This window comes from Pantoea eucalypti (genome assembly GCF_009646115.1).
In the GTDB taxonomy this organism is placed as follows: Bacteria; Pseudomonadota; Gammaproteobacteria; order Enterobacterales; family Enterobacteriaceae; genus Pantoea; species Pantoea eucalypti.
In genome coordinates this window covers 115,343-170,813 of sequence record NZ_CP045720.1, presented here as the reverse complement: position 1 = coordinate 170,813, position 55,471 = coordinate 115,343, and the positions used below count along the sequence as shown (strand labels likewise).

The 55,471-nt window shown below is 53.5% G+C and carries 62 protein-coding genes and 1 pseudogene (2 of these 63 cut by a window edge); 40 read left to right on the top strand and 23 right to left on the bottom strand.

Annotation, left to right across the window (positions count from 1 at the left end):
* A protein-coding gene (gene fpr / locus EE896_RS00810; protein WP_003851251.1) for a ferredoxin--NADP(+) reductase crosses the window boundary here: on the top strand, window positions 1–210 show its final stretch. It extends 537 nt beyond the left edge of the window; 210 of the gene's 747 nt are visible here — the last part of the coding sequence; its start codon lies beyond the left edge, outside the window; the stop codon is at window positions 208–210.
* On the opposite strand, the gene EE896_RS00805 is transcribed toward fpr, so the two are convergent.
* Entirely contained in the window at window positions 201–635 is a 435-nt protein-coding gene (locus EE896_RS00805; RefSeq protein WP_003851252.1) for a DUF805 domain-containing protein, read from the bottom strand. The two genes, fpr and EE896_RS00805, sit on opposite strands and share 10 nt — an antisense overlap.
* Before the next feature lie 98 nt (window positions 636–733).
* On the opposite strand from EE896_RS00805, the gene EE896_RS00800 reads away from it, so the two are divergent.
* A complete protein-coding gene (locus EE896_RS00800) occupies window positions 734–1,324 on the top strand; it encodes a DUF1454 family protein (RefSeq protein WP_003851254.1) in 591 nt (196 codons plus the stop codon).
* A 120-nt stretch (window positions 1,325–1,444) separates the two neighbouring features.
* Window positions 1,445–2,212 carry a triose-phosphate isomerase gene (gene tpiA, locus EE896_RS00795; RefSeq protein ID WP_140916495.1) on the top strand — a complete coding sequence of 256 codons (768 nt, stop codon included), beginning with the start codon at window positions 1,445–1,447 and terminating at the stop codon, window positions 2,210–2,212.
* Window positions 2,213–2,240: 28 nt separating this feature from the next.
* Here the strand turns inward: tpiA and EE896_RS00790 are convergent, their stop codons facing one another.
* From EE896_RS00790 to cpxP, 6 genes are all read right to left on the bottom strand, one after another.
* Window positions 2,241–3,014, bottom strand: coding sequence for a CDP-diacylglycerol diphosphatase (locus tag EE896_RS00790; protein ID WP_140916496.1), 774 nt, complete (start codon window positions 3,012–3,014; stop codon window positions 2,241–2,243).
* 161 nt (window positions 3,015–3,175) lie between these two features.
* Window positions 3,176–4,165, bottom strand: a complete 990-nt coding sequence (locus tag EE896_RS00785; RefSeq protein WP_003851261.1) for a sulfate ABC transporter substrate-binding protein — start codon at window positions 4,163–4,165, stop codon at window positions 3,176–3,178.
* A 144-nt stretch (window positions 4,166–4,309) separates the two neighbouring features.
* On the bottom strand, window positions 4,310–5,272 hold the full coding sequence (gene pfkA / locus EE896_RS00780) for a 6-phosphofructokinase (protein ID WP_003851263.1): 963 nt from the start codon (window positions 5,270–5,272) through the stop codon (window positions 4,310–4,312).
* A 207-nt stretch (window positions 5,273–5,479) separates the two neighbouring features.
* Window positions 5,480–6,382 (bottom strand): CDF family cation-efflux transporter FieF, encoded by a 903-nt coding sequence (fieF, locus tag EE896_RS00775; RefSeq protein ID WP_003851265.1) that lies wholly within the window; start codon window positions 6,380–6,382, stop codon window positions 5,480–5,482.
* Between the two features lie 243 nt (window positions 6,383–6,625).
* Window positions 6,626–6,781 (bottom strand): con-10 family general stress protein, encoded by a 156-nt coding sequence (locus EE896_RS00770; RefSeq protein ID WP_003851267.1) that lies wholly within the window; start codon window positions 6,779–6,781, stop codon window positions 6,626–6,628.
* A gap of 454 nt (window positions 6,782–7,235) precedes the next feature.
* Window positions 7,236–7,745, bottom strand: coding sequence for a cell-envelope stress modulator CpxP (gene cpxP / locus EE896_RS00765; RefSeq protein ID WP_003851271.1), 510 nt, complete (start codon window positions 7,743–7,745; stop codon window positions 7,236–7,238).
* Window positions 7,746–7,893: 148 nt separating this feature from the next.
* Between cpxP and cpxR the strand changes: the two genes are divergently transcribed.
* The 3 genes from cpxR to trmL are packed head-to-tail and all read left to right on the top strand — an operon-like array spanning window position 7,894 to window position 10,474.
* Window positions 7,894–8,589 carry an envelope stress response regulator transcription factor CpxR gene (gene cpxR / locus EE896_RS00760; RefSeq protein WP_003851274.1) on the top strand — a complete coding sequence of 232 codons (696 nt, stop codon included), beginning with the start codon at window positions 7,894–7,896 and terminating at the stop codon, window positions 8,587–8,589.
* Window positions 8,586–9,965 (top strand): envelope stress sensor histidine kinase CpxA, encoded by a 1,380-nt coding sequence (gene cpxA / locus EE896_RS00755; RefSeq protein ID WP_003851276.1) that lies wholly within the window; start codon window positions 8,586–8,588, stop codon window positions 9,963–9,965. Before cpxR ends, cpxA begins: the two co-directional genes overlap by 4 nt.
* A 35-nt stretch (window positions 9,966–10,000) precedes the next feature.
* Entirely contained in the window at window positions 10,001–10,474 is a 474-nt protein-coding gene (trmL, locus tag EE896_RS00750) for a tRNA (uridine(34)/cytosine(34)/5-carboxymethylaminomethyluridine(34)-2'-O)-methyltransferase TrmL (RefSeq protein WP_003851277.1), read from the top strand.
* Here trmL and cysE read toward each other — a convergent pair.
* The 5 genes from cysE to EE896_RS00725 form a co-directional block, all read right to left on the bottom strand.
* Entirely contained in the window at window positions 10,471–11,292 is an 822-nt protein-coding gene (gene cysE, locus EE896_RS00745; RefSeq protein ID WP_003851279.1) for a serine O-acetyltransferase, read from the bottom strand. The two genes, trmL and cysE, sit on opposite strands and share 4 nt — an antisense overlap.
* Window positions 11,293–11,360: 68 nt before the next feature.
* The gene (gpsA, locus tag EE896_RS00740) at window positions 11,361–12,377 is read right to left on the bottom strand and encodes an NAD(P)H-dependent glycerol-3-phosphate dehydrogenase (RefSeq protein ID WP_003851280.1); all 1,017 of its coding nucleotides are present in this window, start codon (window positions 12,375–12,377) and stop codon (window positions 11,361–11,363) included.
* Entirely contained in the window at window positions 12,377–12,847 is a 471-nt protein-coding gene (gene secB, locus EE896_RS00735; protein ID WP_003851281.1) for a protein-export chaperone SecB, read from the bottom strand. The genes gpsA and secB overlap by 1 nt, the downstream gene beginning before the upstream one ends.
* Before the next feature lie 38 nt (window positions 12,848–12,885).
* Window positions 12,886–13,140: a glutaredoxin 3 gene (gene grxC, locus EE896_RS00730; protein ID WP_008926942.1), complete on the bottom strand. Its 255-nt coding sequence runs from the start codon at window positions 13,138–13,140 to the stop codon at window positions 12,886–12,888.
* 19 nt (window positions 13,141–13,159) lie between these two features.
* Window positions 13,160–13,591 (bottom strand): rhodanese-like domain-containing protein, encoded by a 432-nt coding sequence (locus tag EE896_RS00725; RefSeq protein ID WP_003851285.1) that lies wholly within the window; start codon window positions 13,589–13,591, stop codon window positions 13,160–13,162.
* 252 nt (window positions 13,592–13,843) lie between these two features.
* On the opposite strand from EE896_RS00725, the gene envC reads away from it, so the two are divergent.
* From envC to EE896_RS00705, 4 genes are all read left to right on the top strand, one after another.
* Window positions 13,844–15,145, top strand: coding sequence for a murein hydrolase activator EnvC (gene envC, locus EE896_RS00720; RefSeq protein WP_003851287.1), 1,302 nt, complete (start codon window positions 13,844–13,846; stop codon window positions 15,143–15,145).
* A gap of 3 nt (window positions 15,146–15,148) precedes the next feature.
* Window positions 15,149–16,051, top strand: coding sequence for a divergent polysaccharide deacetylase family protein (locus tag EE896_RS00715; RefSeq protein WP_008926944.1), 903 nt, complete (start codon window positions 15,149–15,151; stop codon window positions 16,049–16,051).
* Between the two features lie 103 nt (window positions 16,052–16,154).
* Window positions 16,155–17,384, top strand: coding sequence for a glycosyltransferase (locus EE896_RS00710; RefSeq protein WP_140916497.1), 1,230 nt, complete (start codon window positions 16,155–16,157; stop codon window positions 17,382–17,384).
* Window positions 17,377–18,288, top strand: a complete 912-nt coding sequence (locus EE896_RS00705) for a hypothetical protein (protein WP_105100105.1) — start codon at window positions 17,377–17,379, stop codon at window positions 18,286–18,288. Before EE896_RS00710 ends, EE896_RS00705 begins: the two co-directional genes overlap by 8 nt.
* A 28-nt stretch (window positions 18,289–18,316) precedes the next feature.
* On the opposite strand, the gene tdh is transcribed toward EE896_RS00705, so the two are convergent.
* The gene (gene tdh, locus EE896_RS00700) at window positions 18,317–19,345 is read right to left on the bottom strand and encodes an L-threonine 3-dehydrogenase (RefSeq protein WP_008926947.1); all 1,029 of its coding nucleotides are present in this window, start codon (window positions 19,343–19,345) and stop codon (window positions 18,317–18,319) included.
* A 10-nt stretch (window positions 19,346–19,355) separates the two neighbouring features.
* On the bottom strand, window positions 19,356–20,552 hold the full coding sequence (locus EE896_RS00695; RefSeq protein WP_008926948.1) for a glycine C-acetyltransferase: 1,197 nt from the start codon (window positions 20,550–20,552) through the stop codon (window positions 19,356–19,358).
* 230 nt (window positions 20,553–20,782) lie between these two features.
* On the opposite strand from EE896_RS00695, the gene rfaD reads away from it, so the two are divergent.
* From rfaD to coaD, 11 genes are all read left to right on the top strand, one after another.
* On the top strand, window positions 20,783–21,715 hold the full coding sequence (gene rfaD, locus EE896_RS00690; RefSeq protein ID WP_010258257.1) for an ADP-glyceromanno-heptose 6-epimerase: 933 nt from the start codon (window positions 20,783–20,785) through the stop codon (window positions 21,713–21,715).
* Window positions 21,716–21,732: 17 nt separating this feature from the next.
* Window positions 21,733–22,788 carry an ADP-heptose--LPS heptosyltransferase RfaF gene (gene rfaF, locus EE896_RS00685; RefSeq protein WP_003851300.1) on the top strand — a complete coding sequence of 352 codons (1,056 nt, stop codon included), beginning with the start codon at window positions 21,733–21,735 and terminating at the stop codon, window positions 22,786–22,788.
* Window positions 22,776–23,753, top strand: a complete 978-nt coding sequence (gene rfaC / locus EE896_RS00680; protein ID WP_003851302.1) for a lipopolysaccharide heptosyltransferase RfaC — start codon at window positions 22,776–22,778, stop codon at window positions 23,751–23,753. The genes rfaF and rfaC overlap by 13 nt, the downstream gene beginning before the upstream one ends.
* The gene (locus tag EE896_RS00675) at window positions 23,750–24,826 is read left to right on the top strand and encodes a glycosyltransferase family 9 protein (protein ID WP_140916498.1); all 1,077 of its coding nucleotides are present in this window, start codon (window positions 23,750–23,752) and stop codon (window positions 24,824–24,826) included. Before rfaC ends, EE896_RS00675 begins: the two co-directional genes overlap by 4 nt.
* 9 nt (window positions 24,827–24,835) lie before the next feature.
* On the top strand, window positions 24,836–25,840 hold the full coding sequence (locus tag EE896_RS00670) for a glycosyltransferase family 8 protein (protein WP_140916499.1): 1,005 nt from the start codon (window positions 24,836–24,838) through the stop codon (window positions 25,838–25,840).
* Window positions 25,841–26,104: 264 nt separating this feature from the next.
* Window positions 26,105–27,151 (top strand): glycosyltransferase, encoded by a 1,047-nt coding sequence (locus EE896_RS00665; protein WP_003851308.1) that lies wholly within the window; start codon window positions 26,105–26,107, stop codon window positions 27,149–27,151.
* A 73-nt stretch (window positions 27,152–27,224) separates the two neighbouring features.
* Window positions 27,225–28,301, top strand: a complete 1,077-nt coding sequence (gene rfaQ, locus EE896_RS00660; protein ID WP_140916500.1) for a putative lipopolysaccharide heptosyltransferase III — start codon at window positions 27,225–27,227, stop codon at window positions 28,299–28,301.
* The gene (locus EE896_RS00655; RefSeq protein WP_140916501.1) at window positions 28,294–29,427 is read left to right on the top strand and encodes a glycosyltransferase family 4 protein; all 1,134 of its coding nucleotides are present in this window, start codon (window positions 28,294–28,296) and stop codon (window positions 29,425–29,427) included. Before rfaQ ends, EE896_RS00655 begins: the two co-directional genes overlap by 8 nt.
* 92 nt (window positions 29,428–29,519) lie before the next feature.
* Window positions 29,520–30,794 (top strand): lipid IV(A) 3-deoxy-D-manno-octulosonic acid transferase, encoded by a 1,275-nt coding sequence (waaA, locus tag EE896_RS00650; RefSeq protein ID WP_003851314.1) that lies wholly within the window; start codon window positions 29,520–29,522, stop codon window positions 30,792–30,794.
* Window positions 30,794–31,570 (top strand): glycosyltransferase family 2 protein, encoded by a 777-nt coding sequence (locus EE896_RS00645; protein ID WP_140916502.1) that lies wholly within the window; start codon window positions 30,794–30,796, stop codon window positions 31,568–31,570. The genes waaA and EE896_RS00645 overlap by 1 nt, the downstream gene beginning before the upstream one ends.
* The gene (gene coaD, locus EE896_RS00640) at window positions 31,567–32,046 is read left to right on the top strand and encodes a pantetheine-phosphate adenylyltransferase (protein WP_140916503.1); all 480 of its coding nucleotides are present in this window, start codon (window positions 31,567–31,569) and stop codon (window positions 32,044–32,046) included. The genes EE896_RS00645 and coaD overlap by 4 nt, the downstream gene beginning before the upstream one ends.
* Here the strand turns inward: coaD and mutM are convergent.
* From mutM to radC, 4 genes are all read right to left on the bottom strand, one after another.
* Window positions 32,043–32,852 (bottom strand): bifunctional DNA-formamidopyrimidine glycosylase/DNA-(apurinic or apyrimidinic site) lyase, encoded by an 810-nt coding sequence (gene mutM / locus EE896_RS00635; RefSeq protein WP_003851319.1) that lies wholly within the window; start codon window positions 32,850–32,852, stop codon window positions 32,043–32,045. The genes coaD and mutM overlap by 4 nt on opposite strands.
* A gap of 69 nt (window positions 32,853–32,921) precedes the next feature.
* Window positions 32,922–33,089 carry a 50S ribosomal protein L33 gene (rpmG, locus tag EE896_RS00630; protein WP_003024094.1) on the bottom strand — a complete coding sequence of 56 codons (168 nt, stop codon included), beginning with the start codon at window positions 33,087–33,089 and terminating at the stop codon, window positions 32,922–32,924.
* 19 nt (window positions 33,090–33,108) lie between these two features.
* On the bottom strand, window positions 33,109–33,345 hold the full coding sequence (rpmB, locus tag EE896_RS00625; protein WP_006121249.1) for a 50S ribosomal protein L28: 237 nt from the start codon (window positions 33,343–33,345) through the stop codon (window positions 33,109–33,111).
* Between the two features lie 241 nt (window positions 33,346–33,586).
* Window positions 33,587–34,243 carry a RadC family protein gene (gene radC, locus EE896_RS00620; RefSeq protein WP_003851323.1) on the bottom strand — a complete coding sequence of 219 codons (657 nt, stop codon included), beginning with the start codon at window positions 34,241–34,243 and terminating at the stop codon, window positions 33,587–33,589.
* 180 nt (window positions 34,244–34,423) lie between these two features.
* Here radC and coaBC point away from each other — a divergent pair, with 180 nt between their 5' ends.
* The 3 genes from coaBC (at window position 34,424) to slmA (ending at window position 36,796) form a co-directional block, all read left to right on the top strand.
* A complete protein-coding gene (coaBC, locus tag EE896_RS00615; RefSeq protein ID WP_003851326.1) occupies window positions 34,424–35,644 on the top strand; it encodes a bifunctional phosphopantothenoylcysteine decarboxylase/phosphopantothenate--cysteine ligase CoaBC in 1,221 nt (406 codons plus the stop codon).
* Window positions 35,622–36,080, top strand: coding sequence for a dUTP diphosphatase (gene dut / locus EE896_RS00610; RefSeq protein WP_003851329.1), 459 nt, complete (start codon window positions 35,622–35,624; stop codon window positions 36,078–36,080). Before coaBC ends, dut begins: the two co-directional genes overlap by 23 nt.
* A 119-nt stretch (window positions 36,081–36,199) precedes the next feature.
* Entirely contained in the window at window positions 36,200–36,796 is a 597-nt protein-coding gene (gene slmA / locus EE896_RS00605; protein ID WP_003851331.1) for a nucleoid occlusion factor SlmA, read from the top strand.
* Window positions 36,797–36,831: 35 nt separating this feature from the next.
* On the opposite strand, the gene pyrE is transcribed toward slmA, so the two are convergent.
* Together pyrE and rph are read right to left on the bottom strand one after the other, a co-directional pair.
* Complete coding sequence (gene pyrE / locus EE896_RS00600; RefSeq protein ID WP_140034288.1) at window positions 36,832–37,473, bottom strand: orotate phosphoribosyltransferase; 642 nt, start codon at window positions 37,471–37,473, stop codon at window positions 36,832–36,834.
* Between the two features lie 49 nt (window positions 37,474–37,522).
* Window positions 37,523–38,239, bottom strand: coding sequence for a ribonuclease PH (gene rph, locus EE896_RS00595; RefSeq protein WP_003851334.1), 717 nt, complete (start codon window positions 38,237–38,239; stop codon window positions 37,523–37,525).
* A gap of 150 nt (window positions 38,240–38,389) precedes the next feature.
* Between rph and EE896_RS00590 the strand changes: the two genes are divergently transcribed.
* Window positions 38,390–39,574 carry a NupC/NupG family nucleoside CNT transporter gene (locus EE896_RS00590; RefSeq protein WP_003851335.1) on the top strand — a complete coding sequence of 395 codons (1,185 nt, stop codon included), beginning with the start codon at window positions 38,390–38,392 and terminating at the stop codon, window positions 39,572–39,574.
* A gap of 38 nt (window positions 39,575–39,612) precedes the next feature.
* Here EE896_RS00590 and EE896_RS00585 read toward each other — a convergent pair whose 3' ends face one another.
* Window positions 39,613–40,038: a DUF3574 domain-containing protein gene (locus tag EE896_RS00585; protein ID WP_140916504.1), complete on the bottom strand. Its 426-nt coding sequence runs from the start codon at window positions 40,036–40,038 to the stop codon at window positions 39,613–39,615.
* 156 nt (window positions 40,039–40,194) lie between these two features.
* Between EE896_RS00585 and EE896_RS00580 the strand changes: the two genes are divergently transcribed.
* Entirely contained in the window at window positions 40,195–41,058 is an 864-nt protein-coding gene (locus EE896_RS00580) for a YicC/YloC family endoribonuclease (protein WP_140916505.1), read from the top strand.
* 199 nt (window positions 41,059–41,257) lie between these two features.
* A complete protein-coding gene (locus EE896_RS00575; RefSeq protein ID WP_238343228.1) occupies window positions 41,258–41,677 on the top strand; it encodes an Arm DNA-binding domain-containing protein in 420 nt (139 codons plus the stop codon).
* Here EE896_RS00575 and EE896_RS00570 read toward each other — a convergent pair.
* A protein-coding gene (locus EE896_RS00570; protein ID WP_140916506.1) for an IS3 family transposase occupies window positions 41,670–42,790 on the bottom strand; the annotation gives its coding sequence in 2 pieces (ribosomal slippage) (window positions 41,670–42,532 and window positions 42,532–42,790; 1,122 coding nt in all). The two genes, EE896_RS00575 and EE896_RS00570, sit on opposite strands and share 8 nt — an antisense overlap.
* Before the next feature lie 66 nt (window positions 42,791–42,856).
* Here EE896_RS00570 and EE896_RS00565 point away from each other — a divergent pair.
* The 8 genes and pseudogenes from EE896_RS00565 to EE896_RS00530 all read left to right on the top strand — a co-directional run.
* A pseudogene (locus EE896_RS00565) lies at window positions 42,857–43,024 on the top strand (DUF3289 family protein); the annotation flags it as partial.
* Window positions 43,024–43,512 carry a DUF943 family protein gene (locus tag EE896_RS00560; protein WP_140916507.1) on the top strand — a complete coding sequence of 163 codons (489 nt, stop codon included), beginning with the start codon at window positions 43,024–43,026 and terminating at the stop codon, window positions 43,510–43,512. The pseudogene EE896_RS00565 and the gene EE896_RS00560, both read left to right, overlap by 1 nt.
* Before the next feature lie 560 nt (window positions 43,513–44,072).
* The gene (gene lpxP / locus EE896_RS00555) at window positions 44,073–44,996 is read left to right on the top strand and encodes a kdo(2)-lipid IV(A) palmitoleoyltransferase (protein WP_003851339.1); all 924 of its coding nucleotides are present in this window, start codon (window positions 44,073–44,075) and stop codon (window positions 44,994–44,996) included.
* Window positions 44,997–45,230: 234 nt separating this feature from the next.
* Entirely contained in the window at window positions 45,231–46,373 is a 1,143-nt protein-coding gene (locus tag EE896_RS00550; RefSeq protein ID WP_140916508.1) for an alanine racemase, read from the top strand.
* 136 nt (window positions 46,374–46,509) lie between these two features.
* Window positions 46,510–46,905, top strand: a complete 396-nt coding sequence (locus EE896_RS00545) for a hypothetical protein (protein ID WP_008926961.1) — start codon at window positions 46,510–46,512, stop codon at window positions 46,903–46,905.
* 433 nt (window positions 46,906–47,338) lie between these two features.
* Window positions 47,339–47,605: a hypothetical protein gene (locus EE896_RS00540; protein WP_039660605.1), complete on the top strand. Its 267-nt coding sequence runs from the start codon at window positions 47,339–47,341 to the stop codon at window positions 47,603–47,605.
* A gap of 82 nt (window positions 47,606–47,687) precedes the next feature.
* The gene (locus EE896_RS00535) at window positions 47,688–48,332 is read left to right on the top strand and encodes an oligosaccharide flippase family protein (RefSeq protein WP_003851343.1); all 645 of its coding nucleotides are present in this window, start codon (window positions 47,688–47,690) and stop codon (window positions 48,330–48,332) included.
* 432 nt (window positions 48,333–48,764) lie between these two features.
* On the top strand, window positions 48,765–49,382 hold the full coding sequence (locus EE896_RS00530) for a trimeric intracellular cation channel family protein (RefSeq protein ID WP_008926964.1): 618 nt from the start codon (window positions 48,765–48,767) through the stop codon (window positions 49,380–49,382).
* On the opposite strand, the gene ligB is transcribed toward EE896_RS00530, so the two are convergent.
* A complete protein-coding gene (gene ligB, locus EE896_RS00525; RefSeq protein WP_140916509.1) occupies window positions 49,320–51,071 on the bottom strand; it encodes an NAD-dependent DNA ligase LigB in 1,752 nt (583 codons plus the stop codon). The genes EE896_RS00530 and ligB overlap by 63 nt on opposite strands.
* A gap of 240 nt (window positions 51,072–51,311) precedes the next feature.
* On the opposite strand from ligB, the gene gmk reads away from it, so the two are divergent.
* The 5 genes in view from gmk to recG are tightly spaced (at most 54 nt apart) and all read left to right on the top strand, a layout consistent with a single transcriptional unit that may run on beyond the window.
* A complete protein-coding gene (gmk, locus tag EE896_RS00520) occupies window positions 51,312–51,935 on the top strand; it encodes a guanylate kinase (protein ID WP_033743562.1) in 624 nt (207 codons plus the stop codon).
* Window positions 51,936–51,989: 54 nt separating this feature from the next.
* Window positions 51,990–52,265, top strand: coding sequence for a DNA-directed RNA polymerase subunit omega (rpoZ, locus tag EE896_RS00515; RefSeq protein ID WP_003851346.1), 276 nt, complete (start codon window positions 51,990–51,992; stop codon window positions 52,263–52,265).
* Window positions 52,266–52,285: 20 nt separating this feature from the next.
* Entirely contained in the window at window positions 52,286–54,394 is a 2,109-nt protein-coding gene (gene spoT, locus EE896_RS00510; protein WP_003851347.1) for a bifunctional GTP diphosphokinase/guanosine-3',5'-bis pyrophosphate 3'-pyrophosphohydrolase, read from the top strand.
* Between the two features lie 2 nt (window positions 54,395–54,396).
* Window positions 54,397–55,095 carry a tRNA (guanosine(18)-2'-O)-methyltransferase TrmH gene (trmH, locus tag EE896_RS00505; protein ID WP_140916510.1) on the top strand — a complete coding sequence of 233 codons (699 nt, stop codon included), beginning with the start codon at window positions 54,397–54,399 and terminating at the stop codon, window positions 55,093–55,095.
* A protein-coding gene (recG, locus tag EE896_RS00500) for an ATP-dependent DNA helicase RecG (protein WP_003851349.1) crosses the window boundary here: on the top strand, window positions 55,092–55,471 show its start. It continues 1,699 nt past the right edge of the window; 380 of the gene's 2,079 nt are visible here — the first part of the coding sequence; the start codon lies at window positions 55,092–55,094; its stop codon lies beyond the right edge, outside the window. Before trmH ends, recG begins: the two co-directional genes overlap by 4 nt.

The window sequence follows — 55,471 nt, the reverse complement described above, 5'->3', positions numbered from 1 at the left end:
TCGCTGACGGGCCGGGTTCCGGCGCTGATCGAAAATGGCGAGCTGGAGCGTGCCACCGGATTAACGCTGGATGCCGACAGCAGCCATGTGATGCTGTGCGGCAACCCGCAGATGGTGCGCGACACCCAGCAATTACTGAAAGAGACGCGCGAAATGCGTAAACACCTGAAGCGCAAGCCGGGCCATATCACCAGCGAACATTACTGGTGAGCCAGTTGCCGGTATCGCACCGGCTGCGTCGCGGTACCAAACCGGTTAGCGCCGGGGGTGCCGCGAAAAACGCCGAGTTCGAGCAGCAGGCCAGCGAATAACACAAAGGGAATGGCGCGACCCAGCAGCCAGGGCAGAATGCCGCCCAGCATGCTCCAGTTTCCCGCCACCAGCAGCCAGGCCACTATCACCAGAAATCCCCAGTAGCCGGGACGATTACGATCGTGCAGACGTTTTACAATGACCGCGCTGGCGGGCCACAGCAGGCAGACCACGCCGAAAGCCGCCATCTGGGTATCAACCCAGTCGTTTGCTGCCAGGGTAAATAACAGTGTCGTTGTCAGCAACCAGACTGCCTGCCAGATCCAGAAATCACGTCGTCCCAGCCTGCCACGCCAGGAAAAACACCATTGTTGTAACGTCATGCATTATCATCCAGAGAGAAAAGAACCGCCGCGCTTTTGACCTCGCGGATAAAAACCGTTTTAATTTGCGCCTGAGTTTACGGGTTAGGATCGACAAAATGAAGAATTTGCCTGGCGCACTGCTGTTATCGTTTGCGCTGACGGTTCCGGTCTTTGCCGCCGATCCGCCACCGCAGGAACGGCCCGATGCATTACCCACCGCGCCCTACCTGCTGGCGGGTGCTCCCACCTTTGATATGACTATCGGCCAGTTTCGCGAAAAGTATAATCTGGCTAATGCGACGCTGATGCTGCCGGAATATCGCGCCATTGATAATCGGGGCGACAAAAGTAACCTGACGCGTGCTGCCAGCAAAATTAACGAGACGCTCTATGCGTCTACCGCGCTGGAGCCCGGTACCGGCAAAATCAAGACGCTGCAGATCACCTGGCTGCCACTGCCTGGCCCGGATCAGAACGCCTCTGAGCAAAAAGCCATGGCCTACATGACCGCTATGCTGCGCTTCTTTGTACCGGGATTAGGTGCAGACGAGGGACGCAAAAAGCTGGAGAGCTTACTGAAGGAGGGCAAGGATTTGCCTTACTTTGCGCAGGTCGATGGCGCGCTTCGCTTTGTGGTCGCTGATAACGGCGACAAGGGGCTAACCTTCGCTGTCGAGCCGGTAAAACTTGCGCTCGCTCCCCCCTGAAGATGTCGCTGAAAATGACGAAAAGCAAAGCCATCGCTACATTTGATCTCTATACTGTTTCGCAGACAACGCTGCCAGCTGGCAGCGATTTTTCATGTATCGCGTTATGCGGAGGATAGAATGCGACATCCACTGGTTATGGGTAACTGGAAGTTGAATGGCAGCAAGCAACTCACTGCTGAACTGATCGCGGGTCTGCGCAAGGAACTCTCTGGCGTTGACGGTTGTGGCGTGGCCATTGCACCGCCAGCGCTCTATCTCGAGCAGGCAAAACATGCCATCTCCGGTAGCCACATCGCACTGGGTGCGCAGAACGTGGACGTTAACCTGTCTGGCGCGTTTACCGGTGAAGTTTCCGCAGAGATGCTGAAAGATATCGGCGCGAAATATATCATCATCGGTCACTCAGAACGCCGCACTTATCACAAAGAGAGCGACGAGTTCATCGCGAAGAAATATGCGGTGCTGAAGTCAGTGGGCCTGGTTCCTGTGCTGTGCATTGGTGAAACCGAAGCGGAAAACGAAGCGGGTAAAACTGAAGAAGTCTGCGCTCGTCAGCTGGATGCCATTCTGGAAACGCAGGGCGCCGAAGCGTTTAAAGATGCGGTTATCGCGTATGAGCCCGTCTGGGCCATCGGTACCGGCAAATCTGCGACCCCTGCTCAGGCACAGGCCGTGCACAAATTCATTCGTGATCATATTGCGAAGAAAGATGCGGCTATCGCAGAACAGGTCATCATTCAGTATGGCGGCTCAGTGAACGACAAGAATGCTGCTGAGCTGTTCACCCAGCCTGATATCGATGGCGCGCTGGTTGGCGGTGCGTCACTGAAAGCAGATGCTTTCGCGGTAATCATTAAAGCAGCGGCGGCGGCAAAAAGCGCCTAAGCATTAGCATTCCGGTCAAGGGCGGCGCTTAAGCCGCCTTTTTTATGGGCGCAATCAGCTCACAGGCGTGGTCCTGCACTTCCTCCGCCGAACCCCTGTTCAGCAGCAGCCAGTTCCGCTCTATCGCCATCAGCACCAGTCGCCCATCGCTTAATTCCGCCAGTGCCAGACCATATTTCCCCATCTCTGTGCGCGCCTCTGGCCGCTCATCGGCCAGCCGGATAAAGGCACTCTGCTGAGTCAGTTCATCTGGCGTCAGAGCTCGCAGCCAGTAGCGGTGCTTACGCAGCGTAATGTCCTGCCACTGACCGCTAAGCTGCGGCGTCAGCCGATCCAGCTGCTGACGCACATCGGGTCGCAGACAGGAGAGATGAATATGGAGTTGATTCTGCGTACGGCCATACTGTGAATTGATCGCCAGTGAAAGAACCCGATCATCAATGGGAGAGCCGCGTCGCTCTGCAAGCAGAGAGCGTTCATGCCAGGCAAGGGCAAAGTAGTTGGGCGTAGCGGGTTGCAGTAACCGTGGGCTTTCGATGCCGGTGATTTTGTCGAGCGGGATCAGCAGATACTGCAATGGACCATGCATATCTTTCAGCATGGCATAGCGATGCTGCTGATCGACACGCTGACAGGGCGCCGGGTCTCCGCTGCTCTGCTGATGAGGCACACATTTCTCGCTGACAATCTGCCACAGCGCATCACTGTTCTTTTTGAAATGCATTGCGGCAACCAGTATCCCCGCAATGACCAGCACCAGCAGAACCGCAACCAGACTGGTTGCACGACGATGTGTCGGCATAACAACGCTTCCTGAATGGTTTAGCAGCCTGCATCCTCGCCTGGCGGGAAAAAAATGTCACGGGGAATTCGGGCAGATCAGTCAGCAGCCGGGCAGAGAAAAGAGAAAGGTGGGATTGTTGCGGGTGAGCGGTCAGCGCAGGGAGCGCTGACCGCAACGTATTACGGTTTCATGACCTGGTCATAGCTGCCGCCATCGGCGAAGTGCGCTTTCTGAGCCTCTGCCCAGCCACCAAATTTGTCCTTGATGGTAAACAGCTTCACCGGCGCAAACTGGCTGGCAAATTTCTTCGCGATTTCAGCATCACGCGGACGATAGTAGTTCTGCGCAGCGATAGTCTGACCTTCTGGCGAGTAGAGGTATTTCAGATAGGCGTCTGCGACTTTGCGCGTTCCCTTTTCATCTACCACTTTATCGACCACGGACACGGTGGGTTCAGCCAGAATCGATTCGCTCGGGGTGACAATCTCGAACTTGTCTTTACCCAATTTGTTAACCGCCAGATAAGCTTCGTTTTCCCAGGCAATCAGCACATCACCAATCCCGCGTTCAACGAAGGTGTTAGTTGCGCCGCGTGCACCGGAATCCTGCACCTCAACGTTTTTAAACAGCGCTCTGACGTACGCCAGCGCTTTGGCCTGATCGCCGTTGTTATGATCCAGCGCCCAGCCCCAGGCCGCCAGATAGTTCCAGCGTGCGCCGCCAGAGGTTTTCGGGTTAGGGGTAATCACAGACACACCGGGTTTAGTCAGGTCGCTCCAGTCGTGAATGCCCTTGGGATTATCTTTGCGGACCAGGAAGACAATGGTGGAGGTGTAAGGCGCGGAGTTGTCTGGCAGACGCTGAATCCAGTTCTTATCAATACGACCGCGTTCTGCAATAGCATCGACATCCGATTGCAACGCCAGCGTAACCACATCCGCACGGATGCCGTTAATCACTGAAGTTGCCTGCTTGCCGGAGCCACCGTGCGACTGACGGACCACGACATTATCGCCGGTTTCCTGTTTGTAGTGCGCACTAAACGCTTTGTTGTACTGTTCGTACAGCTCACGGGTTGGATCGTAGGAAACGTTTAACAGCTGAATGTCTTTCGCCAGAACGCTGGTTGAGGCCAGCAACAGGGTAACGCCGATACTCCACTTGTTCATTACGCACTCTCCCAATGTCGTTATGGGCTAAGCGTGACATAAACCATTACAGAGCTAAAAGAATTAAAAATAAGCTGTTATAACCGGGGGGAATATAGCGGGTATATGCCGGGGCATGCTGTGCAGCACACCCCCGCAGAAGAATCAGTAGAGTTTTTTCGCCGTGTCGAGCCAGTCGCGCTTGAACGGACGTTTCATGTTTTCAATCGCGTCGACGATGTCGTGATGCACCATCTTCTCATTCTGAATACCCACGCAACGGCCACCGTAACCCTGCATCAGCAGTTCAATGGAGTAAGCGCCCATGCGTGACGCCAGGATACGGTCATACGCACAAGGTGCACCGCCACGCTGAATATGGCCCAGAACGGTCGAACGGGTTTCACGTTTGGTTTCTGTTTCAATGAAACGCGCCAGGTCGTCGATATCGCAGATGTGCTCAGTAATCGCCACGATAGCGTGCTTTTTACCTTTGGCGATGCCTGCTTTGATTTCCGCTACCAGCTCTTCGCGGGTGTACGGGAATTCTGGCAGGACGATGAACTCGCAGCCACCGGCAATCGCCGCCGCCAGGGTCAGATCGCCACAGTAGCGGCCCATCACTTCAACAATCGAGATACGCTGATGCGAGGAAGAGGTGTCGCGAAGACGGTCAATCGCTTCAACCACGGTTTCCAGTGCAGTGAAATAACCGATGGTGTAATCCGTTCCGGCCACATCGTTATCGATGGTGCCTGGCAAACCAATGCAGGGGAAGCCCATTTCAGTCAGGCGCTTAGCACCCATGTAAGATCCGTCACCACCAATCACCACCAGTGCATCAATGCCGCGCTTTTTCATGTTCTCAATGGCAACCTGGCGCACATCTTCATTACGGAACTCGGGGAAACGCGCTGAGCCCAGGAAAGTGCCGCCGCGGTTAATCATGTCGGAGACGCTGTAGCGATCAAGATTGATCATGCGATCTTCGTACAATCCCAGATAGCCATCATAGATCCCAAAAACTTCCAGTCCTTCACTCAGCGCGGAACGTACCACTCCACGAATAGCTGCGTTCATGCCTGGGGCGTCACCGCCGCTGGTTAATACACCAATTTTTTTGATCATGACAACCTCTGGATTGTTCAAAACTAAGGGTTAATCCTGCCTGTCGATCGCTGCAGAAGATCATTTCACGATTAGCGCGACATGTGATGGCAGATAGTATATCAAAGGCTTGCTGCTGAATTGATTCAGGTCAGACAACTTTTCACTATTTTTTGCAGCAAAGTTAGCGCTACGTCATCCCTTCCGTATCGATTTGATTCATTTACGTTAAAAACCTAAAGAGTCCCTGGTCTCAGACGGTACCACAGAACAGGGATCCTGATGGATAATTACGTCAGACCCGGGAAATTCTTTGCGTAATGCTTTCTCAACCTGGTCGGCAACCCGATGCGCCTGAACCAGTGGCAGCTGATCTTCCAGTTCCAGATGAAGCTGAATAAATTTGGTCGGGCCGGACTGCCGGGTTCGCAGATCATGTACGCCCTGCACCTGCGGCCAGTTTGTCGCAAGCGTCAGGATTTGCTGCCGTTCATTTTCCGGCAATGCGCGATCCAGCAATGACTGTACGGCTTCGTAGCCCATCCGCAATGCGCTATAAAGAATGAAAACACCAATCCCCAGCGCAAACAGGGCATCCGCCCGTACAACGCCATAGCTGCTCAGCACCAGCGCAATCAGTATGGCGCCATTCATGATGACGTCGGATTGATAGTGCAGCATGTCAGCCCGAATGGCCTGACTGCGGGTTTTACGCACTACCCAGCGCTGAAAGGCAACCAGTACCAGCGTTGAGCTCAGTGCCACAATGGTTACTACAATACCAACACCCGGCGCCCGCATCTCGCTGGGGGAGGCAAGATGCTGCAGGCCGGTCAGAAACAGAAACAGTGCCGAGCCGGAGATAAACATACTTTGTGCCAGCGCCGCCAGCGACTCCGCTTTGCCGTGCCCGAACGTGTGATTTTCATCAGCAGGCTGCAGCGCATAGCGCACCACCAGCAGGTTGGTTAGCGATGCAGCGATATCCACCAGCGAGTCCACCAGTGAAGCCAGCAAACTCACTGAACCGGTGTACCACCAGGCAAAAATTTTCACGAGTAACAGCACAGACGCAAGAATGGTGGCCGCGAGCGCAGCACGCTTTACCAGTCGGCCATAAGAGTGTTGCATGCCAGATTCCCTATGCAGCATCAGTGAAGATGCACACTTAAATAGATGAATGGCTGAAGTTTAACACCGGGAGGCGGGCTGTGCTTAGGAGGTCATTCGATGAAGAAGGCTGTTTTGAAATCGCGACAGGAATAAGCAGGTACAAAAAACAAGCCCCGGCCTGGGAAGGACGGGGCGAAGTGTTATACACATCATTGCCTGGCTACTTTCAGCCGCGGGCTAATTCCAGGAACGTGTCGGCGACTACTTTTTGCCGCCTTTTTTCCCGGCTTCAGATGCTTTTTCACGATCGTTTTTGAAATTTCCGCCGCCGCTGTTCTGTCCGCCTTTTTTGCCAGCTTCAGACGCTTTTTGCGGATTATCTGCGAAATTACCTGAACCACCACGATGCTCTGCCATAACTTACTCCGTTAATAGATTTATCAGGACTACATAATGTGGTTGTTGCTCCCTGAGACTTCGCAAAGACACTTAACTTCCCTGCAGTGACAGAATTTAGTGTAGAAGGTGTGACTGAACCAGCAAGCGTAACGCGGGGAATGTATCTCACTGAAAAATATGATTAAAATGTTAATGACTTGTCTGCAATTCATTTAGTTTCAGTAAGTTATGATATTTTCATGATGAAAAAATGCTCACCGGCTCGCTTAAATTTACAGCGTGTTCCAGATATTAAGAAATCAGCGATTCTTCCCAACAAATTCCCGACAAGCGCTAATAAAACGGGGGTTTTGTTGTGCGGTGATGATTCCTGTCAAAATAAAAAAAGTGAAAAAAAGATAAAAAAAACCCCCACCATCATGGTGGGGGAAGACAGGGATGTGTCTATGGCAAGGAAAACAGGGATACTATATTACTGGTTACTGCTGGTACTACTCACTGCCTGCAGCGATGAAGCTGACTGCAAATTCGAAAACTGTCGCAGCTCGTTAAGTCGCCGCTGGTAATTTTTCTGTAACGCGGACTGCTGGGCCGGCGTTAGCAGTTGAAACATTTGATTCTGTACGCGCGCCATCTCGACCTGTTGTTCAACCTGAACTCTGGCGATGACTTCCGCCTTTTGGCGAATGGCCGCTTCGTTAAACTGGTCTGCAGTCACTAATTCGTGTAATGCAGCGATATCGTCAATATGAACGACCGGGCGATCATGTCTTGCCTGTTGCATAAGGTCTCGCATCTGCTGACGCTGTTCTTCAGTCAGCTCGATGCCGTCGAACATGTGGCTTTGCGGATTTTGCGTCATACTGCCTGTCGGCAATCCGCCATGATGCATCTCGTCAATCGTCGTCGCATCTTTAGCATCTGCGCTGGCGACACTCAGAGCCATCGCTGAGGCAAGGACGACGGCGGTTAATTTGCGCATCGTATACTCCAGTTCGTTCCGTTTTGCGATTCAACGAGAGCCAGTGTACGGCGACAGCTGCAAACATCCGTCAGGGGGTGTAAAACTACGTAAAGCGATGGATAGGTGCGCCAGGAACACGGTATTTTGCCTGCGGAGGGCTACAAAAATGAATAAAATCCTGTTGGTAGATGACGACCGCGAATTAACTTCGCTTTTGAAAGAACTGTTAGAAATGGAAGGGTTTGAAGTGGTCGTCGCCAGTGATGGTGAACAAGCGCTGAACCTGATCGATAACTCGATTGATTTGCTTTTACTGGATGTCATGATGCCGAAGAAAAACGGTATCGACACTCTGAAAGAACTGCGTCAGCAACATCAAACCCCCGTCATCATGCTAACGGCGCGCGGCAGCGAGCTGGATCGTGTTCTGGGCCTCGAACTGGGCGCAGATGACTATCTGCCTAAGCCGTTTAACGATCGCGAGCTGGTGGCGCGTATCCGCGCTATTTTGCGGCGTTCTAACTGGAGTGAACAGCAGCAACACGACAACAGCTCGCCCACACTGGAAGTGGACTGTCTGAGACTCAATCCCGGCCGTCAGGAGGCCAGTTTTGATGACGTTACGCTGGATTTGACCGGCACAGAATTCACCCTGCTCTATCTGCTGGCGCAGCACCTGGGCCAGGTCGTGTCGCGTGAACATCTGAGCCAGGAAGTGCTGGGCAAACGCCTGACACCTTTTGACCGTGCCATTGATATGCATATCTCGAATCTGCGTCGCAAGCTGCCTGAGCGACGTGATGGTCATCCCTGGTTTAAAACCTTACGTGGCCGTGGCTACCTGATGGTTTCCGCATCATGATTGGAAGTCTGACCACCCGTATCTTCGCCATCTTCTGGTTGACGCTGGCGCTGGTGTTGATGCTGGTGTTGATGGTTCCCAAGCTCGATTCACGACAGATGACCTCGCTGCTGGAAAGTGAACAGCGGCAGGGCATCATGATTGAGCAACACGTTGAAGCAGAGCTGTCACAGGATCCCCCTAACGATCTGATGTGGTGGCGTCGTCTGTTTCGTGCCGTGGAAAAATGGGCACCGCCGGGTCAGCGGCTGCTGTTAGTAACCAGTGAAGGTCGGGTGATTGGCGCGCAACATAATGAAATGCAGGTTATCCGCAATTTTATCGGCCAGTCTGACAATGCCGATCATCCTCAGAAGAAGAAATATGGTCGCGTTGAGCTGGTAGGGCCTTTTGCCGTTCGCGATGGCGAAGATAACTACCAGCTTTACATGATCCGTCCCGCCAATAGCTCTCAGCTCGACTTCGTCAATCTGCTGTTTGACCGTCCGTTGCTGCTGCTTATCGTCACCATGCTCATCAGCTCACCGCTGCTGCTGTGGCTGGCCTGGAGCCTGGCACGTCCGGCACGTAAGCTGAAATATGCTGCTGACGAAGTCGCAAGCGGGAATCTACGTCAGCATCCGGAACTGGAGTCGGGTCCGCAGGAGTTTCTGGCTGCGGGATCCAGCTTTAACCAGATGGTCAGTGCGCTGGAACGGATGATGACCGGTCAGCAACGTCTGTTATCGGATATCAGTCATGAACTTCGCACCCCACTGACCCGCCTGCAACTGGCTACCGCCCTGCTGCGCCGGCGTCAGGGTGAAGGTAAAGAGCTGGGCCGCATTGAGATGGAAGCACAACGCCTTGATGGCATGATTAACGATCTGTTGGTGCTCTCCCGCACCCAGCATAAAAATGCGCTGGTCAGCGAAGCAATGAAGGCAAATCAATTGTGGAATGGGGTGCTGGAAGATGCCCGTTTCGAAGCTGAGCAGATGGGCAAGAAGATGGATATCCCCTATCCGCCAGGCCCGTGGCCGCTTTATGGGAACCCTCATGCGCTGGAGAGTGCGCTGGAAAATATTGTGCGCAATGCGCTGCGCTATTCACACACGCACATCAGCGTCAGCTTCTCCGTTGATATTTCCGGTATCACGGTCCACGTCGATGATGATGGTCCTGGCGTGAGTCCGGAAGATCGTGAACAGATTTTTCGTCCTTTCTATCGAACCGATGAAGCGCGCGATCGCGAATCAGGCGGCACCGGTCTTGGCCTGGCAATTGTCGAAACGGCCGTGCAGCAACATCGCGGCTGGGTTAAAGCCGATGACAGTCCATTAGGCGGTTTGCGTCTGACCCTCTGGTTGCCGCTCTACTCCTCCGGCCGTCAATAATTTGTTATGCTTCGGCCCCTGTCATCGGGGGCCTTATGCTTAACATTGTCTTGTTTGAACCAGAAATTCCGCCGAATACCGGCAATATCATCCGCCTTTGCGCCAATACGGGCTTTCAGCTTCATTTGATTCAGCCGCTCGGCTTTGCCTGGGATGACAAGCGCTTACGTCGCGCCGGGCTGGATTATCACGAATTCACCGCCATCAAATTCCATGCTGACTATCAGGCGTTTATCGCCACTGAGTCGCCTGAGCGTCTGTTTGCACTGACGACCAAAGGGACGCCTGCACACAGCGCCGTCGCCTATCAGGCGGGCGATTATCTGCTGTTTGGGCCGGAGAGCCGCGGACTACCTGCTGAGATCCTGGCCGCGTTACCGGCGCAGCAAAAAATCCGCATCCCGATGAGAGCAGAAAGCCGCAGTATGAATTTGTCGAATGCTGTATCGGTTGTGGTTTATGAAGCGTGGCGCCAGCTTGATTACGCGGGCGCGCTGATCAAAGACTAGATGCCGTCGCCAAACTGAAAACCGGCCAGGCTGCCATTGAAGTGCTGATCCATATCCATCGACGGCTTTTCACTGCCTGGCTTACCGACGATACGCGCAGGTACGCCTGCAGCAGTGGTGTGCGGTGGTACGGGCTGTAACACCACGGAACCGGCACCGATTTTTGCTCCCTTGCCGACTTCAATATTGCCAAGGACTTTCGCGCCGGCACCAATCATCACCCCTTCACGGATTTTCGGATGACGGTCGCCACTGGTTTTGCCGGTACCGCCCAGCGTCACCGATTGCAGAATCGAAACATCATTTTCTACCACGGCGGTTTCACCAATCACTATGCCTGTGGCATGGTCGAGCATAATGCCGTGGCCAATATGGGCGGCGGGGTGAATATCGACGGCAAAGGAGACAGAGATTTCGTTCTGCAGGTAAACCGCCAGTGCGCGTCGGCCTTCATTCCACAACCAGTGGCCAATGCGGTAGGCCTGTAAGGCGTGAAAACCTTTAAGGTAGAGCAGCGGCGTAGAGTATTTATCCACTGCCGGGTCGCGCTGACGCACAGCCTGAATATCGTAAGCCGCTGACATAATCATCGACGGATCTTCACGATAGGCTTCTTCAACGATTTCACGAATGGCGATGGCGGGCATAATCGGGTTAGCCAGCTTGTTGGCCAGCATATAACTCAGTGCGCTACCGAGATTTTCATGTTTTAGCAATGTCGCGTGGAAGAAGCTGGCAAGCATCGGCTCACAATCAGCCAGGGCACGCGCTTCTGCTTTGATATTGTTCCAGACCAGTTCTAACTCATCAGACGACATTGCTGCTTTCTCCCGATAAAAAAAGCGCCTGAATGGGCGCTGCAGGTAATGATGCTACGCGTCCTGCGTTAGCCAGTGCTGTTTTCGTCCTTCCTTGTGCGTCCCAGCAAGCTCAATGCTGCATCTCTCGCCGGTTTTTCGCAATACAGCACCTGATAAATCTGCTCGGTAATCGGCATTTCCACACCCAGCCGCGCAGCCAATGCCTTGACTTCTTTAGTGTTTCTATAGCCTTCTACAACTTGTCCGATAATGCGTTGTGCGCTATCTACATCCTCGCCCTGGCCCAGCATCATGCCAAAACGGCGGTTACGCGACTGATTATCAGTACAGGTCAGTACCAGATCGCCCAGACCGGCCATGCCCATAAACGTCGTGGGATCGGCACCCAGCGCTGCACCTAACCGGCTCATTTCAGTCAGACCGCGGGTGATCAGTGCGGTACGCGCATTCGCGCCAAAACCTATTCCGTCGGAGATTCCGGCTCCGATAGCAATCACGTTTTTTACTGCGCCGCCGAGCTGTACGCCAATAAAGTCAGGGTTGTTATAAACACGGAAGCTCTTACCGCAGTGCAGTTTCTGCTGCAGGTCGTCTGCAAACTGCGCATCCGTTGCGGCCAGCGCGATGGCGGTCGGTAATCCGGCTGCAAGTTCTTTCGCAAAAGTGGGTCCGGAGATGACGGCCAGCGGAATAGTATCGCCGACAATTTCACGCGCCACATCCTGCAGCAGACGACCCGTCTCTTTTTCCAGCCCTTTAGTCGCCCAGACAATGCGTGAGTCTGGTCGCAGATGAGGCTTGATCTGCTGCAGCACATCGCCAAAGACATGACTCGGCACCACGATCAATAAGTCGCGGCTGGCAGCAATAGCTTTGGTCAGATCAGATTCAAGGGAAAGATTGTCGGGAAACGGCACATCGGGCAGGAAAGCGGTGTTACAGCGGTCATTCTGAAGTTGAGCCAGATGCGTCGGGTTATGTCCCCACAACAGCACCGGATGGCCGTTACGGGCCAGCGTAATCGCCAAAGCGGTGCCGTAAGAACCGGCACCGATGACGCTAATCGAAGCGTGAGTTTCCATCAGGCATCCTGATGTGGTTCAGCACCTTCTTCACCTTGCTGCTGCTGCAGATAGTTCATGAACAGCGCATCAAAGTTAACCGGTGCCAGGTTCAGCTGCGGGAAGGTACCACGGGATACCAGGCTGGTAATGCATTCGCGAGCGTACGGGAACAGAATGTTCGGGCAGTATGCACCCAGGCAATGTGCCATCTGCGTTCCTTCGATACCGCTGATGGTGAAGATACCGGCCTGCTGAACTTCACACAGGAAAGCCGTCTCTTCGCCCACAGTCGCGGTTACAGTCACACGAAGTACCACTTCGTAAACTTCGTCAGCCAGCTGAGAAGATGCAGTGTCCAGATCCAGTTTAACGTCCGGTTCCCACTCTTTCTGGAAAACCTGCGGGGCATTAGGCGCTTCAAAAGAGATGTCTTTGGTGAAGACGCGCTGAATCTGGAATTGCATTTCGTTCGAGTTATGTTCTGACATGTGACCAAATCCTATGTATGAGATTGTCCGGCGTAAAATTACGCCTGCAGTAAGGGATCTAAACCTTCGCGATTATCGAGTGCGAATAAGTCATCGCAGCCGCCAATGTGCTGCGCATCAATAAAAATCTGAGGCACGGTGGTACGGCCGCTACGCTTGATCATCTCTTCGCGTTTCGCCATGTCCCCATCAATAGGGATCTCCTGAAATGATACGCCTTTTTGCGTTAACAGCGCCTTCGCCCGATGGCAGTAAGGACAGGTGGCCTTGGTATACATTTCAACATTTGCCATGATCAACACCTCTGTATGATTATTTACCGCGGACTAATGGCAGATTTTCACCACTCCAGCCACTGATACCATCTTTCAGCACTGAAACCTGCTCAAAGCCTGCAGCGCTAAGGTGCGCAGCAGAATCACCCGCGCTTTGTCCGGTTGCACATACCACAATTATGGGCTGTGCTTTGTGCTTTGCCAGTTCGTCGATGTTGCCTTTTTTAATCTCAGCGGCTGCCACATTTACAGCGCCTGAAATATGCCCTCTGCGGAAATCATCGCGCGAACGCACGTCTACCACTACCGCGTCCTCTTTGTTAATCAGGCGGGTTGCTTCACCGCGGCTGATCGTTTTTACCTTAGAGAACATTCCTTTAACGGTAGTCACAATCACCAGAACGAGTAAAACGACCCATGCCAGACTCAGGATGGGGTGATTGCTTGCAAACTGCATAATTTCTTGCATGAGGGGTAACGACTCCAGACCGGGCTAATAAGCTAAAACAAGGGTTCTGAGTATACCTGCGCCACTTCGCATGTACAGATGCTATGCGGCCAGAGTATCGATTTGTGCGCCATTTTCCAAAAAAAGTGGCTGAATAGCAAAAATGGCGTAAGGCTTAATGTATGTCATTGCGAAAGTAGACATAACTGGAAAAGCAAATGCCAGTGGGGAGCACTGGTAAGCGGCGGTTCATCGTGGAATAATCATTGGCCTATGAAGGGAAAAACAACCGTTTCGCACACAAGGACCCGTCGCAACGGCGATAACCTGCCGTTGTTCATACACCTGTCCAGCCTCTCCCTTAGCCTGCTTTGTGCGGGGGCACTGTTATTGCCTGCCGCAGCCCAAAGTGCAGAAGACAGCAAATCTCAGCTGCAGTCCATCCAGCAAAACATTGCTGAGAAAGAGAAAAGCGTCAAAGCGCAGAAGGTGCAACGCAGCAAATTACTGGATCAGCTGCAAAGCCAGGAAAAAATCATCGCGCAGGCAAGCCGTCAGCTGCGTGACACCCGCAATAGCCTCAGCGCCCTGAATAGTGAGATCAAACAGCTCACCACCTCCATCGCCCGTCTTGAAAAACAGCAAACCCAACAGGAAAGCCTGTTATCCGAGCAGCTTGATGCGGCGTTTCGTCAGGGTAAGCACAACGGAGTACAGCTTTTGATGGGCGGTGAAGAGAGCCAGCGCAGTGAGCGTATTCTGGCCTATTTTGGTTATATGAATGCTGCCCGCCAGAAAAGCATTGAATCGCTGCAAAAGACGCGTCAGGACTTAAATCAGCAACGCGTCACACTTGAGCAAAAGCAACAGCAGCAGAAAGACTTACTGGCACAGCAGCAGGGCCAGCAGCAGAAGCTGCAACAGGCGAGCGAAGCACGTAAAAAAACCCTGACGTCGCTGGAAAGCGCGCTGGAAAAAGATCAGGCCGATCTGGTCGAGATGCGCCAGAATGAAAGCCGTCTGCAGGATAAAATCGCCCGGGCGGAACGTGAGGCGCGCGAGCGTGCAGCCCGCGAAGCGCGTGAGGCTGAAAAAGTGCGTCAGCGTCAGGCGCAGGCGAAAGCCAAAGGCTCCAGCTATCAGCCGACCCAGAGCGAACGCGAACTGGTGGCGCGTACTGGTGGGCTCGGTCGTGCGGGCGGTCAGGCGTTGTGGCCGGTTCGCGGACGCATTGAACATCGCTTTGGTGAACAACTACAGGGTGAACTTCGCTGGAAAGGCCTGGTAATTGATGCGCGGGAAGGTACCGAGGTGAAAGCTATCGCCGATGGCCGTGTGCTGATGGCCGACTGGTTACAGGGCTACGGTCTGGTGGTGGTGCTGGAACACGGTAAAGGTGATATGAGTCTGTATGGCTACAACCAAAGTGCGCTGGTGAGCGTGGGTACGCAGGTGAAGGCAGGACAGCCTATTGCACTGGTGGGCACCAGTGGTGGCCGCGGTACCCCATCGCTCTATTTTGAAATCCGACGTCAGGGACAGGCCGTCAATCCACTCCCGTGGTTAGGAAAATAAGTTTTGCTGCAACGTCGAAAACTCCCCGTTCTGATGAGCGCCCTGCTGTTCTGCTCCGCTGCGCAGGCGGGCAAACTGTCCATTGTCATTGATGATGTTGGCTATCGCCCTGCAGAAGAGAACAAGGTCCTGCAGATGCCCCAGGCTATTTCAGTAGCGGTATTACCCAACGCACCCCATGCCCGTGAAATGGCAATTAAAGCGCATCAGGGGGGTCACGAAGTGTTGATCCATCTGCCCATGGCGCCGCTGAGCAAACAGCCGCTGGAAAAAGATACCTTAACGCCGGAGATGAGCAGCGAAGAGGTCGCCCGCATCATGCGCAATGCGGTTAACAACGTGCCTTATGCCGTGGGTCTGAACAATCATATGGGCAGCAGGATGACCTCAAGCCTGCCCGGTATGCAGAAGGTGATGCAGGCGCTGAACCACTATAATCTCTACTTTCTTGATAGCATGACCATCGCCAATAGTCAGGCTATTCCTGCCGCTCAGGGTACCCAGGTCAAAGTGTTAAAACGCCGGGTCTTCCTTGATGACAGCCAGGATATCAACGCCATCCGCCAGCAGTTCAGTCGGGCGGTAAAGCTGGCGCAGCGCGATGGGTACGCCATTGCCATTGGGCATCCTCACCCTAACACCGTACGGGTGCTGCAGCAGATGTTACCCACGCTGCCAGCCGACATTACGCTGGTTCGCCCCAGCGAGCTATTAAACGAATCTCTTCACAACAACGCACGGACGCCTGTGGCACCGACAAAACCGGTGACGCCACGCTTCCGGCCTGCCGACATATGTAAACCGAAGCAGCCGCTGACGCCGGTTCCGGCGACCAGAGCCTTGACGGTCATTGCCGAAAGTGTGAATAACAGTCCGCTGTTTAAGACGCTGAAAAATCTGTTCTGAATTTGCCATGAATGCTAAGTGCTGAGCTTAGCGTTCATTTATGCACAGAAATTACTATAATCCTGGGTCGGGCAATAACGGGCTTTGCGGGAACAGTGTAGGGATGACGATTAATAAACAAAAAATCCTGCTGCTGGACAACGGCAGAGAGTGGGGCGGCGGCACCAACAGCATGCTGGAGCTGTTGAAACGTATCGATCGTCAAAAGTTCGATATTACCTGCTGCTTCTATCACAACTACAGCCGTGGCAACGACGAAACCATCGAAGCCACGCTGAATGCGCTGGCTATTCCGGTCTTTTTTATTCCGCAAATCAGGCAACCACGCTGGGCCAAATTTATAAAAGAAGCCGCACGGGCGCTGCTGTTTTTCAATAAAAAACTCAGGAAACGCACCATTGATAAAGTTGATACACACTGGCGCATTATGCCTAATGCCATCAAAATCAATTCATTGCTGCAACTGGGGAAATTTGACACGCTCTACATGAATAACCAGCCCAGCACCAATGTGGAAGGTTATCTGGCGGCGCGCAGCCTGCCGGTCGCGGTGGTTCAGCACTGCCGTATCGATCCGGTTCTGGAACCGCGGCTGGTTAACATGGTTAATCAGGATTGTCAGGCGGTCATTGCCGTGTCACAGGGTGTTAGTGACACCTTACGCCGCCATGGCGTGGAAGCGGAGCGCTGTTTTACCGTCAGTAATGCTATCGATATCCACCAGCCTCTGCCCAGCCGTCTTGACGTACGCCAGCGTTTTAAACTCTCACCGTCGACCTTTGTGTTTGGCACGATCGGCTCCCTGATATTACGTAAATCTAATCACCACATTCTGCAGGCTCTGGGCCGTTTTAAACGCGCCAACCCCGATGCAGACTGGCGAATGATGATTGTCGGAGCGGGCCCGGAGCTTCAGCATCTGTTGCAACTGGCTACCGCAGAGAACATCCAGCATCACGTGGTCTTTGCGGGCTTCCAGAACAATGCGATGGATTACCTTACAGCCTTTGATACCTTTATTCTTGCCTCACGCAGTGAAGGCTTGCCACGGGTTGTACTGGAGGCGATGCTGGTAAATACCACCGTCGTGGGCTCCCGCGTAGTCGGCACTGCCGAATTGATCAGTCATGATGAAACCGGGTTGCTGTTTGATTATGGCAACGTGGTGCAACTGACACAGCATCTGACTGCGCTGTGGCAGGATGCGGAGTTACGTCAGCGCCTGACCAATGCGGCAGCGAAACGCGTACGTGAACAGTACGCTATTGAAACCTATATCAGCGGCGTCGAGAATATTTTGCAAAGCGTCGCCAAAAAGAAACCTCATGCTTAATTTTTTGAATCCCCGTTACCGTCATATCAGAGCGCGCCATAACCTGCCTTATTCGAATAGAGCGGTTCAGGGCACTGTGCCGGTCACGTCTGTCGTGATTCCCTGCACCGGCGCGGACTATATTGAAGAAGCCCTGCTCAGTGCTGATTTTGCGGCGCGCTTTGCGACAGAAGCAGAAGAGATTGTGATAGTCAGCGATCAGCCCACTCACGCCTTTGGCAGCCTGCCCGTAAAAACCCGCGTGGCAACGCTGGATGTCCCACACCGGGAAGAGAGCTACCGTTACAAACAGATCTATCGCAGCCGTTTAATCAAATTGCAGGCGCCCCTGCAGGCAAAAGGCGACGGCATTCTGATGATCGATTCCGACCTCAATCTGCTTAAGATGCCTGAAATCATGATGGGTCCAGGCCATCTTTACTCCAGTTTTCGTCAGGGGAAAATGATTGCCAAGCTGGAGGGAGCGCCGGATGAAGCGATTCCCGCCTATTATCCGCACAGTATCAGGCCCTATCTGACAGACCACGTTAACGGCGCTTACCTGGCTGCTACGCGAGAAGTCTGGCAGCGTATTTCACCGCTGTGGCTGACGCTGTTTAATGATACCTGGAATTTAATGAACGACAGCCAGCCGCCTACCGATCAGCTCCCGCTGGCGGTGTTACTGGACATGCTGGATATTAAAACCGTCAATCTGGGGGAATGGGCTAACTGGCCAGTCTCGAAGAAAATTGGCGGACAGTCGGCGGTGATCCCACCTGAAGTGGTTGGCGCTCACGGCGGATTCCCGTTGTCGGAATGGCAAAAATACCTGACCGATCCGCAACAGCCGCTGAACTTTAAAGGCCAGGACTATACGCGTAAAGTCCGCTACCTGACCGATGAAGAGAAAAAGCAAGGCTAATCAGGCGGCCGCCCCGGCGGCCGTTGTTTTAATTCCAGTTCAGTATCACCTTTCCCGAACGTCCTGAACGCATCTCATCAAAGCCCTGCTGGAAATCGTCAATGCCAAAACGATGGGTGATTACAGGCGTTAAATCGAGGCCGGACTGGATCAGTGCTGCCATCTTGTACCAGGTTTCAAACATTTCGCGGCCATAAATTCCCTTGATAAAAAGCCCTTTGAAGATCACCTGATTCCAGTCGATCGCCATCTCCCCCGGCGGAATGCCCAGCAATGCAATCCGCCCGCCGTGGTTCATCACCTCCAGCAGGCTACGAAACGCAGGCGGTGCACCGGACATTTCGAGCCCGACATCAAACCCTTCCGTCATACCCAGCGAATGCATCACATCCCGCAAGTTCTCATTCGCCACATTGACCGCACGCGTGACACCCATTTTCCGCGCCAGCTCCAGGCGGTACTCATTGATGTCCGTGATCACAACGTTACGTGCGCCGACATGGCGACAGACCGCTGCAGCCATAATGCCAATTGGGCCTGCGCCGGAGATCAGCACATCCTCGCCGACCAGATCAAACGACAGTGCGGTATGTACGGCGTTGCCGAAGGGGTCGAAGATTGCCGCCAGCTCATCAGAAATATTGTCGGGTATTTTGAACGCATTGAAGGCCGGAATGACCAGATATTCCGCGAAGCACCCCTGGCGGTTAACGCCCACGCCCATCGTATTCCGGCATAGATGCGTGCGTCCAGCGCGGCAGTTGCGGCAGTGCCCACAGGTGATATGCCCCTCACCTGAGACCCGATCGCCAATCGTAAAGCCTTTCACTTCCTGTCCTATCGCAACCACCTCACCCACATATTCATGACCGACAATCATCGGTACCGGGATGGTTTTGCGTGACCAGTCATCCCAGTTATAGATATGGACATCGGTGCCGCAGATGGCGGTTTTACGAATTTTAATCAGCAGATCATTATGACCGGGCTCAGGAACCGGCGCATCGGTCACCATCCAGATGCCCTCTTCCTTCTTCAGTTTGGCGAGTGCTTTCATGACGGACTCCTCAGGCGATGACGCCCAGTTGTTTGCCGATGCGGGTAAAGGCCGCCACCGCACGCTCCAGTTGTTGCTGGGTGTGCGCAGCAGAGATTTGGGTGCGAATGCGTGCCTGACCTTTTGGTACCACAGGATAGAAGAAACCGGTCACGTAGATACCTTCCTGCTGCAGCAGATGGGCAAACTGCTGGGCGACGCTGGCTTCTCCCAGCATCACCGGAATAATGGCGTGGTCGGCACCGGCCAGCGTAAAGCCCGCGGCCGTCATCTGCTCCCGGAAGTAACGGGCGTTATCCCACAGACGCTGACGCAGCCCATCGCCTTCGCTGAGCAGATCCAGCACCCGCAGCGAGGCAGCTACAATAGCCGGGGCAAGTGAGTTGGAGAACAGATAAGGACGGGAGCGCTGACGCAGCCACTCCACTACTTCAGCTTTTGCTGCAGTGTAGCCTCCGGACGCGCCGCCCAGCGCTTTACCCAGCGTGCCGGTAATGATGTCGACCCGACCCATGACGTCGCAATATTCATGGGTTCCGCGTCCGGCATTCCCGACAAAGCCCACCGCATGGGAGTCATCCACCATCACCAGCGCGGAGAACTCATCTGCCAGATCGCAGATGGCGGGCAAATTCGCAATCACCCCATCCATAGAGAAGACGCCATCAGTTGCGATCAAAATATGACGGGCACCTTTATCGCGCGCTTCCTGCAGACAGGCGCGCAACTGCACCATGTCATTATTGGCATAGCGATATCGCTGCGCTTTGCACAGCCGGACGCCATCAATAATGGAGGCGTGATTCAGCGCGTCGGAAATTATTGCATCCTGGGCATCAAGCAGGGTTTCAAACAGGCCACCGTTGGCATCGAAACAGGAGGAGTAAAGAATGGCATCCTCCATGCCCAGAAAGTCTGCCAGCCGCTTTTCCAGCTGCTTATGACTATCCTGGGTGCCGCAGATAAAGCGCACCGACGCCATGCCAAAACCATGCGAATCCATCCCCGCTTTCGCCGCCTGAATCAGCGCCGGATGGTTCGCCAGACCTAAATAGTTATTGGCGCAGAAGTTAATCACTGCCGGATCGCTGCCCACTGCGATCTCCGTCTGCTGGGCAGAGGTGATGATCCGCTCCTGTTTAAACAGTCCTTCCTGACGTGCATCATCAAGTTGCTGACGAAGTTGTTGATAAAATTGCGCAGGCATCATTGCTCTCCTCAGATGGCAAAAATCTGGCATATCTTACTGAACAGGCCGCTTCTTCACGATAAATCGCCCAACAGAATGTCATTTTTGCAGCATAGTTCACGCCGCGCGGATGTACACACAAAGCGTTACAGAGTCATCTGGCTGTCTGCACCCTGATGAAATGTTATGATGTGAGGTATTCGTGTGTGAAACCTCCTGTTTCACCCCACAACGTTAAAGGTAACAACATGATTATCGTAACTGGCGGCGCAGGAATGATTGGCAGCAACATCGTCAAAGCGCTGAACGATCGCGGTCACACCGACATTCTGGTGGTGGATAATCTGAAGGATGGCACCAAGTTTGCCAATTTAGTCGACCTGGATATCGTCGATTACATGGACAAAGAAGAGTTCCTGATGAGCGTAATGGCGGGCGATGATTTAGGCCCGATCGAAGCGGTATTCCATCAGGGTGCCTGCTCCTCCACCACTGAGTGGGATGGCAAGTACATGATGGAAAACAACTATCAGTACTCTAAAGAGTTGCTTCACTTCTGTCTTGAGCGCGAGATCCCGTTCCTCTACGCCTCTTCTGCAGCGACCTACGGCGGACGCAACGAGAATTTCATTGAAGAGCGCCAGTATGAGCAGCCGCTGAATGTCTACGGCTACTCCAAAATGCTGTTCGACCACTATGTCCGCCAGATGCTGCCGGAAGCGAATTCGCCGGTGTGCGGCTTCCGCTATTTCAACGTCTACGGACCGCGTGAAGGCCATAAAGGCAGCATGGCAAGTGTGGCTTTCCATCTGAACACGCAGATCAGCAACGATGAAAATCCAAAACTGTTTGAAGGCAGTGACGGCTTTAAACGTGACTTCATTCACGTTGATGATGTGGCGGAAGTGAACCTGTGGTGCTGGGAAAATGGCGTCTCCGGAATTTACAACTGTGGCACAGGCCGCGCCGAATCCTTCCAGGAAGTGGCTGATGCGGTCCTGAAATTCCATCAGAAAGGCCAGATCGAGTACATTCCGTTCCCGGAAAAACTCAAAGGACGTTATCAGGCTTATACCCAGGCCGATCTCACTAAGCTACGCGCCGCGGGTTACGACAAGCCATTTAAAACAGTGGCCCAGGGCGTTGCTGACTATATGGTCTGGCTGAACCGCAACGCATAAAGGAAGCTGCTCCGGCGATGAAAATTCTGGTAATCGGCCCGTCATGGGTCGGCGATATGATGATGTCGCAAAGTCTCTATCGCACACTCAAAGCCGAACATCCGGATGCAGTGATTGACGTGATGGCGCCTGCGTGGTGCCGTCCGTTGCTGTCACGCATGCCGGAGGTGAATCAGGCGCTGGCGATGCCGCTAGGGCATGGCGCACTGGAAATTGGTGAGCGTCGCCGTCTGGGAAAAGTGCTGCGCGCCAGTCACTACGACCGTGCTTATGTGCTGCCTAACTCCTTTAAGTCGGCGCTGGTCCCCTTCTTCGCCGGAATAAAACGCCGCGTCGGCTGGCGCGGTGAAATGCGTTATGGCCTGCTGAACGATTTGCGGGTGCTGGATAAAGCCGCCTTTCCGCTGATGGTTGAGCGCTACGTTGCGCTGGGCTACGACACGCCTGTTGCCTCGGCGGCGCAACTGCCACAGCCGCTGTTATGGCCGAAATTGCAGGTTGAAGAGCAGGAAAAGATTGAAACGGCTGCACAGTTTCAGCTTGCGGCGACCCGTCCGATTATCGGTTTTTGTCCGGGCGCTGAATTTGGTCCGGCCAAACGCTGGCCACACTATCATTACGCCACGCTGGCGAGCCAGTTGATTGCTGACGGCTTCCAGATCGTGCTGTTCGGCTCTGCTAAAGATCGCCCGACAGGTGAAGAGATTATCGCTGCGCTGCCTGAAGCGGCGCGCGGCCATTGCCGTAATCTGGCAGGCGAAACCCAGCTGGAACAGGCGGTCATTCTGCTGGCGCAATGCCGTGCTGTGGTCAGCAACGACTCCGGACTGATGCATATTGCCGCGGCGCTGGATCGTCCACTCGTCGCGCTCTATGGCCCCAGCAGCCCTGACTTCACGCCGCCGCTGGCACGTCAGGCGCGCATTATTCGCCTGATTACTGGCTATCACAAAGTGCGCAAAGGCGATGCCGAACAGGGTTATCACCAGAGCCTGATCGATATCCAGCCTGAGCGCGTACATCAGACGCTGAGCGAACTGCTCGTGCCACAGGAGGTGCCATGCACGTCCTGATTGTTAAAACCTCTTCCATGGGCGATGTTCTGCATTCGCTCCCTGCTCTGACCGATGCAATGCATGCTATTCCCGGCATCCGTTTCGACTGGGTGGTGGAAGAGAATTTTGCGCAGATCCCTGGCTGGCATCCCGCCGTCGATAAGGTGTTACCGGTCGCGATTCGACGCTGGCGCAAACACTGGTTTGGCAGTCAGCAGCGTGAAGAGCGCGTGCAGTTTAAGCGCGAGTTACAGTCACGTGAGTATGATGTTGTGATTGATGCGCAGGGGCTGATCAAGAGTGCCGCACTGGTCACCCGTTTATCGAAAGGGGTGAAGCATGGACAGGACAGCCGCAGCGCGCGTGAGCCGTTTGCCAGCTGGTGGTATGACGTCCGCCATGAGGTGAGTAAACGGCAGCACGCGGTTGAGCGAACGCGCGAACTCTTCGCCAAAAGCCTGGGCTATGAAAAGCCGCAACACCAGGGTGACTACGCAATTGCCGGGCACTTCCTGCATCATCTGCCCGCTGACGCACAGCATTACCTGGTCTTTCTGCATGCTACAACCCGTGACAACAAGCACTGGCCGGAATCACACTGGCGACAGCTGATTGAACTGATGCAGCCGAGCGGTCTGCGGGTGAAACTGCCCTGGGGTGCTGAGCATGAGCATCAACGTGCACTGCGGCTTGCAGAAGGATTCGGACATGTCGATGTGCTGCCTAAGCTGACGCTGGACGCGATAGCCCAGCAGCTGGCAGGCGCGCGGGCGGTGGTCTCGGTAGATACCGGATTGAGCCATCTGACAGCGGCACTGGATCGTCCCAATCTGACGCTGTATGGCCCGACCGATCCCGGCCTGATTGGCGGTTACGGGCAGAACCAACAGGCTCTGAGCGCCCCGAATCATCGTCTGGCGGAGCTGACCGCTGACTCGGTGGCAGAAAAACTGCAGGCCGTTATTACGGAAAACACGCCATGAACTATGTGTTGATCTACCTGCTGCTGCTGCCTTTCCGGGCGATTATGCGGCTGTTCTACCGGCCAACGGGTCGCAGCTTAATCATCCAGACGGCGAAGATCGGTGATTTTATCAATATCACCCCGATGCTGCGCGCGCTGGGTCAGTCTGAGCTGTTGATCAGCAAAGCGGTGGAGCCGCTGGCGCGTCACGATGACACAGTCAGCCGCTATTTTCTGATTGAAGACGCAAAACGCAGCTTTTTTGCCAAACTGAAGCTCGCGTTCACCCTGATGAACCGCTATGACAGCGTTTATCTGGTGCAGCCAAATAGCGTAAACCTGTTCTTTGCCGCGTTATGCAACGCACCGAACAAGCAGTTTCTGCGCACCTATGTGCGTAAGTCCTACCATAAAACCTTCTATCGCAGCGCCAGCGGCATTGTCGACCACGCGAAGAAAGATTTAACGCTCGATAGTTACCTGAAGCTGATTAACCGCGACTATCGCTATACCGATTTTCCCAAACATGCGACCTCGCCACTCTGGCAGCCGCCTGCGCCGCCCGCTGCGCTGCTGAGTCCGCGCAGTGGCATTAAAATAGGCATCAGTATTTCTGCCGGTAATCGGGCCAAGACGATTCCTGCCAGCATCTGGCAGCAGCTGATGGCGTCGCTGTCTGACCTGCCCTGCACCTTTTATGTGTTTGGCCCGCCAGCCGAGCAGCCATGGCTGGATGAGTTACTGAGCCTGACCGGCCCAAAAGAGAATATTGTCAGTCTGATTGGTGAGCTAAAGCTGGAAGAGGTTCCGTGGGCCATTTCGCAGATGGATTTCTACATCTCCTCTGACTCTGGCAATGCCTATATTGCGGATGCGCAGCAGATCCCGGTGATCATGCTTTACGGACCGTGTGAAGTCAGGGAACAGCGTCCGGTCAATAACGTGTTGTTCATCGGACCGGATAATATTGCTGCATCAACGTTCGTTTTTTCCACACGTTTTAAGTTTGATCAGCCGGCTGAAAAATTATTCGGGCTGGATGATGATAAACTGACTAGAATACAAACGTTTATTACTCATAATCTGGAATAGTGAAGCGTAATGGCAATTACCCCTCTTGCTGATGCCGTTCAGCAAAGTCAGCTGCTGGTTAACACGCTTGCTGACACGGATGACAATCCGGTTCACGTTGCGTTTGGCATTAACCACGCCTACGCGCGCGGCCTGGGCATTACGTTGTTTTCACTTCTCAGCCATCATCCCGATACGGCTTTCCACGCCCATATTTTTTCAGACTCACTACGCGACGAGGATGTGGAAAAACTGCGTTCGCTGGCCTCAGGCCATCGTCTGTCCATCACGCTACATATCTTTAATAGTGACTGGGTTGATCAGTTGCCCGCAGTCGGACGCTACCCTAAAAGCATCCACTACCGTTTCCTGATCCCTGAAACCGTGGCGAGCTACAGCGATCGGGTGATCTATATTGATGCAGATACCCTGGTGGTGGGCGATTACTCTCCCCTGTTCACCCTGGATCTCACGGATTACACGCTGGCGGCCTGTAACGACACGCCGCGAGCGCGACAGAATCAGTGCGCGAAGCTCGGGCTGAAGCATCATCACTATTTCAACTCCGGCTTCATGCTGATCAATATTCCCCGCTGGCTCGAAAGGCAGACCACCGCGCGTATTACCGACGTGCTGGTAAAACGGGGCGCAGAGTTTGGTTTTCCCGATCAGGATGCACTGAATATCGTGCTGGAGGATGAAATTCTGATCCTGCCGGACCGCTATAATCAGATTTACGACATCATCGCCAATAAAGTCTGGGACCACTCTACTGTGCCCACTGACACGGTAATGATTCACTACACCGGTAAATGCAAACCCTGGCATACCTGGGCAGGCAGCGACCTTGCACGGCGCTACCACGGCTATTACCAGCGCTCACCCTGGGCTGTACAACCGCTTGATACGCCAAAACATTACAAAGAGATGAAGCGATTCGCCCGCATTAAGTGGCACCAGAAACAGTATGCTGAAAGCATCAGCTGGATGATGAAGTATGTCAGTCTCAAGTTCTTTAAGCAGAGCGAACAGTAGCGCACTCAGGTTTATCAGATTGATTCGGGCGCTGTTATTTCAGCGCCTGACTTTCCCGTCATTTATCCCACCTGCTGTTTGCCACGACCATTTATAAAAAGCCAAATGAACACCGGCATAATAATCTGTTTACCTTTAAGGTCTCATTGCGTAAAAAAAGCGCATATAGCGCATTATTGTCGTCGGGCGTGGTTTTTAGTAAAGCAGGGAAGCCACACCGTTTTATAATCATGCATTCCCTGATTTCATTCTGCTGATTTGGAAATGATTTATGACGAGGCAACGCCCTTTCGCAGTGAATACAACGCCGGTGCAGATATTGTCATGAGTACGTCTCCTCTGCTGAGTATCATTACCCCGATGTATAACGCGGGCAGCATGTTTGATGAGTTCATGCAGGCGCTACTGGCGCAGACGCTAACTGCGCTGGAAATCATAATTGTCGATGACGGTTCCACCGACGGCTCTGGCGAGCGTGCCGACCAGTATGCACAGCAGCATGCTCATATTCGTGTGATTCATCAGGAAAATGGCGGTGTATCGCGTGCCCGCAACGCCGGGCTGGCGATAGCCCGTGGGAAATATGTCACTTTTCCTGATGCGGATGACACCATGCAGCCCGATATGTATCAGACGCTGGTGACGCTGGCGGAAGCGGACAATCTGGATGCGGCACAGTGCAACGCCGAGTGGTTTTTCAAACATAGCCAGCGAGTAAAACCGCTGATTCCGCTGGATCGTTTGCGCAGCACACCGGTGCTGAGTGGGGCCGACTGGCTCAACACCGCGCTGAAAACCCATCGGTATATGCATGTGGTCTGGCTGGGGATCTATCGCCGGGAACTGATTGAGCAGCATCAGTTGCAGTTCGAACCGGGCCTGCATCATCAGGATATTCCCTGGACCACCGAGTTTATGTTGCTGGCAAAACGCGTGCGGTATACCGAAGCCGTACTCTATCGCTACTATATGCATGACGCCTCCATCAGCAATCGCAAACGCACTGGCGAGCGCAACGTTGAATATCAGCGTCACTACCTGAAGATTGCGCGCCTGCTGGAAGAGCTTAACCATCGTTATCGTGACCGCGTGAAGATCTACCCGTCATTTCACTATCAGGTGACCCATGAAGCGCTCAGCGTTTGTCACAGTGTGAGACGCGAGCCTGACCCCCGCGCACGCCAGGCGATCATTGCCGACCTGTTCACAACCCGGACACACCTGCGCATGTTACGTAATGCCAGAGGCATTAAGCAGTGGTATCAGTTGCTGTTATGGCTGGCACGACTCTATCGCTGGCGTAATAAATAACCTTTGAGGCTGGCTTTATCCTAAAAAGGGTTTGCCCTACAATCGGCTCACTGAATTCTGAGAACTCTTGTTTATGGCCAGCCTGATTCCAGCAAACTTCTCTCCAAAAAATATATTACTGATTAAGCTGCGCCACCATGGTGACATGCTGCTCACAACGCCCGCCATCAATGCGCTTCATGAGCGTTATCCGCAGGCCAGCATTGACGTGTTGCTCTATAAAGAGACGCGTCCGATGCTGGAAGCGCATCCGGCTATCCGCCATTTGCACGTCATCGATCGCAAATGGAAGCAGGAGGGCACCTGGCGTAAGCTGGGCCATGAGCGTGCATTAATTCGCGCCGTGCGTGCCGCTCATTATGATCTGGTGATAAATCTGGCCGATCAGTGGCGCGCTGCTCAGATGACGCGGCTCTCTGCGGCACCCGTTCGCATCGGTTTTGCCTATAAAAAACGTGATAACGTGCTGTGGCGATGGTGTCATAACCGGCTGGTCCCGACACATAATCACAGCAAACTGCATACCGTTGAGCAGAATATGTCTGCACTGGCACCTCTCGGCATTAGCAGTGATAACGCACGCGTCTCAATGCACTACAGCGACGCTGACCAGCAAATTGTGCAGGCCAGACTGGCGGAACATCATGTCACCGCACCCTATATTGTGGTGCAGCCGACCTCACGCTGGGGCTTTAAATGCTGGGAAGAGGAGAGCGTTGCCGCCACGCTTGATCAACTGGCGCAGCCGGGCCGCAAAGTGGTGCTTACCGCCGGGCCGGACAAGCAGGAGCTGGCGATGATTAACCGTATCAAGGCGCTCTGTGTATCGCAGGATGTGGTTTCGCTGGCGGGTCAGTTCACGCTGCCGCAACTGGCGGCGCTAATCGATCACGCCCGGCTGTTTATTGGTGTCGACTCCGCACCGATGCACATGGCTGCTGCACTTGAAACCCCCTGTATTGCGCTGTTTGGTCCGACCAAGCTGCAGCACTGGCGGCCATGGGGCGACAACAATCATGTTATCTGGGCGGGCGATTATGGCCCGCTGCCCTCGCCCGATTCTATCGACACCAAAACTGACAAGCGTTATCTCTCGGCCATTCCGGTAAAGGATGTGGTCGCGGCAGCGAGGAGCTACCTGAATGAGTAAGTTACGGCTGGCGATTGTCCGGCAGAAATATCGCCCGGATGGCGGTGCTGAGCGCTTTATCTCACGCGCGCTGGAAGCGCTGGGCAGCGAACAGCTCGATCTCAATATCATTACCCGCAGCTGGCAAGGCACGCCCAATCCTGACTGGCATCTGCATATCTGTAATCCTTCAAAGTTGGGACGGGTATCCCGTGAGCGCGGTTTTGCCCGTGCAGCCCGCGCCTGCTGGGAGCGGGAAAAGTTCGATATTGTGCAAAGCCATGAGCGTATCGCAGGCTGTGACATTTTCCGCGCGGGTGATGGTGTGCATCGCGTCTGGCTGGAACAGCGCGCCCGCATCGTCTCATCATGGCAACGGCTGAGCGCAACGCTTAGTCCCTATCATCGCTATGTGCTGCAGGCGGAAGCCGAAATGTTTACCTCTCCGACGCTAAAAGCGGTGATCTGTAATTCAGAAATGGTAAAGCGCGATATTCTGCGCTGTTTCCCGCTCGACGCCGGAAAAATCCACGTTATTCATAACGCTATCGACGCCAGCCGTTTCCAGCCCGCCACGGAAACAGCTCGTCGCGCGATCCGTCAGCAACTGGGGCTGCCCGATGCCGCTACCGTACTGATTTATGTCGGCTCCGGCTTTGAGCGTAAAGGGCTGAAAACGGCCATACAGGCGCTGGCCGCCAGCGATCGCTATCTGATTGTGGTGGGTCAGGATAAGCAGCTGCAACGTTATCAGCAGTTGGCAAATCAGCTTAACTGTCTGGACCGACTGCGCTTTGTCGGCGTACAGCAGGATGTACAACCCTATTATCACGCGGCGGATGGCCTTCTGCTGCCTACGCTCTACGACCCGTTCCCGAATGTGGTGCTCGAGGCGATGGCCTGCGGCTTGCCCGTGATTACCAGCACCGGCTGTGGTGGCGCAGAATTTATTACCGCTGGTCAAGAAGGCTTTGTCTGCGATGCATTGGATATCAAGGGGTTAAATCAGGCTGTTAATACAATACCGCCACTTTCCCTGGATTCACGAATGGGTGAGGCAGCACGGCGTAAAATTGAACCTTATGGCCCACAACGACTGGCGCAGTCACTGACTTCGCTTTATCAGCAGGTACTGGGTAGCAACTGACAATGTGGGATGAGTGCATGCGGGGTTTCTGATAACATGCCGTCATCTGATTTTAATCTGTTTTTAGACGCGAACCTGCTGTAACGGTAACTATGACGACCATTTACACCGCCTTGCTCTACTTAATTCAGCCACTCATTTGGCTGCGCCTGTGGCTGCGCGGTCGTAAAGCGCCTGCCTATCGCAAACGTTGGGCAGAACGCTATGGCTATTGTGTCGGCAAAGTGAAGCCTGACGGCATTGTGCTGCACTCGGTCTCTGTGGGGGAAACCCTTGCCGCGATCCCGCTGGTGCGCGCACTTCGTCATCGTTACCCGACTCTGCCGATTACCGTTACCACGATGACGCCGACCGGCTCTGAACGAGCGCAATCTGCTTTCGGTAAAGATGTACATCACGTCTATCTGCCTTATGATCTGCCGGGTTCAATTAATCGTTTTCTTGATACGGTCAATCCACGGCTGGTGATCATCATGGAAACCGAGCTATGGCCGAACATTATCCGCATTCTGCACCAGCGTAATATTCCGCTGGTGATTGCCAATGCCCGCCTCTCGGCCCGATCCGCCAAAGGCTACCGCAAGCTGGGTAAGTTTATGCGACGCCTGTTGCAGAGCATTACGCTAATCGCCGCGCAGAACACTGAAGATGGCGACCGCTTCCTGAGCCTGGGCCTGAAACGTTCACAACTGGCCATTACCGGCAGTCTGAAGTTTGATATTTCCGTCACGCCAGAACTGGCCGCCAGAGCGGTGACGCTTCGTCGTCAGTGGGCGCCGCGCAGACCGGTGTGGATAGCCACCAGCACACACGAAGGCGAAGAGGCCATTGTGCTGGATGCTCATCGCCGCCTGCTGCAGACCTTTCCGGATCTGCTACTGATTCTGGTTCCCCGCCATCCCGAGCGCTTCAACGATGCCCGCGAACTGACGCAGGAACGCGGCTTTAGTTTTATCCTGCGCAGCAGCGGCGAGATCCCTTCCGGCTCAACGCAGGTGGTCATCGGCGACTCCATGGGCGAACTGATGCTGCTCTACGGCATTGCCGATCTGGCTCTGGTCGGTGGCAGCCTGGTTGAACGGGGCGGACACAATCCGCTCGAACCTGCTGCCCATGCACTTCCGGTTCTGATGGGGCCCCATATCTGGAACTTCAAAGATATCTGCAGCAAGCTGCAGGAAGGCCAGGGATTGATTACGGTCACCGACGTGATTTCGCTGGAAAAAGAAGTCACTAATCTTTTGCAGGATGATGATTACCGCCGTTATTACGGACGCCATGCGGTAGACGTGTTGCACCAGAACCAGGGTGCGCTCCAGCGTTTGCTACAGTTACTCGAACCGCATCTGCCACCCCGGACTCACTAATGTCATTACGCCAACGTCTTTCCGTAGTGATGATCGCCAAAAATGAAGCGGAACTGCTGCCTGACTGCCTGGCCTCGGTCAGCTGGGCCGATGAAATTATCGTGCTGGACTCTGGCAGCAGGGATGACACCGTCAACATCGCCACCCGGGCCGGGGCGCAGGTCTATCACAGTGATAACTGGCAGGGTTATGGTATCCAGCGCCAGCGCGCGCAGGGCTATGCTACCGGCGACATGATTTTGATGATCGATGCAGATGAGCGCGTTTCACCCGAACTGCGTGCTGCAATTGAGCAGGTGCTGGTTGCCCCACCCAGCCGCACGGTTTATAGCCTGGGCCGCAGCAACCTGTTTCTCGGTCGCTTTATGCGCCACAGTGGCTGGTATCCCGATCGCGTGATGCGCCTCTATCCCCGCACCTTCCGCTACAATGACAATCTGGTGCATGAATCCCTGCAGAGTGACGGCGCGCCGGTAGTGGCATTGCCTGGCGATCTGGAACATCTGACCTGCCGCGATTTAATCGCCTTTCAGCGCAAGCAACTGGCCTATGCTGAAGCCTGGGCCACAGAACGCCATCAGCGCGGTAAGCGCTGCGGCCTCTTTTCTGTATTCAGCCACACGCTGGGCGCATTTGTAAAAACGCTGCTGCTGCGTGCCGGTTTTCTCGACGGCAGGCAGGGCTGGATTCTGGCGGTGGTCAACGCGCAATATACCTTCAATAAATATTCAGCCCTCTGGGCGCTGAATCACGCTTCGGCAAAAGGGCGAGTATGACCACGAAAGCCATCTATCCCGGTACATTTGATCCTGTGACGCTTGGCCATGTCGACATCGTGACGCGGGCAGCACAGATGTTTGACGAGGTTATTCTGGCTGTTGCCGCTAGCCCCAGCAAAAAACCGATGTTTAGTCTGGATGAACGCGTGGCGCTGGCCGGTGAAGTGGTGGCCCATCTGCCTAACGTTGAGGTGGTCGGGTTCAGCGACCTGATGGCGAATTTCGCCCGTGACCAGCAGGCGAACGTGCTGGTTCGTGGATTGCGAGCGGTGTCAGATTTTGAATATGAAATGCAGCTGGCGCAGATGAATCGTCACCTGCTGCCAATACTGGAGAGTGTTTTCCTCATGCCGTCTGAAGGCTTCTCGTTTATCTCATCTTCACTGGTCAAAGAGGTAGCGCGTCACAAAGGCGATGTCAGCGCCTTCCTGCCCGCGCCAGTGCATCAGGCATTGCTGGCTAAACTGGCTTAATGCTGACAGTTCGGGCACCAGTAAGTGCTGCGTTGCCCATGCCTGCCGCTGACAATCGGCGTACCGCATGCCCGACAGGGTTCACCCGCCCGGCCATAGACCTGCAACTGCTGTGCAAAGTAGCCCGGCTTACCGTCTGTCTGTAAGAAGTCACGCAACGTGGTTCCGCCCTGCTCAATCGAACGAAGCAGCACCGCTTTGATGGTATTCACCAGCAGTTCTGATTCGGCCTGAGACAGGCTTCCGGCAGCACGATCGGGAACGATCCCGGCGGTAAACAGTGACTCACTGGCATAAATGTTGCCCACGCCCACCACCACTTTGTTATCCATCAGCCACTGCTTAATGAGCGTCCGCTTGCCGCGTGACTTATCAAACAGGTAAGCCCCATCAAACTGCTCGCTGAGTGGCTCCGGCCCGAGATGGGCCAGCACACTACTGCCCGCCAGATCGCTGCTCCAGAGCCAGGCACCAAAGCGGCGCGGGTCGGTGTAGCGCAGCACTTTGCCGTTGCTCATCACTAAATCAACATGATCATGCTTCGCTGCTGGCAACTCTTCTGACAGCACGCGCAGACTGCCGGACATGCCAAGGTGGATAATAATCCAGCCATGCGGCAGCTCCAGCAGCAGATATTTCGCCCGGCGCTGCACGCTGAGAACCGGCTGATCGCTCAGCGCCAGGATCTCCTGCGAAACGGGCCAGCGCAAACGTGAATTACGCACCACGGCGTGAAGGATGGTTTCACCGACCAAATGCGGTTCGATACCGCGGCGGCTGGTTTCAACCTCTGGCAACTCTGGCATAGCCTCTCCTCAGCGTTTTACACAAACAAAAAACCCGGCCGGAGCCGGGTTTTTAGCAGAACACTAAAATTACTTAATTTTAGCTTCTTTGTAGAGCACATGCTGACGTACAACCGGATCGAACTTTTTCAGTTCCAGCTTCTCTGGTTTAGTACGTTTGTTCTTCGTGGTGGTATAGAAGTGACCTGTACCAGCAGAGGAAACCAGCTTGATCTTCTCACGAATACCTTTAGCCATGATTCAGTTCCTTAGTACCTTAGTACTTCTCACCACGGGCACGCATATCGGCTAACACCGTATCAATGCCCTTTTTATCAATAATACGCATACCTTTAACAGATACACGCAGAGTAACGAAGCGCTTCTCGCTCTCAACCCAAAAACGGTGTGAGTGCAGGTTCGGAAGGAAACGGCGTTTCGTCGCGTTCATTGCGTGGGAACGGTTGTTACCCGTCACCGGACGCTTTCCAGTTACCTGGCAGACTCGTGACATGTCAATATCTCCAAAAATCAAATCAGCTCGAGCTTTAAAAATTAGGTTTGGGCCGCCTCGTCAGGCTTGCAGCCCGCCAGGCGAATTCCATGGAACCCGCTAAGCTGGCCTAACCGCCAAACCCGAGATTCTCAAAGGTGGCGTAGTATACGCCGCTCAGCCCAAGTGCTCAAGTCCCGAACAGATAAAGATCCCGAATGATCGGGCAAAAAGCCGCCACCTGGCGCGAAATTTCCCGCTATCAGAGCCATCCCCGCTCGGCAAAGGAGACATATTCGCCATGCCCAATCACCAGATGATCGAGCAAGCGTATATCGAATAGCTGGCAGGCCTCACTGACTTTGTGGGTCACTTCGCGGTCTGCGCGACTCGGTTCGGCCATGCCCGACGGGTGATTATGCGCCAGTATCAGAGCAGCTGCGTTGAGTTTCAGCGCCTCCCGAACGATCTCACGAGGATGAACTTCCACACTATTAATAGAACCCGAGAACATATTTTGTGCCCGTAGCACCCGATGCTGGTTATCCAGAAACAGGGCCATAAAGATCTCACGCTCCTGATGAGCCAGCAAACTTTGCAGATACTGGCGCGTGATTTGTGGGTTCTCCATGGCGCTTTCGCGAACCAGTTTGCTGGCGAAAAATCGCTTCGCCAGTTCGGCAACCGCGTGAAGTTGCGCCAGCTTGGCATCGCCGATACCTTTGACTTCACCGAATGCCGCTTTGTCTGATGTCATGAGCAGATAAAGCGAGCCAAACCCCTCCAGCATCTCTCCGGCCAGTTCAAGGACGTTCTGCCCTGGCGATCCGGTGCGGAGAAAAATGGCCAGCAATTCGGTATCGGTGAGCGAGTTTGCGCCCAGTTTCTGGAGTTTTTCCCGTGGTCCCTTGATTTTCATTTTCGCTCTCCCTGAGATGAGCCTCAGAATGGCTCATCCTGCAGAGTGCGGCTATCAATGGAACGGCAATCTACGAGACGGCTCGCAAACGCAGTCGGTGAAAAGGCGCATCCACGCTTTTGTGATAAAGTCCGTGCATTCGCCGCCGCGAGCGGCAGAGAGCTTAGTGAGGCCAACATCATGATGGGATTAGCCGGTAAAAAAATTCTTCTTGGCGTGAGCGGCGGTATCGCAGCGTATAAAGCACCTGAGCTGGTGCGGCGCCTGCGCGATCGCGGCGCTGATGTGCGCGTGATGATGACGGAAGGTGCCAAAGCGTTTATCACTCCGCTCAGCCTGCAAGCCGTCTCCGGCTATCCGGTGTTTGACGATCTGCTTGATCCCGCTGCAGAAGCGGCGATGGGTCATATTGAACTGGCAAAATGGGCCGACCTGATTGTGCTGGCTCCGGCCACTGCCGATCTGATTGCCCGTGTGACTGCTGGCATGGCAAACGATCTGGTGACCACTGCCGTGTTGGCCACGGCCTCACCCGTGGCGGTCGTGCCAGCCATGAATCAGCAGATGTATCGCGCAGCGGTGACCCAGCAAAACCTTCAGACGCTCCACGCGCGGGGCGTGCTGATTTGGGGGCCGGACAGCGGCAGCCAGGCCTGTGGCGACGTCGGGCCAGGCCGGATGCTGGACCCGCTGGCGATTGTTGACCATGCGCTGCTGTGGGCTACGCCCGTCAACGATCTGCAACATCTCAACATTATGATTACCGCCGGCCCGACCCGAGAGGCGCTGGATCCGGTGCGCTACATCACGAATCACAGCTCCGGTAAAATGGGCTTTGCGATTGCCGCTGCGGCTGCCCGACGTGGTGCTCAGGTCACGCTGGTCAGCGGCCCGGTCAGCCTGCCTGCACCTGCGGGTGTGCGACGCGTTGATGTTACCAGCGCGCTGGAGATGCAGGCCGCTGTGATGAGTGAGATAGATAAACAACATATTTTCATTGCAAGCGCAGCCGTGGCAGACTACCGGGCAGCCGATATTGCGGCCGATAAAATCAAGAAACAGGGCGGCGATGATAACGTCACGCTGAACCTGGTAAAGAATCCCGATATTGTTGCCGGCGTCGCTGCACTTCAGGAAAACCGGCCATTCGTCGTTGGATTTGCTGCTGAAACACAGAATGTGGAAGAATACGCCCGGCAAAAACGGGTGCGCAAGAATCTGGATCTGATCTGCGCTAACGATGTCGCTAAAGCCGGACAGGGGTTTAATAGCGACACCAATGCTCTTCACCTTTTTTGGCAGGATGGAGAAAAACGCTTACCGCTCAGCGATAAGTCTCTCCTTGGCCAACAATTAATAGACGAGATTGTCAGCCGTTATGATGAAAAAAATAGACGTTAAAATTCTGGATGCGCGCGTCGGCAAAGCGTTTCCACTGCCGACCTATGCCACTTCAGGTTCCGCTGGGTTAGATTTACGCGCCTGCATTGATGATGTTCTCGACATCGCACCAGGCACCACGACGCTGGTTCCGACCGGCCTGGCGATTCATATCGCTGATCCCGATCTGGCCGCTGTAATCCTGCCGCGCTCGGGCCTTGGCCATAAGCATGGCATCGTGCTGGGCAACCTGGTGGGTCTGATTGATTCGGACTATCAGGGACAGCTGATGGTATCGGTGTGGAATCGTGGTCAGGAAAGTTTCTCGCTGCAGCCCGGCGATCGCATGGCACAACTGGTGTTTGTACCGGTAGTCCAGGCTGAATTTAATCTGGTTGAAGATTTCGACGCCAGCCAGCGCGGCGAAGGCGGCTTCGGCCACTCCGGTCGCCAGTAACCCGCATTACCGACTTTCACTTACGCCCGTTATTTTTCCTCATCGCTGCAGGACGCGTTCCTGTGGCAGATGCGTAGGTGTTGCCTGTATTTAGGTGAATTTCAGGGGTCTTTAAGGTCATGGCAGAAAAAAAAGTCGCGAAGCGGAATCGTCGCGAAGAGATTTTGCAGGCGCTGGCGCAGATGCTGGAGTCGGGTGATGGCAGTCAGCGTATCACCACAGCCAAACTGGCAGCCACAGTGGGTGTTTCCGAAGCGGCGCTGTATCGTCACTTCCCCAGCAAGACACGCATGTTCGATAGTCTGATTGAGTTTATCGAAGACAGTCTGATTACCCGCATCAATCTGATCCTCAAGGATGAAAAAGAGACCATGACGCGTCTGCGTCTGATCGTGCAATTGATTCTGGGATTTGGTGAGCGTAATCCGGGACTGACGCGCATACTGACCGGCCATGCTCTGATGTTTGAGCAGGACCGACTGCAGGGACGTATCAATCAACTGTTTGAGCGGATTGAAGTGCAACTGCGACAGGTCATGCGTGAGCGGAAAATGCGTGAGGGCGAGGCTTTTCAGGCTGATGAAGCATTGCTGGCAAGTCAGTTGCTGGCTTTCTGTGAAGGTTTGCTGTCGCGGTATGTCCGTTCTGAGTTTCGTTTCAGTCCTACCGCAGACTTTGAGGTCCGCTGGCCACTCATGGCTGCTCAGCTAACGTAAAGCGTCAAAGAAGGCGGGCATTGCGCCCGCCTCTGTTAAATCCCGTACGCTCTCTGATAAGCACGGACCTGAGCCAGGTGATCGGCCATCTCAGGCTTCTCCTCCAGCCAGGCAATCAGGTCTGCCAGGGTAATAATCGCAGTCACTTTACAGCCGTAATCACGTTCCACTTCCTGGATTGCCGACATCTCTCCGCGTCCACGCTCCTGACGATCTAGCGAAACCAGCACACCTGCCAGGGTGGCGTTGTGCGCGCCGATAATATCCATCGACTCACGAATCGCCGTGCCCGCTGTGATCACGTCGTCCACCAGCATCACTTTGCCCTGCAGCGGACTGCCTACCAGCAGGCCACCTTCACCGTGATCTTTGGCTTCTTTACGGTTAAAGCAGTAAGGCACATCGCGGTCATGATGATCAGCCAGCGCCACTGCCGTGGTGGTAGCAATCGGAATGCCTTTATAGGCCGGACCAAACAGCAGATCGAAATCAACAGCGCCATCCACCAGCGCCTGCGCGTAGAAGCGTCCCAGCAGCGCTAAATCCCGTCCGCTGTTAAACAGACCGGCATTAAAGAAATAGGGGCTTTTACGCCCGGACTTCAAAGTGAACTCACCGAACTTCAGCACCTGCTTGTTCAGGGCGAATTCAATAAACTGACGCTGCCAGGCTTTCATCTCTCACTCCTCAAATAAAGAAAAGGCGACTCTGAGGTCGCCTGTTACATCAATTTTCCAGCGCTGCTTTCTGCGCCTGAATCAGTTCCTCAATTCCGCCGCGCGCCAGCGCCAGTAGCGTCAGCAGCTCTTCATGGCTGAAGGGTTCGCCCTCGGCGGTGCCCTGCACCTCGATCATGCGGCCATCTTCCATCATCACGACATTCATGTCAGTTTCTGCGGCTGAGTCTTCAACATACTCCAGATCGCACAGGGCTTCGCCTTTGACGATGCCCACTGAAATCGCGGCGACCATACCCTTCATCGGGTTTGCTTTCAGTTTGCCGCTGGCTACCAGCTTGTTCAGCGCATCAGCCAGAGCCACACAGGCGCCAGTGATTGATGCGGTGCGGGTGCCGCCATCGGCCTGGATTACGTCACAATCGAGCGTAATGGTAAATTCACCCAGCGCTTTAAGATCAACCGCGGCGCGCAGTGAACGGGCAATCAGACGCTGAATCTCCAGCGTACGGCCACCCTGTTTACCTTTTGCGGCTTCACGCGCCATACGGCTGTGGGTCGAACGCGGCAGCATGCCATATTCGGCTGTGACCCAACCCTGGCCCTGGCCTTTAAGGAAACGCGGAACCCCTTCGTCTACGGAGGCAGTGCAAAGCACTTTCGTTTCGCCGAATTCCACCAGAACGGAACCCTCTGCGTGTTTGGTGTAATTGCGGGTCAATGTGACTGGACGCACCTGTTGTGCGCTACGGCCTGCTGGACGCATGGGTATTCTCCGGCTTGCTAATGATTGGCTGCGCATTATACGGACTTCCTTGCCCGCTGTCTCTTGCGCCTGCCTGAAGCAGGCATCAGATGAAATTTCCGGCCAGCTGTGGCTAAATGCGCTTTCCTTTCTCTCTGATAAAAAAGACATATGGCCGCCATTCTTCATTTCCTGCTGGCGCTGGTGGTGATTTTCGCCCTTGCGCTGCTGGTCAGTCATGACCGTAAACAGATTCGTCTGCGCTTTATTATTCAACTGATTGTGGTGGAAGCCGCGCTGGGTTGGTTCTTCCTTCACTCCGCCGGAGGGCTGGCACTGGTCGGATCGTTTGCCGGTTTCTTTGAGACGTTGCTGGGGTTTGCGGCGCAGGGCACGGAGTTCGTTTTTGGCGGAATGAGCAAACAGGGGCTGGCGTTTATCTTCCTTGGTGTGCTCTGTCCGATTGTCTTTATTTCGGCACTCATCGGCATATTGCAGCACTGGCGCATCCTGCCGCTACTGATTCGTGTTTTCGGAACGCTGCTGTCGAAGATTAACGGCATGGGCAAGCTGGAGTCATTCAACGCCGTCAGCACACTGATCCTCGGTCAGTCAGAAAACTTTATCGCCTATAAAGGGATTCTGGGTGATATCCCACCGCGCCGGCTCTACACCATGGCAGCGACCGCGATGTCCACCGTTTCGCTGTCGATTGTCGGTGCTTATATGTCGATGATTGAACCGAAGTATGTGGTTGCTGCACTGCTGCTTAACATGTTCAGCACCTTTATTATCCTGTCGATCATCAACCCGATGGAAAGCCGGGATGAGCAGCCTATCGCGCTGGAAAAGCTGCATGAAGAGCAGAGTTTCTTCGAGATGCTGGGTGAGTACATCCTGGCAGGCTTCAAAGTGGCGATGATTATTCTGGCGATGCTGATTGGCTTTATTGCTCTGATTGCTGCCGTTAACGCGCTGTTTGCGGCGGTGTTTGGCTACAGCTTCCAGCAGCTGCTCGGCTATCTGTTCTATCCTCTGGCCTGGCTGATTGGGATTCCGAAAGCCGATGCCCTGCAGGCGGCAGGCATCATGGCGACTAAGCTGGTCGCGAATGAGTTTGTGGCGATGATTGAACTGCAGAAAGTCGCGGCGGGCATGAGTGCGCGCGGGCTGGGTATTCTGTCGGTGTTCCTGGTCTCTTTTGCTAACTTTGCCTCGATCGGCATTGTGGCGGGCGCAATAAAAGGCCTGAACGAGAAACAGGGAAATGTGGTTTCCCGCTTTGGCTGGAAGCTGGTCTATGGCTCCACACTGGTCAGCCTGCTCTCTGCGGCCTTTGCCGGTCTGTTTATCTGACTATTTAGCGGGCGGCAGCTTCGCCGCCTGCTTTCGCCCTAGAACCCGACACAGACGGGTGCATCTACCCGCATAACCGACTCCTGACCAAACCGTTTTTTATAGAGGGTACGTAACGCCTCAATATCCTGATTGGTCGCGGGATCGATACCGTGGATCAGCATCAACGCTTTACTGTTCTCTCTTGCCAGTTGACCGTTCTCGCCCAGCCATTGACCTTTAGCGTCATAGACCGACAATCCCGCTTTGAAACGTGGCGTGACTTCATTATCCACGAAGTTCATCCAGTCGAGTGAACTCACACTGCCGCCATCTGGCTTGCTGAGTCCGAACCACAACGTGGTCTGCATCATCATGTCGCCACCGGCACAGATGGGGTGCGGTTTAGTCGGCGGCGCGTGGCGCGTCTGGCAACCCACCAGCAGCAGAGCCATTACAACAGGGAATACAATAACGCGGGACATAAATCAGTTATCCTCATAGGTGACCAGTGGTCATCATATGTGGCTGCCGCTGAAAGCGGAAATAGTTCGTTATTTTCCTGTAAGACGCTTATGCCTGTTATGGCGTGGCTCGCCTCGCTATACTTCACCCATCTTTCCGTAAATTGAGTACCGCTTATGATCCGCAGTATGACCGCTTATGCCCGCAGCGAAGCCAAAGGCGAATGGGGCAGCGCAGCCTGGGAGCTGCGTTCTGTTAACCAGCGTTATCTGGAAACTTACATCCGTTTGCCTGAACAGTTTCGTGGGCTGGAGCCGGTTATCCGCGAGCGCATTCGCCAGCGTCTGACGCGCGGTAAAATTGAGTGCAACCTGCGTTATGATGCCGATCCCAGCGCTCAGGGCGAACTGATGCTGAATGAAACGCTGGCGAAACAGCTGGTGCAGGCTGCTAACTGGGTAAAAATGCAGAGCGACGAAGGCGCGATTAATCCGCTGGATATTCTTCGCTGGCCGGGCGTGATGTCTGCGCAGGCGCAGGATCTGGATGCCATCAACACACAATTGTTACAGGCACTGGATGGCGCGCTGGACGATTTCATTGCGGCGCGCGAAAGCGAAGGCACCGCGCTGAAAGCGATGATTGAACAGCGTCTGGAAGGCGTTTCGCAGGAAGTCAGCAAAGTGCGCGCGCAGATGCCTGACGTGATCAAATGGCAGCGTGAACGCCTGGTCGCCAAACTGGAAGATGCTGAAGTCCAGCTGGAAAACAATCGCCTTGAGCAGGAGCTGGTGATGATGGCGCAGCGTGTTGATGTATCCGAAGAGCTGGATCGTCTGGATGCACACGTTAAAGAGACCTACAACATCCTGAAAAAGAAAGAGGCTGTAGGCCGCCGTCTCGATTTCATGATGCAGGAGTTCAATCGGGAATCGAATACGCTGGCATCAAAGTCGATCAACGCCGAGATCACCACTTCCGCGATCGAACTGAAAGTGCTGATTGAACAGATGCGCGAGCAGATTCAAAATATCGAATAATTTCCACCCTCACTCCCTAAAACCCATAAGCCCATGTTAAATGGGCTTTTTTGTGGTATATAAATTCCACTAGCGAACATGTTTCTCCACTTGCATCCACGAAATTTGGGGGGGCAAAATGGGGAGCATTTGTGCTTTACTAGAAAAATATAACAGTCTATAACCAGATACCCCCCACTAAAAATGACAGGTCAGTTATATGGGTTCATTAACAGTAAAAGCCGTTCAGTCTCTGATAAAAGCAGGCAGAGTTGGTAAGTTTGGAGATGAGCGAGGTTTATACCTGAAAATCCCCTCCAAGGGTGAACCATACTGGATGCTGAGATACACAGCACAAACAAAGAGACGGGAAATCACTTTAGGTAAGGTTTCTATAGTGTCACTCGCAGAAGCCCGTAGTCTTGCAGAAGATGTTCGCAAAAAGGTTCTGGCTGGAGATGATCCTATCGCAGAAAGGAAGCTAAACAGACCTGAAGAACTGACTACAGTGAATGAGCTGTTTGAAGACTGGCATAAAGATCTTGTTAAAAGATTAAAATATCCGGGCATACCTGAAAGGGTTTACCGAAAAGACATTGCTCCTGACCTGCCCCCAGTATTAGATACAACGCTCAGTTAGTAATGTCGGTTTGTTTACCTTCTAATTTTCCATTTCTCCAGCTTGCTGCAAATTCAGCCGGCGTCTGGTATTTAAGCGATGAATGAGGTCTGGACTCGTTATAGTCCTGCCGCCAGTCATTAATGATTTTCCGGGCATGAAGAATATCGCTGAACCAGTGTTCATTCAGGCATTCATCCCGAAAGCGACCGTTGAAACTCTCAATAAATCCATTCTGCGTTGGCTTGCCCGGCTGGATTAAGCACAGCTCAACGCCATGTTCAAAGGCCCATTGATCGAGCGCGCGGCAGGTAAATTCCGGGCCCTGATCGGTTCTTATCGTTGCAGGATAGCCACGAAACAGCGCAATGCTGTCCAGAATACGTGTCACCTGAACGCCTGTAATCCCGAATGCCGTGGTGATCGTCAGGCACTCCTTCGTGAAATCATCCACGCAGGTCAGGCACTTAATCCGGCGGCCGCTGGCAAGTGAATCCATGACAAAATCCATCGACCATGTCAGGTTCGGCGCATCCGGGCGCAGAAGCGGAAGCCGTTCAGTCGCCAGCCCCTTACGGTGCCGCCTGCGTTTTACACCCAGACCGTTAAGGTGATAGATGCGGTAAACCCGCTTGTGGTTGACGTGAAAGCCCTCCCGACGCAATAACTGCCAGATGCGCCGGTAACCAAATCGGCGGCGTTCAAGTGCCAGCTCTGTGATACGTAAAGACAGCTGCGCGTCAGCAGCCGGGCGCTGAGCCGAATAACGGCAGGTTGAAAGTGACAGATCGGCCAGCCTGCAGGCACGGCGTTGCGACAGACCCGTTGTCTCACACATGGCTTCCACGGCTTCCCGTTTCTGGTCCGTCGTCAGAACTTTCGGCCCAGAGCCACGTGAAGCGCCTCCTTATCCAGCATGGCTTCAGCGAGCAGCTTCTTAAGGCGGGCGTTCTCCTCTTCAAGTGACCTGAGCCGCTTCACTTCGGGGACTTCCATGCCGCCAAACTTCTTGCGCCAGGTGTAAAAGGTGGCGTCTGAAATAGCATGCTTACGGCAGAATTCCCGGGCTGAAACCCCGGCTTCGGCCTCGCGGAGAATACTGATGATCTGTTCGTCGGAAAATCGCTTCTTCATGGGAATGTCCTCATGTGACTGATGAAGACATTACTAACATCGCGGTGTGTTAATCAACGGGGAGCAGGTCAAGACCATTTCGGTCTCGATAAAACTGACATTATGAATCCTAAATTTCATTTTATCAGAGCATTTCGTATTTGGTTTGTCCTTCAAAGATGGGAACACTTCGCTTTTAAACCTTTCTTAACTAATATGAAAGCTGAATTTGAAATAAATAGCAGGAGAAATTAATGAGATTCAAAAAGACTACAGTTTTTATAGTGGCATTGATAATGTTAGCATTATTCTATGTTAACTTCTTTAATTCTCCAAAAGTGCTTGCAATTCATGGCTCTGATACCAGAAAAGATTTTTTGGTTAAAAACATACCTTTCTCTGATAGTGACAAAATAAAGTGGTGGGATAATAATGGAGTCAAAACCATTTCTTCCCGTGAAACTTACAATGTTTCTATCTGGGACTTTGATGGTAAGTATCAAAAACTCGCCCCCAAGAATTCAGGTGCTTTTCCAGACCATGATACTGATTACTTACTGTGCTTTGATGACATGAAATCAGATGAGAATTGTATAGACAAGTCAAACTGGATCATGGACATCACTAAAACAAAGGATGGATACACTTACTACCGACTTGATGGCGAGTCATACTATCGAAAACCTTCTGGTGAACTGGTCAAAGGTGAGCGATTTACGACAACCATAAAGCCTGTGAGCTGACCAAATGGTCACTTCTCTCAACGGGGAGTGGATTGGGGGGTAAAATATAAAATAGCCTGAAAAATAAACTTAAGTATATGATCATCATAAACAATATAAATACAATCAACATACAGATTCAGAATATCGAGTAATTTCCCGCCCGGCAGGTCAGTTATAAAGCGTCAGCGATGGCGCTTTGTTCATTTTTCAGGCATTATCTTTCGGGTTTCACCTCCCTATGTGGCTTTTGACTCCCACCTGCGGCTTCATTATCACGTAAAGATTGATAAACGTTCATTTCCAGACACTTCCGGAACACACTTTAATCATGCTTTGCATTTAGGATGATTTCTTTTTAAATTGCTGATTTTAAAATAATTTTTCTGGATTTAACTCTTTTTACGTTCCCGACGCACTGTCTCCATGAAACAGATCAATCCTGTGAATCACGGAGTTTCCCTTTTTTTGAAGGCACTTTTTGATAAAGTATCGGTCGAATTCAATACAGCCGTACCGCTTTAAGACTCATGGAAGTGCTCTTTATGCGATACCCCCCTCAACTTCCATGAAGGTTGTTAATGAAAAACACCGGAAAATTTAGCAGTTCGCTGCTGCATCCGCGTTATTGGTTTACCTGGTTTGGCCTTGGCGTACTCTGGCTGCTGGTCCAGCTTCCTTATCCTGTTCTCATGCGTCTCGGTGCCGGTGCCGGCAAAATCTCTCGCCATTTCCTGCAGCGCCGCGAGCGTATTACCCGTCGTAACATCGAACTCTGCTTCCCGGGTATCAGTGAAGAAAAAATCGAACACATGATCGCTGGTAACTTCGCATCGCTAGGCATGGCCCTGGCTGAAACCGGTATTGCCTGGTTCTGGTCTGACCGGGCAGTAAAACGCCTGTTTAACGTTTCAGGTATGGATAATCTTCACGCTGCGCAGAACGAAAAGCGCGGTGTGATGCTGATTGGCGTACATTTCATGTCGCTGGAGCTGGGCGGACGCATCAGTGGACTCTGTCAGCCGATGATGGCGATGTATCGCCCGCACAATAATCAGGCGATGGAGTATGTGCAGACCAAAGGCCGCATGCGTTCTAATAAAGCGATGATTGACCGTCGTGATCTGCGCGGTATGGTTCATGCTCTGAAACAGGGTGAATCGGTCTGGTTTGCACCAGACCAGGATTACGGCCCTAAAGGCAGCACCTTTGCGCCACTGTTTGCGGTGGAAAAAGCTGCCACTACCAACGGGACTTTTGTTCTGTCGCGTCTGGCGAAGCCAGCGATGGTACCGATTATGCTGATTCGTAATCCAGGAAATGATGGCTACCATTTAATCATCGAACCGATGCTGGAAAATTATCCTCATACCGATGAGGCTGCTGCTGCCGCTTACATGAATAAAGTGATCGAAAATCAGATCCTGCGTGCACCCGAACAGTACCTCTGGCTACATCGCCGATTCAAAACCCGTCCGCCGGGTGAACAGTCACTCTATATCTGAGTAAACTGATAAAGCAGGCCGCGTGCCTGCTTTTTTGTTTTAATCTCCGGGTTCACTCCTTTTGTTCCTCCCTTTCCTCTTTCCCGATCCCCCTCTCCTCATCATGCCTCTCGCGTTATAGCAATGGCTCTTGTTTCTGCTGCTCAACATGCCTGTTCTGCGGTAAGCAGGCTGGTATCAGAGAGATTATTAGGGAATGATGAATCTTCTTATCTCGTTATTAACGGACACCTTATGGATATCAATGACACACAGCAGTGGCAGCGTCCGCTGATTGACGATCACCTCACACCTTACATTGAAGTGGATGCAGCACGCCTGGAATGCAACCTGCAGCATATGCAGCGCAAAGCCCGTGCGGCTGGCGTCGCGTTGCGTCCGCATATCAAAACGCATAAAAGCGTCTGGATTGCCCGGCGACAGATTGAGTCTGGCGCGCAGGGGATCACCGTCTCAAAACCCAGCGAAGGCATCAGTTTTATTCAGGGTGGTATACGCGATCTGTTGTTAGCCTATCCGGTTGTACATCCGCAAAGCGTGGCTGAATTACTGCGCCTCGCCGTGCTTCATCAGGTCAGACTCACCCTGATTGCGGACAGCCTGCAGGGCGTGGCGGCGATCGCTGAGGCCTGCCAGCATCAGCCAGGGTGCGAACTGGCGGTGGCGATTAAAGTGGATGTTGGGTTACATCGCATTGGCGTCAATCCCGATACAGATGACGCCGTGCTGATTGCCCGGGCATTACAGGACAAGGGATTACGCTTTGCCGGATTAGTGTCACATGCCGGTCACGCTTATGGTGCGGGTCATGCCGCAGCCATTGCGGAGGTCGCCCGCCAGGAAACGGCATTGATGCAGCGCGTTCAGGCAAAACTGCAGGCTGCGGGTTTTACCGACTGCCCTCTCTCAGTGGGGTCAACCCCAACTGCGCTGGCAGCAGAGATTGCGCCCTGCATTAATGAAATCCGGCCCGGTAACTATGCACTGTTGGATCTTACTGCCTGCCGCCTTGGGTTAAGCCACGTCGATCAACTGGCAATGAGCGTCATTACCCGCGTTGTGGCGGTAAACGATCATTTCGCCATTGTTGACGCCGGATCAAAAATGCTGAGTTCGGATAAAGGGCCGCACGGCACCAATGCCAGCGGCTTTGGTGTTGCAGCAGACGAAGCGGGCAATACGTATGAAGTGACGAAGTTATCCGAGGAGCACGGTTTTCTGCTGTTTCAGGATCGCCGCCCTGAAGTCGGCACGCTGCTGCGTATCTTCCCGAATCACAGTTGCGCAGTGATGGCGCAGTCGGATGGCTTTGTTCTGCGCCACGCCAGTGGTCATAGCGAAGATCATGCCGTTTCTGCGCGTGGCAACTTCATCTGATTCTGCGGCAGACAGCCTCATCCGTTGTCTGCCTTTTGTACGAAACCCTGTCAACACCACACTTCTACTGTTACACCGTTTTAACAAGTCTGGCCCCATGCTTTAATGCCTTTTTCGCTTATCCATTGGAGGTTACATGCTCTCCTCTCGCACGCTGAGCCTGACGATCCCACGTCACTGGTTAGATCTTTATGAAACTATCTGGAAGCCGGAATTTTTCGCAAAATGGGCATCCGGGTTAACGCACAGTGCATTAGAACCCGATGGACATCGCTGGCGTGCTAAAGGCCCCCTGGGCAATGTGAAGCTCAGGTTCTCACCATACAATCCGTTTGGCGTAATGGATCACTGGATTGATAACGGCTCAGGAAAGGAGATCTATGTGCCGATGCGCGTGATCGCTAATGAACAGGGTGCCGAGGTAATGGTTACGGTTTATCGCCAGCCATTTACTTCAGATGAGAGATTTAAGCAGGATATTGAATGGGTTAGCAATGATCTGGAGAAACTCAATCAGCTTCTGACACAGTAAATCAAGGACTTAGCGTACGTTTTTCTCTGTACTTATCGCTGGTCGCTAACGAAAAAAAATAGAAAAACTTCTGACATTAAAGCATAAAGCGCTTATCTGATTACTCATCCCCGATACACATTTACCACCAACCCTGCTTAAGCATCTCCGCCAGGAAAATTCCTGGCTTAACCCGCTTTCACATAGCTGATCTTCCCGGATTTCAGGCTTCTCTGTCTCCCCTGATGACCTTCTGCCTTAGAGACATACATTAATCATCAACAATTGTTTATCACTGCTCTCCTGAAGATTTAATATTTATCATGCATAAAGTGAAACCATTTATTTCTGCGGTCGTGCAATCAGACTTTTCTTATGGTGTTAAATTAAATAAAACAATGTATAAATCATTCCACACACAGCAATACCCATAATGATAAAGCAGGAAAAAGTCATGGACCGCTCAACCTATCCTTTGTTATCAGAAAAAGAATTCGTTGAGATTGCCGCAAGGATGCTGGCAGGAGAATATAAAAATACAAAAGGATTTATTCGTGATCTGGCGGAATTTCTGTTAGCTGCAGGGGATTCCGCCATGACACGAAACAGGGAATTTACCAGGGATATCTATTTTTTATCTGAGCATCATTTGATTGAATCAATAATAACATGGCAAGCCTGGAGAGGTATTTCAGGACTTCGGCCGGAAAAATTGCACTAACTAACGGTGTCACAGCAACCTCTTCTTGCCGTTACACAATTATTTAATTCTCACAGAGTTGATGAACTCTAACGAGTATATTATGGCAATACGTGAAAGCAGTCTTAATAGCGCAAAATGGTCTCTGCTCTCTTCAATCAAAATTATTGGCATTGGCGTGTTGCAACTCTCGTTGCTGGCGCAGATTCTGCAGGCGAATGAGCTTAACCTGCTGGCGATTGCCATAATTGCCTTACTGTTTATTGATACTCTGGCCGATCGCGGCTTCTCAAATACACTGATCCGTCGCTGTATGCTCTCAATTAATGACCTCTCAACCATTTACTGGGGTAATATGTTGATGGGTGTCGCGGTGTTTGGTCTTTTATTTACGGGCAGTCACCTGCTGAACAGCCTGTTTAATCAGCCCGAACTGGCTCTCATGCTGCAGATGGTCTCAGTGGTGTTTATTATCATCCCTCAGGGTCAGCATTACCGTGCGGTATTACAGCGTGAAAAGCAATATACACGCATTGCTTTTGCTGAAACGTCCTCAGTATTAGCCGGACTTGCAGTCACCTTATTTACCGTCTGGCTGACACCTTCTGTATTATGTGCGATCTGGGGTTATCTTGCGATGGCTTCCATTCGCATGCTGATTTACTGCTACTATGGTCGTTCATGGTTCCAGCCGGAATATCACTTTAGTCTGAATGCTTTTGCTAAAATTCGCGCAAGAAACAAATAATAAAATAAGTCTGTATGGTGGGCTCTGAGCATCCGAAACGATGCGTTGGCGTGCTGTTAACCAGCACGCCTTTCTTTTTATTAATCCTGTCGATATATTTTTACTCCTTTCTTTAGCTGCAGCATCCCATTCTTTCTATCTCCTTTACAGACCAATATCTGACCTGCAAATTTCTGGCCGTCATGGGCTGTAAATCTCCTACTGGTTCTGAGTCAGTTAACACCAGCCAGGCCCGCGCGACTCCTCTGCACATCGTCTCATCTTAACCTTCACCAGCATTCATCATCGGTTTTGCACTGAAAAGTCTTTCTATGCTGATGCCGGGCCGGACTGGTATACACTGCGCAAATCCCGGACGCCGACCACCTGAAATCTCTGTCGCCGCCTGTTAAGCAATGCTGTAGCCTTGCCGCCGTCTTACTGGAGTCTGCTATGTTACTGACCGTTCTCTACATTATTGGTATTACTGCTGAAGCCATGACAGGTGCGCTGGCGGCGGGTCGCCGCAAAATGGATCTGTTTGGGGTCATTATTATTGCGTCAGTGACCGCAATCGGTGGTGGCTCGGTGCGCGATATCCTGTTGGGTCACTATCCGCTGGGTTGGGTGAAAAATCCCGAATACATCATGATTGTGGCGGCTGCGGCGGTTGTCACCACATTCCTGGCGCCCCTGATGACCCACCTGCGCAAAGTTTTTCTGGTGCTGGATGCATTAGGTCTGGTGGTCTTTTCGATTATCGGCGCGCAGGTTGCACTTGATTCCGGACACGCCATGATTATTGCCGCGATAAGCGCAGTGATTACAGGTGTCTTTGGCGGCGTACTGCGTGACATGTTCTGTAATCGCATTCCGCTGGTGTTTCAGAAAGAGCTGTACGCCGGTATCGCTTTCGCCTCGGGCTGGATGTATATCCTGCTGCTGAAAACCACGCTGGCGCATGAAGCGGTGATTATCATTACTCTGCTGTTCGGCTTTTTTGCCCGTTTACTGGCGCTGCGCTTCCGTCTCGGTTTGCCGATTTTCAACTATCCCCACCCCGAGCATTGAGGACGCAGGAATCCCCTGCTGTTGCAGGAACGCGATGAGGGCCTGCAGACGGGCATCCTGAAACTGCTCAGCCAGGCGCGTTGCCAGCCCCGCACCAACGCCCGGCAGAGTTTGCCAGGCCATAACATCCCGACGCATTACGCTCTCCCACTGCTGATCGGGCAGCGCATTCAGGGCCTTTTGCGGCAATGAAACGCCAAGGGCCTTCACCCATCGACGAAACGGTTGCTGACGAGTGAGATTAAAGCGGTGCCAGAGCTGATCTGCACGTTCCGGAGAAAGACCCGTCGCGGCGGCAATCTGTTCCGGTGTTAACGTCAGCCAGCCGAACAGATGCGTCATACTGCCGCTTTCCAGTAAGCGCAGCCAGGTGCTGCGCTCAACCCCAGGAATATTCAGCACCGTTTTCTGGCTGAGCCAGCGTAATTTCGCCAGTAACTGCTTCTGGCACTCAGCGCTGAAGGTATAACAACTCAACGGCGTATAACGCGACGCCTCGGGAGGCTGAGGATAATGTCGCTCTGCCACGCGCCAGATGACCCGCTCCAGCCGGGGAATGCCCTGACCCGCCAGACTCAGCGTGACCACATCGCCCGCGACGATATCGCTCTCCTGCCAGCGACGTAGCGATCCGACATTAACCCGCCTGACCGTTTTATCATCCAGTTGCACTGGCTGAAGATTAAGTACCGCCGCTATTTTTCCGGTTCGGCCAATGGGGAAATCGACGGAGAGCACTTCAGCACTGACTTCAGGAGGCTGATATTTCCAGGCAACCGCCCATATACCCTCGCCTGGCAGCCAGTTTTTGCCTGCAGGCCGCAGACTCTGATGAACCACCACGCCGTCTGTGACAAAAGGCAGCGCAGCATGAAACCAGCGCTCACGCCAGATGGCTACGTCCTCTTCATCTTTAACGTTGTGGCTCCATTCTGCTGCAATGCCCAGCCCCCAGCGGCTGAGTTGCTCATGGCGCTCCGTCATTGTGGCGGGACCATCTGGCCATGCCCAGATGAAAACACCGAGCGAATCCAGCAGCGGAGTCCGCTGCCTGCTCATCATCGCGCCGGCCACCAGTGAGCGCGCATTTTTGCCGCCATCAATCGCCTGCTGATGACCGTTCATCAACAAAAACAGCTCGCCCTGCAGTACAACCTCGTCGAGAGGGGTCTCGATATGCAGCGGAATTGCCGGGATCCAGGCGGCTTTAGCCAGCCACTCTTCACCGCGCAATCCATCGCCACGACTTAACAACGAGACCAGCCTGCCATGGCGATACACCAGTGAAACGGCGATGCCATCAACTTTTGGCTGCACCCAGAGATCGCGTCGCCCCTGCATCCAGTAAGCCAGTGCCAGCTTGTCGCGCATCTTTTTTACGCCAGTATGGGCGACCGGATGCAGGTGCTCACCCTTGCCAGGCAGTTGCGGGGAATCAGTGGGCTGAGAAGCGCTAAAGCAGTGTTGCCAGGTAACAAGCCGCTGCTGCAGCGCATCGTAATCCGTGTCAGCCACCGGACTCTGCCCCTGGCGATAGTAAGCGTCATCCCAGTGTTGCAGTTGCTGTTGCAAACGGCCAATCTCTTCAGTCGCCCGTACGGGTGTCCAGACCGGACAAACGGCACTGTGCGCAGGCCATAGGGCGAACCACAGAATAATCGCAGATAGCGGCCAGCCGAATCCTTTCATACTCTTTCCTCTGACGTTTTGTGGCATTCAACAGCAATGCATTAGCGTCAGCCAGAGGCGAGGTTTCGTTCCGGAAGAGATGCCAGGGTAATCCGTGAACCATTACAGCTGCCCGACAGAGATTTGCGCGCAGATGCGCAAAAGATTGGGTGTTCTCGCTGCGCAAACGCTGCGTGGCAACGGGAAGCTGTGTATACTGTGCAGGAAATCGACTCCGCTTTTAATCAATTCAAGAAAACCATGGCTCAAGGCACGCTCTATATTGTTTCTGCTCCCAGCGGTGCAGGGAAATCCAGCCTGATTCAGGCACTGTTAAAGACCCAGCCGTTGTATGACACGCAGGTCTCTGTTTCGCACACGACGCGCGGTATGCGTCCGGGTGAAACCCATGGCGAACATTACTTTTTTGTTGAGAAACATGAATTTGAGCAGATGATCGCGGAAGATGCTTTCCTCGAACATGCCCGGGTTTTTGACAACTACTACGGTACGTCACGCCATGCCATTGAGCAGGTGCTGGCAACCGGCGTTGACGTGTTCCTCGACATCGACTGGCAGGGCGCGCAGCAAATCCGCGCTAAAATGCCTGGCGCACGCAGCATCTTTGTTTTGCCGCCTTCGAAAGAAGAGCTCGATCGCCGTCTGCGCGGTCGTGGTCAGGACAGCGAAGAGGTGATCACACGTCGCATGGCTCAGGCAGTAGCGGAAATGAGCCACTACGCCGAGTATGACTATTTAATTGTGAATGATGATTTTGATCTGGCGCTGTCCGATCTGAAAACCATTATTCGCGCAGAACGTCTGCGTATGGCGCGTCAGAAGGCGCGTCACGATGCTTTAATCAGCAAACTGTTGGCAGTCTGAATACAGTTTCAGTATGATGCGCAGTCATTTCTTCATCTGTGGAGTAGCACACCTATGGCACGCGTAACCGTTCAGGACGCAGTAGAAAAAGTTGGTAATCGTTTTGACCTGGTGTTGGTCGCTGCACGTCGTGCACGTCAGATGCAGGTTGGCGGCAAAGATCCGCTGGTTCCGGAAGAGAACGATAAACCTACCGTTATCGCCCTGCGCGAAATCGAAGAAGGTTTGGTCACCAATCAGATTTTAGATGTGCGTGATCGTCAGGAACAGCAAGAGCAGGAAGCCGCTGAGTTACAGGCCGTTACCGCTATCGCTGAAGGTCGTCGTTAACAGCCACCTGCAGGTCGCCCTTGTATCTGTTTGAAAGTCTCAATCAACTGATTGAAAAATACTTGCCAGAGGAGCAGATCAAGCGCCTCCAGCAAGCCTACCTTGTCGCACGTGATGCCCACGAGGGACAGACACGCTCCAGTGGTGAGCCTTATATCACCCATCCGGTTGCCGTGGCCTGTATTCTGGCGGAAATGAAGCTCGACCATGAAACGCTCATGGCCGCGCTGCTGCATGACGTGATCGAAGATACGCCCGCCACTTACCAGGATATGGAACAGCTGTTCGGTAAAAGCGTGGCGGAGCTGGTCGAAGGCGTTTCAAAGCTGGATAAGCTGAAATTCCGCGATAAGAAAGAAGCGCAGGCTGAGAACTTCCGCAAGATGATTATGGCGATGGTGCAGGATATCCGCGTCATTCTCATCAAGCTGGCTGACCGCACCCATAATATGCGCACCCTTGGGTCTTTACGCCCGGACAAACGTCGCCGCATCGCGCTGGAAACGTTAGAGATTTATAGTCCGCTGGCACACCGCCTGGGTATTCATCACCTTAAAACAGAGCTGGAAGAGCTCGGTTTTGAAGCACTTTACCCGAACCGTTATCGGGTGATTAAAGAGGTGGTGAAAGCTGCGCGTGGTAATCGTAAAGAGATGATCCAGAAGATTCTTTCTGAGATTGATGGCCGTTTACAGGAAGCGGGCATTCCCTGCCGCGTCAGCGGTCGCGAAAAGCATCTTTACTCGATTTACCGCAAAATGACGCTGAAAGAGCAGCGTTTTCACTCGATCATGGATATCTATGCCTTTCGCGTCATCGTGAAAGATCTGGATACCTGCTATCGCGTTCTGGGCCAGATGCACAGCTTATATAAGCCGCGTCCGGGCCGCGTTAAAGATTATATCGCCATCCCCAAAGCCAACGGCTATCAGTCGCTCCATACCTCCATGATCGGCCCGCACGGCGTGCCGGTTGAAGTGCAGATTCGCACCGAGGATATGGATCAGATGGCAGAAATGGGGGTCGCTGCGCACTGGGCTTATAAACAGGCGGGCGAAAGTGGCACCACTGCACAGATTCGCGCGCAGCGCTGGTTGCAAAGCCTGCTCGAGCTGCAGCAGAGTGCGGGCAGTTCATTTGAATTTATTGAAAGCGTGAAGTCCGATCTTTTCCCTGATGAGATCTACGTCTTTACGCCTGAAGGTCGCATTGTTGAGTTGCCAACCGGCGCGACGCCGGTAGATTTCGCCTATGCGGTGCACACCGATATCGGCCATGCCTGCGTCGGCGCACGCGTTGACCGCCAGCCTTATCCGCTGTCGCAAACCCTGACCAGCGGTCAGACGATTGAGATCATCACCGCGCCAGGCGCTCGTCCAAACGCCGCCTGGCTCAATTTTGTCGTCAGCTCCAAAGCCCGCGCCAAAATTCGTCAGCTCCTGAAGAACCTCAAGCGCGAAGACTCGGTTAATCTGGGTCGCCGCCTGCTCAGCCATGCGCTGGGCGGTAGCCGTAAACTGGCTGAAATCCCGGCTGAGAATATCAGACAGGAACTGGACCGCATGAAGCTGACTTCCCTTGATGATCTGCTGGCGGAAATTGGCCTCGGTAATGCGATGAGCGTGGTGGTGGCGAAGAACCTGCTGCAGGCTGACAGCAAGGCCATCACCAGCACCAGCAAGCGCGGTAAACTGCCGATTAAAGGCGCAGATGGCGTGTTGATTACCTTCGCCAAATGCTGCCGACCGATTCCTGGTGACCCGATTGTTGCCCATGTCAGTCCTGGCAAAGGGCTGGTGGTGCATCATGAATCCTGCCGAAACATTCGTGGCTACCAGAAAGAGCCAGAAAAATTCATGCCGGTCGAGTGGGATAAAGTCACCGAGCAGGAGTTCGTAGCAGAAATCAAAGTCGACATGTTTAACCATCAGGGCGCGCTGGCTAATCTGACGGCGGCCATCAACACGGCGGGTTCGAATATTCAGAGCCTGAATACCGAAGAGCGTGATGGTCGCGTCTATAGCGCCTTTATCCGCCTCACCGCACGTGACCGCGTTCATCTGGCGAATATCATGCGTAAAATTCGCGTGATGCCGGATGTGATCAAAGTCCACCGTAACCGTAATTAGGCATGAACGATCAACGTTTTGCCCGGATTCAGGCGATGCTGGCACTGCGCCAGCACGACCTGACGGTCTGCATGGAGCAGGTGCATAAACCACACAATGTTTCAGCGGTGATCCGCACGGCCGACGCCGTTGGCATCCACGAAGTGCATGCCGTCTGGCCGAGCCAGCGGATGCGCACGCAGGCTTCCGCGTCTGCCGGCAGCAACAGCTGGGTGAAAGTGGTCACCCATCCCACCATCGGCGATGCCGTAAAACAGCTCAAACAGCAGAAGATGCAGGTTTTAGCGACCCATCTCTCCGCCGATGCGGTGGATTTTCGTGAGATCGATTATACCCTTCCCACCTGCATTCTGATGGGGCAGGAAAAAACCGGCATCACCGAAGAAGCGCTGGCGCTGGCTGATCGTCAGATCGTGATCCCCATGGTGGGTATGGTGCAGTCGCTGAATGTCTCGGTCGCCTGCGCGCTTATCCTCTATGAAGCCCAGCGACAGCGGCAGAACGCCGGTCTTTACCTGCGCGATTACAGCCTGCTGGACGAGGATGAGCAGCAACGCCTGCTGTTCGAAGGCGGATTCCCGGTGCTCGCGCGGGTCGCAAAGCAGAAAGGTCTACCCTATCCGCGCATCAATGCGCAGGGCGAAGTCGACGCCGATCCCAGCTGGTGGGCAACCATGCAGACGACCGGTAAAAGACGATGAAAGGCCGTCTGCTGGATGCCATTCCGCTCAGTACACTGACCGGCGTCGGTGCCAGCCAGGCAGCAAAACTGGCCAAAATTGACCTGCACACCGTTCAGGATCTCCTGCTTCATCTTCCGCTGCGCTACGAAGACCGCACCCAACTCTATGCTATCAATGATCTGCTTCCCGGTATCTGGGCCACAGTCGAAGGCGAAGTGCTGCACACAGATATCACTTTTGGTCGTCGCCGGATGATGGTGTGTCAGATCAGCGATGGCAGTGGCGTGCTGACAATGCGCTTCTTCAATTTTAATGCCGGGATGAAGAACAATCTGTCGCCGGGACGGCGTGTTACCGCTTATGGTGAAATTAAGCGCGGTCAGCGCGGCGCTGA

Bases quoted from the DNA above. Each gene is read 5' to 3' on its own strand.
- EE896_RS00805 (WP_003851252.1), bottom strand. From the start codon at position 635: ATGACGTTACAACAATGGTGTTTTTCCTGGCGTGGCAGGCTGGGACGA.
- EE896_RS00800 (WP_003851254.1), top strand. From the start codon at position 734: ATGAAGAATTTGCCTGGCGCACTGCTGTTATCGTTTGCGCTGACGGTT.
- tpiA (WP_140916495.1), top strand. From the start codon at position 1,445: ATGCGACATCCACTGGTTATGGGTAACTGGAAGTTGAATGGCAGCAAG.
- EE896_RS00790 (WP_140916496.1), bottom strand. From the start codon at position 3,014: ATGCCGACACATCGTCGTGCAACCAGTCTGGTTGCGGTTCTGCTGGTG.
- EE896_RS00785 (WP_003851261.1), bottom strand. From the start codon at position 4,165: ATGAACAAGTGGAGTATCGGCGTTACCCTGTTGCTGGCCTCAACCAGC.
- pfkA (WP_003851263.1), bottom strand. From the start codon at position 5,272: ATGATCAAAAAAATTGGTGTATTAACCAGCGGCGGTGACGCCCCAGGC.
- fieF (WP_003851265.1), bottom strand. From the start codon at position 6,382: ATGCAACACTCTTATGGCCGACTGGTAAAGCGTGCTGCGCTCGCGGCC.
- EE896_RS00770 (WP_003851267.1), bottom strand. From the start codon at position 6,781: ATGGCAGAGCATCGTGGTGGTTCAGGTAATTTCGCAGATAATCCGCAA.
- cpxP (WP_003851271.1), bottom strand. From the start codon at position 7,745: ATGCGCAAATTAACCGCCGTCGTCCTTGCCTCAGCGATGGCTCTGAGT.
- cpxR (WP_003851274.1), top strand. From the start codon at position 7,894: ATGAATAAAATCCTGTTGGTAGATGACGACCGCGAATTAACTTCGCTT.
- cpxA (WP_003851276.1), top strand. From the start codon at position 8,586: ATGATTGGAAGTCTGACCACCCGTATCTTCGCCATCTTCTGGTTGACG.
- trmL (WP_003851277.1), top strand. From the start codon at position 10,001: ATGCTTAACATTGTCTTGTTTGAACCAGAAATTCCGCCGAATACCGGC.
- cysE (WP_003851279.1), bottom strand. From the start codon at position 11,292: ATGTCGTCTGATGAGTTAGAACTGGTCTGGAACAATATCAAAGCAGAA.
- gpsA (WP_003851280.1), bottom strand. From the start codon at position 12,377: ATGGAAACTCACGCTTCGATTAGCGTCATCGGTGCCGGTTCTTACGGC.
- secB (WP_003851281.1), bottom strand. From the start codon at position 12,847: ATGTCAGAACATAACTCGAACGAAATGCAATTCCAGATTCAGCGCGTC.
- grxC (WP_008926942.1), bottom strand. From the start codon at position 13,140: ATGGCAAATGTTGAAATGTATACCAAGGCCACCTGTCCTTACTGCCAT.
- EE896_RS00725 (WP_003851285.1), bottom strand. From the start codon at position 13,591: ATGCAAGAAATTATGCAGTTTGCAAGCAATCACCCCATCCTGAGTCTG.
- envC (WP_003851287.1), top strand. From the start codon at position 13,844: ATGAAGGGAAAAACAACCGTTTCGCACACAAGGACCCGTCGCAACGGC.
- EE896_RS00710 (WP_140916497.1), top strand. From the start codon at position 16,155: ATGACGATTAATAAACAAAAAATCCTGCTGCTGGACAACGGCAGAGAG.
- EE896_RS00705 (WP_105100105.1), top strand. From the start codon at position 17,377: ATGCTTAATTTTTTGAATCCCCGTTACCGTCATATCAGAGCGCGCCAT.
- tdh (WP_008926947.1), bottom strand. From the start codon at position 19,345: ATGAAAGCACTCGCCAAACTGAAGAAGGAAGAGGGCATCTGGATGGTG.
- EE896_RS00695 (WP_008926948.1), bottom strand. From the start codon at position 20,552: ATGCCTGCGCAATTTTATCAACAACTTCGTCAGCAACTTGATGATGCA.
- rfaD (WP_010258257.1), top strand. From the start codon at position 20,783: ATGATTATCGTAACTGGCGGCGCAGGAATGATTGGCAGCAACATCGTC.
- rfaF (WP_003851300.1), top strand. From the start codon at position 21,733: ATGAAAATTCTGGTAATCGGCCCGTCATGGGTCGGCGATATGATGATG.
- rfaC (WP_003851302.1), top strand. From the start codon at position 22,776: ATGCACGTCCTGATTGTTAAAACCTCTTCCATGGGCGATGTTCTGCAT.
- EE896_RS00675 (WP_140916498.1), top strand. From the start codon at position 23,750: ATGAACTATGTGTTGATCTACCTGCTGCTGCTGCCTTTCCGGGCGATT.
- EE896_RS00670 (WP_140916499.1), top strand. From the start codon at position 24,836: ATGGCAATTACCCCTCTTGCTGATGCCGTTCAGCAAAGTCAGCTGCTG.
- EE896_RS00665 (WP_003851308.1), top strand. From the start codon at position 26,105: ATGATTTATGACGAGGCAACGCCCTTTCGCAGTGAATACAACGCCGGT.
- rfaQ (WP_140916500.1), top strand. From the start codon at position 27,225: ATGGCCAGCCTGATTCCAGCAAACTTCTCTCCAAAAAATATATTACTG.
- EE896_RS00655 (WP_140916501.1), top strand. From the start codon at position 28,294: ATGAGTAAGTTACGGCTGGCGATTGTCCGGCAGAAATATCGCCCGGAT.
- waaA (WP_003851314.1), top strand. From the start codon at position 29,520: ATGACGACCATTTACACCGCCTTGCTCTACTTAATTCAGCCACTCATT.
- EE896_RS00645 (WP_140916502.1), top strand. From the start codon at position 30,794: ATGTCATTACGCCAACGTCTTTCCGTAGTGATGATCGCCAAAAATGAA.
- coaD (WP_140916503.1), top strand. From the start codon at position 31,567: ATGACCACGAAAGCCATCTATCCCGGTACATTTGATCCTGTGACGCTT.
- mutM (WP_003851319.1), bottom strand. From the start codon at position 32,852: ATGCCAGAGTTGCCAGAGGTTGAAACCAGCCGCCGCGGTATCGAACCG.
- rpmG (WP_003024094.1), bottom strand. From the start codon at position 33,089: ATGGCTAAAGGTATTCGTGAGAAGATCAAGCTGGTTTCCTCTGCTGGT.
- rpmB (WP_006121249.1), bottom strand. From the start codon at position 33,345: ATGTCACGAGTCTGCCAGGTAACTGGAAAGCGTCCGGTGACGGGTAAC.
- radC (WP_003851323.1), bottom strand. From the start codon at position 34,243: ATGAAAATCAAGGGACCACGGGAAAAACTCCAGAAACTGGGCGCAAAC.
- coaBC (WP_003851326.1), top strand. From the start codon at position 34,424: ATGATGGGATTAGCCGGTAAAAAAATTCTTCTTGGCGTGAGCGGCGGT.
- dut (WP_003851329.1), top strand. From the start codon at position 35,622: ATGATGAAAAAAATAGACGTTAAAATTCTGGATGCGCGCGTCGGCAAA.
- slmA (WP_003851331.1), top strand. From the start codon at position 36,200: ATGGCAGAAAAAAAAGTCGCGAAGCGGAATCGTCGCGAAGAGATTTTG.
- pyrE (WP_140034288.1), bottom strand. From the start codon at position 37,473: ATGAAAGCCTGGCAGCGTCAGTTTATTGAATTCGCCCTGAACAAGCAG.
- rph (WP_003851334.1), bottom strand. From the start codon at position 38,239: ATGCGTCCAGCAGGCCGTAGCGCACAACAGGTGCGTCCAGTCACATTG.
- EE896_RS00590 (WP_003851335.1), top strand. From the start codon at position 38,390: ATGGCCGCCATTCTTCATTTCCTGCTGGCGCTGGTGGTGATTTTCGCC.
- EE896_RS00585 (WP_140916504.1), bottom strand. From the start codon at position 40,038: ATGTCCCGCGTTATTGTATTCCCTGTTGTAATGGCTCTGCTGCTGGTG.
- EE896_RS00580 (WP_140916505.1), top strand. From the start codon at position 40,195: ATGATCCGCAGTATGACCGCTTATGCCCGCAGCGAAGCCAAAGGCGAA.
- EE896_RS00575 (WP_238343228.1), top strand. From the start codon at position 41,258: ATGGGTTCATTAACAGTAAAAGCCGTTCAGTCTCTGATAAAAGCAGGC.
- EE896_RS00560 (WP_140916507.1), top strand. From the start codon at position 43,024: ATGAGATTCAAAAAGACTACAGTTTTTATAGTGGCATTGATAATGTTA.
- lpxP (WP_003851339.1), top strand. From the start codon at position 44,073: ATGAAAAACACCGGAAAATTTAGCAGTTCGCTGCTGCATCCGCGTTAT.
- EE896_RS00550 (WP_140916508.1), top strand. From the start codon at position 45,231: ATGGATATCAATGACACACAGCAGTGGCAGCGTCCGCTGATTGACGAT.
- EE896_RS00545 (WP_008926961.1), top strand. From the start codon at position 46,510: ATGCTCTCCTCTCGCACGCTGAGCCTGACGATCCCACGTCACTGGTTA.
- EE896_RS00540 (WP_039660605.1), top strand. From the start codon at position 47,339: ATGGACCGCTCAACCTATCCTTTGTTATCAGAAAAAGAATTCGTTGAG.
- EE896_RS00535 (WP_003851343.1), top strand. From the start codon at position 47,688: ATGGCAATACGTGAAAGCAGTCTTAATAGCGCAAAATGGTCTCTGCTC.
- EE896_RS00530 (WP_008926964.1), top strand. From the start codon at position 48,765: ATGTTACTGACCGTTCTCTACATTATTGGTATTACTGCTGAAGCCATG.
- ligB (WP_140916509.1), bottom strand. From the start codon at position 51,071: ATGAAAGGATTCGGCTGGCCGCTATCTGCGATTATTCTGTGGTTCGCC.
- gmk (WP_033743562.1), top strand. From the start codon at position 51,312: ATGGCTCAAGGCACGCTCTATATTGTTTCTGCTCCCAGCGGTGCAGGG.
- rpoZ (WP_003851346.1), top strand. From the start codon at position 51,990: ATGGCACGCGTAACCGTTCAGGACGCAGTAGAAAAAGTTGGTAATCGT.
- trmH (WP_140916510.1), top strand. From the start codon at position 54,397: ATGAACGATCAACGTTTTGCCCGGATTCAGGCGATGCTGGCACTGCGC.